General features: G+C 68.7%; 54 protein-coding genes and 5 pseudogenes (1 of these 59 cut by a window edge). 28 read left to right on the plus strand and 31 right to left on the minus strand.

Annotated elements, in window-relative coordinates; translation table 11 throughout:
* Positions 1-137: 137 nt before the first annotated feature.
* Positions 138-659, minus strand: a pseudogene (locus tag ACIP64_RS37650) (transposase); the annotation flags it as partial.
* Between the two features lie 177 nt (positions 660-836).
* Here ACIP64_RS37650 and ACIP64_RS37655 point away from each other — a divergent pair.
* From ACIP64_RS37655 to ACIP64_RS37665, 3 genes are all read left to right on the plus strand, one after another.
* The gene (locus ACIP64_RS37655; protein WP_401596292.1) at positions 837-1,208 is read left to right on the plus strand and encodes a hypothetical protein; all 372 of its coding nucleotides are present in this window, start codon (positions 837-839) and stop codon (positions 1,206-1,208) included.
* Between the two features lie 61 nt (positions 1,209-1,269).
* The gene (locus tag ACIP64_RS37660; protein ID WP_401596294.1) at positions 1,270-1,932 is read left to right on the plus strand and encodes a hypothetical protein; all 663 of its coding nucleotides are present in this window, start codon (positions 1,270-1,272) and stop codon (positions 1,930-1,932) included.
* Between the two features lie 93 nt (positions 1,933-2,025).
* Entirely contained in the window at positions 2,026-2,982 is a 957-nt protein-coding gene (locus ACIP64_RS37665) for a helix-turn-helix domain-containing protein (protein WP_401596296.1), read from the plus strand.
* Here the strand turns inward: ACIP64_RS37665 and ACIP64_RS37670 are convergent.
* Positions 2,968-3,561, minus strand: a complete 594-nt coding sequence (locus tag ACIP64_RS37670) for a flavoprotein (RefSeq protein WP_401596298.1) — start codon at positions 3,559-3,561, stop codon at positions 2,968-2,970. The two genes, ACIP64_RS37665 and ACIP64_RS37670, sit on opposite strands and share 15 nt — an antisense overlap.
* Positions 3,562-4,082: 521 nt before the next feature.
* Positions 4,083-4,355 (minus strand): annotated as a pseudogene (locus tag ACIP64_RS37675) (tyrosine-type recombinase/integrase); the annotation flags it as partial.
* Here ACIP64_RS37675 and ACIP64_RS37680 point away from each other — a divergent pair.
* Positions 4,324-4,482: a hypothetical protein gene (locus tag ACIP64_RS37680; RefSeq protein WP_401596301.1), complete on the plus strand. Its 159-nt coding sequence runs from the start codon at positions 4,324-4,326 to the stop codon at positions 4,480-4,482. The pseudogene ACIP64_RS37675 and the gene ACIP64_RS37680 sit on opposite strands and share 32 nt — an antisense overlap.
* Positions 4,483-4,625: 143 nt before the next feature.
* Here ACIP64_RS37680 and ACIP64_RS37685 read toward each other — a convergent pair whose 3' ends face one another.
* The gene (locus ACIP64_RS37685; protein ID WP_401596303.1) at positions 4,626-6,125 is read right to left on the minus strand and encodes a hypothetical protein; all 1,500 of its coding nucleotides are present in this window, start codon (positions 6,123-6,125) and stop codon (positions 4,626-4,628) included.
* Between the two features lie 590 nt (positions 6,126-6,715).
* Between ACIP64_RS37685 and ACIP64_RS37690 the strand changes: the two are divergent.
* Positions 6,716-7,410 (plus strand): annotated as a pseudogene (locus ACIP64_RS37690) (substrate-binding domain-containing protein).
* Between the two features lie 257 nt (positions 7,411-7,667).
* Here ACIP64_RS37690 and ACIP64_RS37695 read toward each other — a convergent pair.
* A complete protein-coding gene (locus ACIP64_RS37695; protein ID WP_401596306.1) occupies positions 7,668-8,123 on the minus strand; it encodes an NUDIX domain-containing protein in 456 nt (151 codons plus the stop codon).
* Between the two features lie 484 nt (positions 8,124-8,607).
* Here ACIP64_RS37695 and ACIP64_RS37700 point away from each other — a divergent pair, with 484 nt between their 5' ends.
* The gene (locus ACIP64_RS37700) at positions 8,608-9,198 is read left to right on the plus strand and encodes an RNA polymerase sigma factor (RefSeq protein ID WP_401596309.1); all 591 of its coding nucleotides are present in this window, start codon (positions 8,608-8,610) and stop codon (positions 9,196-9,198) included.
* Positions 9,195-10,109, plus strand: coding sequence for a hypothetical protein (locus tag ACIP64_RS37705; RefSeq protein ID WP_401596311.1), 915 nt, complete (start codon positions 9,195-9,197; stop codon positions 10,107-10,109). Before ACIP64_RS37700 ends, ACIP64_RS37705 begins: the two co-directional genes overlap by 4 nt.
* 290 nt (positions 10,110-10,399) lie before the next feature.
* Here ACIP64_RS37705 and ACIP64_RS37710 read toward each other — a convergent pair whose 3' ends face one another.
* A complete protein-coding gene (locus ACIP64_RS37710; RefSeq protein ID WP_401596314.1) occupies positions 10,400-10,714 on the minus strand; it encodes a hypothetical protein in 315 nt (104 codons plus the stop codon).
* A 130-nt stretch (positions 10,715-10,844) separates the two neighbouring features.
* Positions 10,845-11,414, minus strand: a complete 570-nt coding sequence (locus tag ACIP64_RS37715) for a hypothetical protein (RefSeq protein ID WP_401596316.1) — start codon at positions 11,412-11,414, stop codon at positions 10,845-10,847.
* A gap of 742 nt (positions 11,415-12,156) precedes the next feature.
* Here ACIP64_RS37715 and ACIP64_RS37720 point away from each other — a divergent pair.
* A complete protein-coding gene (locus ACIP64_RS37720) occupies positions 12,157-12,585 on the plus strand; it encodes a DUF4259 domain-containing protein (protein WP_401596318.1) in 429 nt (142 codons plus the stop codon).
* A gap of 156 nt (positions 12,586-12,741) precedes the next feature.
* Here the strand turns inward: ACIP64_RS37720 and ACIP64_RS37725 are convergent, their stop codons facing one another.
* The 3 genes from ACIP64_RS37725 to ACIP64_RS37735 all read right to left on the minus strand — a co-directional run bounded on the left by ACIP64_RS37725 (position 12,742) and on the right by ACIP64_RS37735 (position 15,564).
* The gene (locus ACIP64_RS37725; protein WP_401596321.1) at positions 12,742-13,086 is read right to left on the minus strand and encodes a hypothetical protein; all 345 of its coding nucleotides are present in this window, start codon (positions 13,084-13,086) and stop codon (positions 12,742-12,744) included.
* Positions 13,087-13,136: 50 nt separating this feature from the next.
* Positions 13,137-14,375, minus strand: a complete 1,239-nt coding sequence (locus tag ACIP64_RS37730; RefSeq protein ID WP_401596324.1) for an IS256 family transposase — start codon at positions 14,373-14,375, stop codon at positions 13,137-13,139.
* 556 nt (positions 14,376-14,931) lie between these two features.
* Positions 14,932-15,564: a hypothetical protein gene (locus tag ACIP64_RS37735; protein WP_401596327.1), complete on the minus strand. Its 633-nt coding sequence runs from the start codon at positions 15,562-15,564 to the stop codon at positions 14,932-14,934.
* A 264-nt stretch (positions 15,565-15,828) separates the two neighbouring features.
* On the opposite strand from ACIP64_RS37735, the gene ACIP64_RS37740 reads away from it, so the two are divergent.
* On the plus strand, positions 15,829-16,287 hold the full coding sequence (locus ACIP64_RS37740) for an acyl-CoA thioesterase (protein ID WP_401596329.1): 459 nt from the start codon (positions 15,829-15,831) through the stop codon (positions 16,285-16,287).
* A 1,197-nt stretch (positions 16,288-17,484) separates the two neighbouring features.
* Here the strand turns inward: ACIP64_RS37740 and ACIP64_RS37745 are convergent.
* Together ACIP64_RS37745 and ACIP64_RS37750 are read right to left on the minus strand one after the other, a co-directional pair.
* On the minus strand, positions 17,485-18,210 hold the full coding sequence (locus ACIP64_RS37745; RefSeq protein ID WP_401596332.1) for a dienelactone hydrolase family protein: 726 nt from the start codon (positions 18,208-18,210) through the stop codon (positions 17,485-17,487).
* A 1,415-nt stretch (positions 18,211-19,625) separates the two neighbouring features.
* Complete coding sequence (locus tag ACIP64_RS37750) at positions 19,626-20,102, minus strand: hypothetical protein (protein ID WP_401596335.1); 477 nt, start codon at positions 20,100-20,102, stop codon at positions 19,626-19,628.
* Positions 20,103-20,610: 508 nt separating this feature from the next.
* On the opposite strand from ACIP64_RS37750, the gene ACIP64_RS37755 reads away from it, so the two are divergent.
* Positions 20,611-21,186: a TetR/AcrR family transcriptional regulator gene (locus ACIP64_RS37755; RefSeq protein WP_401596338.1), complete on the plus strand. Its 576-nt coding sequence runs from the start codon at positions 20,611-20,613 to the stop codon at positions 21,184-21,186.
* Between the two features lie 213 nt (positions 21,187-21,399).
* Here the strand turns inward: ACIP64_RS37755 and ACIP64_RS37760 are convergent, their stop codons facing one another.
* Entirely contained in the window at positions 21,400-22,224 is an 825-nt protein-coding gene (locus ACIP64_RS37760; RefSeq protein WP_401596341.1) for an SDR family NAD(P)-dependent oxidoreductase, read from the minus strand.
* A gap of 300 nt (positions 22,225-22,524) precedes the next feature.
* Here ACIP64_RS37760 and ACIP64_RS37765 point away from each other — a divergent pair, with 300 nt between their 5' ends.
* From ACIP64_RS37765 to ACIP64_RS37785, 5 genes are all read left to right on the plus strand, one after another.
* A complete protein-coding gene (locus ACIP64_RS37765; protein ID WP_401596344.1) occupies positions 22,525-23,970 on the plus strand; it encodes an aldehyde dehydrogenase family protein in 1,446 nt (481 codons plus the stop codon).
* A gap of 114 nt (positions 23,971-24,084) precedes the next feature.
* Positions 24,085-25,212, plus strand: coding sequence for an MFS transporter (locus ACIP64_RS37770; RefSeq protein ID WP_401596346.1), 1,128 nt, complete (start codon positions 24,085-24,087; stop codon positions 25,210-25,212).
* Between the two features lie 3 nt (positions 25,213-25,215).
* Positions 25,216-25,518 (plus strand): hypothetical protein, encoded by a 303-nt coding sequence (locus ACIP64_RS37775; protein ID WP_401596349.1) that lies wholly within the window; start codon positions 25,216-25,218, stop codon positions 25,516-25,518.
* Between the two features lie 84 nt (positions 25,519-25,602).
* Positions 25,603-26,745 (plus strand): hypothetical protein, encoded by a 1,143-nt coding sequence (locus ACIP64_RS37780; protein WP_401596351.1) that lies wholly within the window; start codon positions 25,603-25,605, stop codon positions 26,743-26,745.
* 17 nt (positions 26,746-26,762) lie between these two features.
* Positions 26,763-27,521 (plus strand): hypothetical protein, encoded by a 759-nt coding sequence (locus tag ACIP64_RS37785; RefSeq protein ID WP_401596353.1) that lies wholly within the window; start codon positions 26,763-26,765, stop codon positions 27,519-27,521.
* 219 nt (positions 27,522-27,740) lie between these two features.
* Here the strand turns inward: ACIP64_RS37785 and ACIP64_RS37790 are convergent, their stop codons facing one another.
* From ACIP64_RS37790 to ACIP64_RS37805, 4 genes and pseudogenes are all read right to left on the minus strand, one after another.
* Entirely contained in the window at positions 27,741-28,145 is a 405-nt protein-coding gene (locus tag ACIP64_RS37790; protein ID WP_401596356.1) for a hypothetical protein, read from the minus strand.
* Between the two features lie 314 nt (positions 28,146-28,459).
* Positions 28,460-30,166, minus strand: a pseudogene (dnaK, locus tag ACIP64_RS37795) (molecular chaperone DnaK); the annotation flags it as partial.
* 387 nt (positions 30,167-30,553) lie between these two features.
* Positions 30,554-31,249: pseudogene (locus ACIP64_RS37800) on the minus strand (caspase domain-containing protein); the annotation flags it as partial.
* Complete coding sequence (locus ACIP64_RS37805; RefSeq protein ID WP_401596359.1) at positions 31,176-31,568, minus strand: hypothetical protein; 393 nt, start codon at positions 31,566-31,568, stop codon at positions 31,176-31,178. The gene ACIP64_RS37805 and the pseudogene ACIP64_RS37800, both read right to left, overlap by 74 nt.
* 352 nt (positions 31,569-31,920) lie before the next feature.
* On the opposite strand from ACIP64_RS37805, the gene ACIP64_RS37810 reads away from it, so the two are divergent.
* From ACIP64_RS37810 to ACIP64_RS37820, 3 genes are all read left to right on the plus strand, one after another.
* Positions 31,921-32,472 (plus strand): hypothetical protein, encoded by a 552-nt coding sequence (locus ACIP64_RS37810; RefSeq protein WP_401596361.1) that lies wholly within the window; start codon positions 31,921-31,923, stop codon positions 32,470-32,472.
* Positions 32,473-32,772: 300 nt separating this feature from the next.
* Positions 32,773-33,009, plus strand: coding sequence for a hypothetical protein (locus ACIP64_RS37815; protein WP_401596364.1), 237 nt, complete (start codon positions 32,773-32,775; stop codon positions 33,007-33,009).
* Positions 33,009-33,383 (plus strand): fic family toxin-antitoxin system, toxin component, encoded by a 375-nt coding sequence (locus tag ACIP64_RS37820; RefSeq protein WP_401596367.1) that lies wholly within the window; start codon positions 33,009-33,011, stop codon positions 33,381-33,383. The genes ACIP64_RS37815 and ACIP64_RS37820 overlap by 1 nt, the downstream gene beginning before the upstream one ends.
* Before the next feature lie 140 nt (positions 33,384-33,523).
* Here ACIP64_RS37820 and ACIP64_RS37825 read toward each other — a convergent pair whose 3' ends face one another.
* From ACIP64_RS37825 to ACIP64_RS37840, 4 genes are all read right to left on the minus strand, one after another.
* Positions 33,524-34,555 (minus strand): PP2C family protein-serine/threonine phosphatase, encoded by a 1,032-nt coding sequence (locus ACIP64_RS37825; RefSeq protein ID WP_401596370.1) that lies wholly within the window; start codon positions 34,553-34,555, stop codon positions 33,524-33,526.
* Positions 34,556-35,407: 852 nt separating this feature from the next.
* Complete coding sequence (locus tag ACIP64_RS37830; protein WP_401596373.1) at positions 35,408-36,748, minus strand: FG-GAP repeat domain-containing protein; 1,341 nt, start codon at positions 36,746-36,748, stop codon at positions 35,408-35,410.
* Between the two features lie 194 nt (positions 36,749-36,942).
* Positions 36,943-37,119 (minus strand): hypothetical protein, encoded by a 177-nt coding sequence (locus tag ACIP64_RS37835; RefSeq protein WP_401596376.1) that lies wholly within the window; start codon positions 37,117-37,119, stop codon positions 36,943-36,945.
* Positions 37,120-37,297: 178 nt separating this feature from the next.
* Complete coding sequence (locus ACIP64_RS37840; protein WP_401596379.1) at positions 37,298-37,621, minus strand: hypothetical protein; 324 nt, start codon at positions 37,619-37,621, stop codon at positions 37,298-37,300.
* Positions 37,622-37,914: 293 nt separating this feature from the next.
* Here ACIP64_RS37840 and ACIP64_RS37845 point away from each other — a divergent pair, with 293 nt between their 5' ends.
* Positions 37,915-38,793, plus strand: coding sequence for a LuxR C-terminal-related transcriptional regulator (locus ACIP64_RS37845; protein ID WP_401596382.1), 879 nt, complete (start codon positions 37,915-37,917; stop codon positions 38,791-38,793).
* Positions 38,794-38,973: 180 nt separating this feature from the next.
* Positions 38,974-40,050: a hypothetical protein gene (locus tag ACIP64_RS37850; protein WP_401596384.1), complete on the plus strand. Its 1,077-nt coding sequence runs from the start codon at positions 38,974-38,976 to the stop codon at positions 40,048-40,050.
* Between the two features lie 90 nt (positions 40,051-40,140).
* Here ACIP64_RS37850 and ACIP64_RS37855 read toward each other — a convergent pair whose 3' ends face one another.
* Complete coding sequence (locus ACIP64_RS37855; protein WP_401596387.1) at positions 40,141-41,022, minus strand: hypothetical protein; 882 nt, start codon at positions 41,020-41,022, stop codon at positions 40,141-40,143.
* A gap of 510 nt (positions 41,023-41,532) precedes the next feature.
* Between ACIP64_RS37855 and ACIP64_RS37860 the strand changes: the two genes are divergently transcribed.
* Positions 41,533-43,413, plus strand: a complete 1,881-nt coding sequence (locus tag ACIP64_RS37860; protein WP_401596389.1) for an ATP-binding cassette domain-containing protein — start codon at positions 41,533-41,535, stop codon at positions 43,411-43,413.
* Between the two features lie 184 nt (positions 43,414-43,597).
* Here ACIP64_RS37860 and ACIP64_RS37865 read toward each other — a convergent pair whose 3' ends face one another.
* From ACIP64_RS37865 to ACIP64_RS37875, 3 genes are all read right to left on the minus strand, one after another.
* Positions 43,598-43,987: a hypothetical protein gene (locus ACIP64_RS37865; RefSeq protein WP_401596391.1), complete on the minus strand. Its 390-nt coding sequence runs from the start codon at positions 43,985-43,987 to the stop codon at positions 43,598-43,600.
* 122 nt (positions 43,988-44,109) lie between these two features.
* Complete coding sequence (locus ACIP64_RS37870; protein WP_401596393.1) at positions 44,110-45,195, minus strand: hypothetical protein; 1,086 nt, start codon at positions 45,193-45,195, stop codon at positions 44,110-44,112.
* A 210-nt stretch (positions 45,196-45,405) separates the two neighbouring features.
* Positions 45,406-46,029: a TetR/AcrR family transcriptional regulator gene (locus tag ACIP64_RS37875; protein WP_401596396.1), complete on the minus strand. Its 624-nt coding sequence runs from the start codon at positions 46,027-46,029 to the stop codon at positions 45,406-45,408.
* Between the two features lie 174 nt (positions 46,030-46,203).
* On the opposite strand from ACIP64_RS37875, the gene ACIP64_RS37880 reads away from it, so the two are divergent.
* The 3 genes from ACIP64_RS37880 to ACIP64_RS37890 all read left to right on the plus strand — a co-directional run bounded on the left by ACIP64_RS37880 (position 46,204) and on the right by ACIP64_RS37890 (position 48,698).
* Positions 46,204-46,818 (plus strand): flavodoxin family protein, encoded by a 615-nt coding sequence (locus tag ACIP64_RS37880; RefSeq protein ID WP_401596399.1) that lies wholly within the window; start codon positions 46,204-46,206, stop codon positions 46,816-46,818.
* A gap of 32 nt (positions 46,819-46,850) precedes the next feature.
* Positions 46,851-47,297, plus strand: coding sequence for a nitroreductase family deazaflavin-dependent oxidoreductase (locus tag ACIP64_RS37885; RefSeq protein WP_401596402.1), 447 nt, complete (start codon positions 46,851-46,853; stop codon positions 47,295-47,297).
* A 189-nt stretch (positions 47,298-47,486) separates the two neighbouring features.
* Positions 47,487-48,698, plus strand: a complete 1,212-nt coding sequence (locus tag ACIP64_RS37890) for a HEAT repeat domain-containing protein (RefSeq protein ID WP_401596405.1) — start codon at positions 47,487-47,489, stop codon at positions 48,696-48,698.
* A gap of 44 nt (positions 48,699-48,742) precedes the next feature.
* Here ACIP64_RS37890 and ACIP64_RS37895 read toward each other — a convergent pair whose 3' ends face one another.
* Together ACIP64_RS37895 and ACIP64_RS37900 are read right to left on the minus strand one after the other, a co-directional pair.
* The gene (locus ACIP64_RS37895; RefSeq protein WP_401596471.1) at positions 48,743-48,994 is read right to left on the minus strand and encodes a DUF3253 domain-containing protein; all 252 of its coding nucleotides are present in this window, start codon (positions 48,992-48,994) and stop codon (positions 48,743-48,745) included.
* Positions 48,995-49,059: 65 nt separating this feature from the next.
* The gene (locus tag ACIP64_RS37900) at positions 49,060-50,049 is read right to left on the minus strand and encodes a helix-turn-helix transcriptional regulator (RefSeq protein WP_401596408.1); all 990 of its coding nucleotides are present in this window, start codon (positions 50,047-50,049) and stop codon (positions 49,060-49,062) included.
* A 94-nt stretch (positions 50,050-50,143) separates the two neighbouring features.
* On the opposite strand from ACIP64_RS37900, the gene ACIP64_RS37905 reads away from it, so the two are divergent.
* The gene (locus ACIP64_RS37905; RefSeq protein WP_401596411.1) at positions 50,144-50,542 is read left to right on the plus strand and encodes a VOC family protein; all 399 of its coding nucleotides are present in this window, start codon (positions 50,144-50,146) and stop codon (positions 50,540-50,542) included.
* A gap of 14 nt (positions 50,543-50,556) precedes the next feature.
* Here the strand turns inward: ACIP64_RS37905 and ACIP64_RS37910 are convergent, their stop codons facing one another.
* Complete coding sequence (locus ACIP64_RS37910; RefSeq protein ID WP_401596413.1) at positions 50,557-50,958, minus strand: PPOX class F420-dependent oxidoreductase; 402 nt, start codon at positions 50,956-50,958, stop codon at positions 50,557-50,559.
* Positions 50,939-51,580 (minus strand): TetR/AcrR family transcriptional regulator, encoded by a 642-nt coding sequence (locus ACIP64_RS37915; protein WP_401596416.1) that lies wholly within the window; start codon positions 51,578-51,580, stop codon positions 50,939-50,941. The genes ACIP64_RS37910 and ACIP64_RS37915 overlap by 20 nt, the downstream gene beginning before the upstream one ends.
* Positions 51,581-51,677: 97 nt before the next feature.
* On the opposite strand from ACIP64_RS37915, the gene ACIP64_RS37920 reads away from it, so the two are divergent.
* Positions 51,678-52,634, plus strand: coding sequence for an oxidoreductase (locus ACIP64_RS37920; RefSeq protein WP_401596419.1), 957 nt, complete (start codon positions 51,678-51,680; stop codon positions 52,632-52,634).
* 64 nt (positions 52,635-52,698) lie between these two features.
* On the opposite strand, the gene ACIP64_RS37925 is transcribed toward ACIP64_RS37920, so the two are convergent.
* The gene (locus ACIP64_RS37925) at positions 52,699-53,400 is read right to left on the minus strand and encodes an SDR family oxidoreductase (protein ID WP_401596422.1); all 702 of its coding nucleotides are present in this window, start codon (positions 53,398-53,400) and stop codon (positions 52,699-52,701) included.
* Between the two features lie 104 nt (positions 53,401-53,504).
* Between ACIP64_RS37925 and ACIP64_RS37930 the strand changes: the two genes are divergently transcribed.
* Positions 53,505-54,101, plus strand: a complete 597-nt coding sequence (locus ACIP64_RS37930; protein ID WP_401596424.1) for a TetR/AcrR family transcriptional regulator — start codon at positions 53,505-53,507, stop codon at positions 54,099-54,101.
* Positions 54,102-54,905: 804 nt separating this feature from the next.
* The gene (locus tag ACIP64_RS37935) at positions 54,906-55,910 is read left to right on the plus strand and encodes an L-dopachrome tautomerase-related protein (RefSeq protein WP_401596427.1); all 1,005 of its coding nucleotides are present in this window, start codon (positions 54,906-54,908) and stop codon (positions 55,908-55,910) included.
* 39 nt (positions 55,911-55,949) lie between these two features.
* On the opposite strand, the gene ACIP64_RS37940 is transcribed toward ACIP64_RS37935, so the two are convergent.
* Positions 55,950-56,209 carry the end of a Gfo/Idh/MocA family protein gene (locus tag ACIP64_RS37940; RefSeq protein ID WP_401596430.1) on the minus strand. Its footprint extends 844 nt past the window's final position, so 260 of the gene's 1,104 nt are visible here — the last part of the coding sequence; its start codon lies off the right edge, out of view; the stop codon is at positions 55,950-55,952.

Below are 56,209 nucleotides of genomic sequence, written 5' to 3' on the forward strand. Positions count from 1 at the left end.
CGCCAGGGCAACGCCACGACAGCATCTGCGCACGGCCCCTCCTGGAACGGATCCGCGTTCCCCGCACCGGCCTGGGCCGACCACGCTGCCGGCCCAACCAGGTCATCGCAGACAAGACACCCCATGCAGCTATCAGGTCAAGCAGCTGCGGCGAGCGGGGGCGGCGCGGGTGTGTTGAAGGCGACTCCCTCATTGAACTTCTGGTGGCTGGTCAGGCAGTGGTGGAGCTGTCCGAGCATGCGGTTGAACAGATTGCGGAGGGCTGCGTGATAGCGGTCGCCGACTTCTCGCCGGCGGTTGTAATGGGCATGGGCTCCAGGTGAGGCGGTCAGTGCCGCAAACGCCCAGTGCCGGCCGGTGGCGGCCAGGCGGCCGTTCTTGATCCGGCGGTGGGTGACATGGCGGCTCTTGCCGGACTCACGGGTTACTGGCGCACTTCCGGCATAGGCCTTGAGGTCACCGGCCCGGCCGAAGCGGGCGCGATCGTCGCCGATCTCGGCGAGTATCCGGGCACCAGTGAGGGTGGCCAGACCGGGGAAGCTTGTGATGATCTCCGCGTCGGGATGCTGCAGAAACAGCTCCTCGGTGTCGCGAGCCAGGTCGTCGCATGCCCGGCACGCTGCCTCGAGTTGGGCCAGGAGGGCGAGTGTCTGGCGTCCCCGCCACAACAACAGCGGCCAGCCCGTCTGGAAACTCCGCACCATCGGCCAAGGCTGGGCAGAACGGCCTCGACGCACTCGCCCGCGCCCACGGCGTCACCATCGAATAAAACCCTCGGAACCACCGCGGCGGCACTCGGGACCTGGACCGTCTTCGCCGACGGGGCCGCGTTTTCGATGACGCTGCACACCGCCCGCACCTGGTCGCGCACAGGCGTCACGCCCGTGATCCGAGTCAACAGCGGCAGCAGACGTCACCTGTCACTGGCCGCCATGTGCTGCTACAAGCCCGGCGAGCGGCTGCGGTTGGTCTTCCGGCACACCAGTGACCAGCGGGTCGACGGCCGCAAAGGCTTGTCCTGGAAGGACTTACGAGACCTGCTCAGCGCCGCCCACACCCAGCTCGGCGGACCAATCGTGCTGGTCTGGGAAAAAGTCGGCCTGCACCTCAGTCGCGCGATGCGCGCCTACTTGAATGCTCGGTTCGTAGAGTGCCTTCACTCTACGAACTGTGATGGGTGCGGTTCCTTCGAGTCACGGCCGCGATGAAGTGGTGAGATCGCCGTAAGGCCGTGCAACGGGGGTCGTACCGGGTCGGGATACTGGGCCGGTGGAAGACGGTATGGCGGAGTACGCGGCGGCTACTGAACAGTTGGAGCGAAGGGTCTATCTCGGCCTGCGCGAGGACAATCTTGACCCGCAGGACGTTGTGGCCCTCGCCTGTGAACTGCTCGACTGGTCCCTCTGCACAGAGGCCATCGAGGAGGTCGTCGAACGGAACCCGGCCGAGGTGCCGCCGGCGAAGATGACGGCCCTGGCACGGCGCATCCTGGACGACGCGGGTTTTGAGCCGGGCTTCGACCTCGCCCCCGAGCGTTTGAAGACATTGCGCGCCGCGTTGCGGATCGTTGCTGGCGACCTGCCCACGCGTGGGATCGAGGGTGCACCGGAGATCGAGATCTTGGAGGACTGGTTTCCGGCGGGAGCTGGTGTCCGCCTTGCCGACGGCGTCAGGCTCAACTGGGGCGGTCAAATCCTGCCGAGCGCGTGCGACGACCCGACCACGGCACTGACCGGCCTGACGATCATGATCCAGGAGAGCCTGCTCGAACAGACCTGGCAGGTCTGGCCAGTGTGCCCCCGACACGACCTCGGTGTCCACGGCTCGGAGCGGGACGGCAAGGTCGTGTGGTGGTGTGCGGGCGAGGGCGGACACGTGCTCGCGCCGGTCGGCGAACTCTCCAGCGTGCTCGGCCGCCGTCGTCACAGGTAGGGGCGGCGGTGGCGTCGGTGGTCAGGACCACGCGGCCGGCGTCCATTGCCTCCTGGTCGAAGTAACGTGGACAGGGTGCAAAAGGCTTCACGAATGATCTGGTCCACCGCCGAGGTGGAGGCACCCGATGCGTTCAGTTACTGGTCCGACGTCATCTGTGACGCTTTCGTGCGGGTCTCAGCCCGGGCGACGGCCGCTGTGCCTTTCGAGGGGCGCATTGAGCACGCCCTGCTCGACACCATCGAGCTCTCTACGGTCTCGTCCGGTGCGCAGGAGGTGGCCAGGACCGGGCGTCTCATAGCTCGTGACAGCGAAGAATTCGTGCTGGCCAACATCCAGACCAGCGGCCGGGCCCAGATCTGGCAGGACGGACGCGTCGCCGCCCTTCCCGCTGGGGCGATGGCATTTGTCGACAGTGGGCGTCCGTACAAGCTGCGTTTTGCCGGGGCCTTCTCACAACTCGTGGTGCGGGTTCCCCGGATGCTGCTGCCACGGCGCGTGCTTGCCGACGCGACGGCGGTTGCGCTGGATGCTGCGGGACCGGGTCGGCTCGTCAGCGAGTTCCTCGTCGGCCTGAACCGCCAGCAGCAGGACGCCCCGGATGCGGCAGCGGCCCTGTTGCCGCACGCGGTGGGGCTGCTGGACTGGGCGCTGAGCTGGGCGGCCTGTCACGGGCCTGCGCAGGCATCGACCGCCGCCATGACCCGGGAACGGGTCCACAGGTTCGTCGTCAGCCACGCATGCGATCCGTCCCTGGACGCCGACACTGTGGCCGCCGCCTGCGGCCTGTCGCGCCGGAGCCTTTACCGCGTCATGGCCCCCGACAGCGAGCCGCTCAGCGCTCTGATCCGGCGCCTGCGAGTGACCCGTGCCCAGCAGCTGCTACGGGCTGCCCCCGAGCGGCCCCTGGCCGCTGTCGCCCGCGAGTGCGGTTTCGGCGGAGAGGCTCAGCTGCACCGAGCATTCCGGGCCGTCACGGGGATGACGCCGGGCGCCTACCGGTCGGGCGCGTACGCAGAGCCGCGTTCCGGGCCCTCAGCCCGCGGCTGAACGGAGCGGTGACGGCATGAGTTCCCTGACCATCTCGATGAACCGGGGCGGCGCCGGGGGCATGGGGCTGTCCACGGATTCGCCGAGGGCCACGTCGTATCGCATCCCCCACGCAGGATCCACCACCTCGTAGCCGTCCTGCCGCAGCCGGTCGACGTTGCGCTGCACGGCGGGCTTTTGCCACATGCTGCCTGACATCACCGGGAAGAACACCACGGGGTGGACCGCGGCCATGATCGTGGCGGACAGCATGTTCGGTGCCGCGCCCGCCGCGACGGAGGACAGGACGTTCGCGGTAGCGGGCAGCACGGCCGTCATGTCGTGCTCGGCGGCAAGTGTCGCGTGGTTCTCCCGCGGCCACGTGTCGGCCGATGCACCCGTGACCACGCGGTCGGCGGACAGGGCAACCGTGTGCGCGGGCAGAAAAACGGTCGCCGTGTGCGTCATCAGCACGGTGATCGTTCCGGTGAAGACCGTACGCAACGCACCGATGTAGGAGGGAAGCGCGACCACGGCAGCCGAACCGGCGGCGCCGATCAGAAGCCGACCGTCAAAGGATGTGGTGTTGTGGTTCGTCATGATGACACGGTGCGCCACTCGCCCGGGCCGTGAGTGACCGCGCGTGCCTGTCCGTATGACAATCTGTGCCAAGGGGCGTGCCGCAGGATCTGTGCCCCCGGCAAACTGGGTGATGTGCAGGTTTTGCCCACCGGTGAGATAAGCCCATCTACGACGCCCCCGGATCGAGCGTGGGCCTCGCCGCCCCACACGAGCCCGGCTCGCTGAACCTCCACGTCGCGATCCGACGGCTGCCTGGCGGTCATCGCCGAGGGCTTGGTAGGCGAGCAGCGCCAGCGCGTTACCTGTCGGGCTAGTGTCACGGGCCTCCTCACCGCATGACATCAACGCAGGGAGACGACCGCGGAGCCAGGCAGCCGGAGACCGTCCAGAGACAGCCGGTGTAGACACCTTCCGGCAGGTCGCCAGGAGCCTGGCCCGAACTTGCAAGGCAGACGTCGGCGGTTCGAAACCGTCCACACCCACCGGCGAAGAGACCCCAGCCGGTCATGGCTGGGGGGCATTGACATCCGGATCCGACATCAACGACCACGCTCACTCGCCCTCCGAAACAGCCGGTCCATGTGGCTCATGGCCTCACGCTGGGTGTTCTGCACGCCGTGCGTGTAGACCTTCAACGTGCCCGCGATCTGGCTGTGCCCCAGGACTTCCATCACTCCGCGGGGCGTGACGCCGGCGCCGGCGCCGGTCAGCAGCGTGGCGCCGGCGTGTCGGGCATCATGCAGCCGGATCACGCGGAGACCGGCGTTGCCAGCGACGCGCATGATCGAGCGGTACAGGTTGCGCGGCTCGACGATCCCGGAGCAGGAAGGGCAACTCTTTTCCTGGCCTGCTGCGTGTCCACTGGGCGGTGATGTCGGCGAGGTGGACGCGCCGGGTGCTGTGCTCGATGAAGATCAGGGCGTACAGGCGCTTGAGTGAGACGGTGTCGAGGTGCAAGGAGTCGGCGGCGATGATGCCGTGGGCCTGGTCGGTGAGGAACTGGTTCCAGGTCGGGCCGGAGCGTTGCGGGGCGGGGTCGATTCAGGCGGCATGAAGGATTTCAGAGATTGTGGATGGGGCGATCAGGTAGCCGAGGCGGGCGAGTTCGCCTTGTATTCGGCTGTGGTCCCAGCTGCTGTTTTCGCGGGCCAAGGGCAGGATGGGCCGCTTGACGGCCAGGGCGACGGATGGGCGGCCGGGGCGACGGTGCTGGGCGAAGATCCTTCTGCGTGCGGCGGTTTGCCGATGCCGGCGCAGCAGTGTGGTCGGGGTGACTGCGAAGACCTCGCGTCATCGCCCGCGGGGGACCAACCGTGACAGCAGGGCCGGCCGGATCCGCTCGGCACGGTGACGGAGGTGGGGTTCCCGTTCACGGTCGCGGTGAACGTACCGGCGGTGTAGGTGTGGGTGGTCTGCCCGCTCCCGGTGGCGTCCAGGGCGACGGTGACCGTGGGGCTGCCGTCCCCGAAGTCCACCACCGCTGTCCCGCTCGGAGTGCCCCCGGAAATGCTGAACGTCACCGATAGCTCGCACTTCGACGTGAGTGAGGTCGTCACCGTCAATGGCGAAATCTCCGTCACGTTCGCCGAATTGGCGTTGGTGACGTAGACGTTGCTGTTCTGCGCCGCCGCCACCGAGAACGGGAACGCGCCGGCGGGGACGGTGACCAGGACCGTGTTCGTGGCACTGTCGATCACCGTCACGTTGTTCGAATTCGAGTTGCCGACGTAGACCTTGCCGGTCGGCGCCACCGCTATCCCGAACGGGCCCGCGCCGGTGGGGATGGTGGCCAGGACCGCGTTCGTGGCACTGTCGATCACCGTCACGTTGTTCGAGACGGTGTTGGTGACGTAGACGTTGCCGTTCGGCGCCACCGCGACCACCCCCGGGACCGAGCCGGCGGGGACGGTGGCCAGGACCGCGTTCGTGGCACTGTCGATCACCGTCACGTTGTTCGAGGTCTGGTTGGCGATGTAGACGTTGCCGTTCGGCGCCACTGCCACCGCGCCCGGGAACCCACCGGTGGGGCGGGTAAGGACGGTGTTCGTGGCGCTGTCGATCACCGTCACGTTGCCGTCGTTTCGGTTGGCGACGTAGACGTTGCCGTTCTGCGCCACCGCCACCGCGTCCGGGACCGCGCCGACGGGGATCGGGGAGCCGACGACCGCGTTCGTGACGCTGTCGATCACCGTCACGTTGTTCGACGTCGAGTTGGCGACGTAGACCCTGCCGTTGGGCGCCACCGCCAACGCGAACGGGCCCCCGCCGACGGGGACGGTGGCCAGGACCGTGTTATTGGTACTGTCGATCACTGTTACGTTGCTCGAGCTTTGGTTGGTGACGTAGACGTTGCCGTTCGCCGCCACCGCCACCATGGCCGGGTTCGAACCGGCGGGGACGGTGGCCAGGACGGTGTTCGTGGTGCTGCTGATCACCGTCACGTTGTTCGAATTAGCGTTGCCGACGTAGACGTTGCCGTTCGGCGCCACCGCCACCGCCAGCGGGCTCGTGCCCGCCGGGATCGTCACCGTGGAGAAGGCCGCGCTCAACGGCGCGGCCACACGCCCCTGCACGGCGGGCACCTCAGATCCACTCGCGGGGTTCAAGCGATTGTGGCGCAGGACCTTCTGTGTTGCTGCGAAGGCGTGCGGAGCAGCGGTGGGTAGGAGGGTGGTGGAAAGCGCTGCCAGGATGACGCTCAACCAGGTGAGCCACTGGTGCCGTGCGCTACGGCGTATGTCTGCGAAGACGCCGCCGGATATGCGCACAGGGGATATGAGGGACATTGTTTCTCCAGGCCGATCGGCTCTTGGCAGCCGTCATGATGGATTGCGACGGCTGAGCAGTAGTGAGAGCCCAGCCATCCGTCAATGCACATCCTTTGGGCCGCTACAGTGCCCTGCCAGCCGGAATGCTCTGAACGTGATCGCTTCCCGGGACTCCCTCATGAGCTCAGGAGTGTCTCTGTGGCGCTTCAGGCAGCGTCATCGTGGACTTCCCATGGGCGCAGATAGCGTCATGACGGCCAGGAGCAGCCCAGCTGCTACTCAGCGGCGTTCGGCCAGGGAGCCGATCTCAGTCCTGGTCTCATTCGCATGGGTTCAGCCCCGTTCAGAGGAGTCCCGCCTCCGGCCGGACCCTGCAGGAACGAGCCCAACGTGAACAGAGGTGATTGACCCCGTACCGACCTGCGACTGGCATACGCAGACCTGGAAAGCGTGCACGTGAGTCATTCGGTCGAGCGACGGCAGCGCTGACGGCAACGAGGGCGAACGACGGAACCTCTCACCAACCCGCCGCGGCGGTCCCGGAAGCCCGCCGGCGAGAGCTGCAGGGGGCGTGCCCACATCTTCTAAGCGCCGGCTCCGTCGAGGCTGACATCACCAGGGGTGCTCGCCGGAGAGCCTTTCGCCAGCACCGGGGCGGACCGGACCGCAGGATTCGCCGAGCGCTACCGGGAAGCGGGACAGGACTCCCCCTGCCCGCCCGGTGCATCGCGCACTCGGCCTTCGACACCGCCGGCGGCCGCAAGGCAGCGCTCGCCCTGCTCACTGCGACCGAGGACCGGCCCACTGCCCTCTTCGCCGTGAACGACTTCGCCGCGATCGGAGCCGCAGGCGCGGCCCGCGACCTGGGCCTCAGTCTCGGCCGGGACCTCGCGCTGGCCAGCGTCAACGACACCCCCTGGCGGCCGAACTCCCTGTGCCGCTCACCAGCGTGCACTCCCCCATGGCAGAGCAGGGACGGCGAGCGGTCGACCTGCTGGTGCAGCGCATCGCCGGCGAGGCGCCCCGGTCAGAGGTCCTGAAGCGGCGCCTCACGGTGCGGGCCTCCACGGGTGGCCCCGTGGGCCCTGCTTTGGCGTGAGCGACACCGGTTCACCGCGCCGTCCAGTTCTTCCGGACCCTGAGTAGGCGGTGCCCACCAGCTCAGGGATCGGGCAGGGACAGAGAGGTCTGCCGGAGAGTTCCTTGTCCGACCAGGGTCAATCGCGTCGGGATGTTCTGTGTGCCGACTGCTCGCACCCGCCCCGGGTGCGAGGACGTCCACCGACCGCTGTCGGCTCGTGCCCTCAGGTGTTCGTACGGGGCGAGCGGTGGACGGGCTGAGACTGTTCCGACGGATCAGCCGTGGGGTCCGGCCTGGATCAGGAGCCGGTGCGCTTCCTGCAAGCCCGGCGGCAGGTCGTCCGGCGATGCCCACTTGGCTTCCAGAACCTCAAACGCGTCGATCTTCAGCGAACCGCCGACGAGTGTTGCGGCATACGCCACCTCCACGCGCAGCTTGAAGCCGCTCTTGAGGTGGACGAGCTCGCCGACCTGGACTTCGAGGCCGGTCTCCTCACGCACCTCGCGGGCGACGGTGTCACGGAAGTCCTCGCCCGCTTTGGCGTAGCCGCCGGGCAGGCCCCACGGGCGGTCCTCGGGCCACAGCCGGTGACGCAACAACAGCACGCGGCCCTCGCTGTCGCGGACAACGCCGGTCACACCGACCATGTACTTGCTGTTGGTCAGCCACATGATCCTCCACTGCAGGGGTCCCCGGATGATCCGCCACAGTCCGGCGATGATGCGCTTCATGCCATGCCCTTAAGGAATCGGGCCGCCCATGCGTCCCGCGCAAGGGCCACCATTGCGCATGGAAGGGCGACCTTCCAAACACGCCGAGCGGACGAAACCCCCTGCTCGACGGGGATGGTTCAGCTTGGTGGTCAGGCCGCTGCGCCACCGTGCGAGCCCGCGGTTGTCCCGCTCGGAGGTGGTGCCGCCGGGCGGCTCCGTCTCCTTGTCCGCACGTCTTCCTCGCCCCGGAGGTACTGATGGTGCCTGGTCGGCGCTGGGGGCCGCCTGGACCGCTCGCCGGCAAGCCGACTGCGCGTGCGGGCCGTCGGGTTGTCGCGGCTGCCAGTACTGCGACGGGCCGCGCGCACCGCCCGACGTGCTCGCACGCCGGCGACCAGAAGCGACGGGTTCCGCGGACGCGGATGCGGTGCGCGAACGCACACCGCGCGGTGCGACAAGTACGGGGTGAGACCGTCGTCCGACGGTCAGAAACGGAGATTCCATGGAATCGGAACACGACGCCTGCGGCGGCCCCGACAGTGACGCCCAACTCTCCAAAGCCGCGGACGATCCGTCGGCATTCACGCCTCTGGTGGAACAGCACTCCGCTGCCCTGCACGGCTACTTCGCCCGCCGGGCACCCGTCGCCGCGGACGATCTCCTGGCCGAAACGTGGTTGCAGGCGTTCGCCGCGCGGCGCACGTTCGACGCCTCGCGCGGATCGGCGCGCGGCTGGCTGTTCGGAGTGGCCCGCAACGTCCTCGCCGGCCACGTGCGGCGGACGGCACGGACGGAGGCCCTGCCGGGGGGACAGGTCACCGACCCCTGGCAGGCGGTGGACCAGCGCCTGGACGCAGCAGCGCTGGCACCCGTACTGCGAATCGCGCTCGCAGAACTGCCCGAGGCCGAGCGAGAGGTGCTGCTCCTGGTCAGTTGGGAGCAGCTGACGCCCGCCGAGGCGGCCGCCGCCGTGGGCATCCCGACCGGGACGGCCCGTTCGCGGCTGCACCGGGCCCGGGCCAGATTGCGCGAACGGCTCACGGCGTCTCCCCTCGTGGGACGGGGCTTGACCGTAACAGGAGAACTCGCATGAGCACCTACGACGTGGAGGAGACGGACATGACCGAGCGGCAGGCGCTGCTGGACTTCCCCGGCGCCGAGGCGCTGCAGGCGGCGGGCCGGGTCGAGCCCCTGTCGGCCCGGGCGCTGGCCCGGGCACTGGCCGCGGTCGAGGAGGCCGTGCAGGAGGAGACGGTAAAGGCCCCGCGGGAGAAGGTCGTGGTGACGCCGTTCCGGAGGCGCCGCCGTGTCCTAGCCGTCGTCGCTGCCGCGGCGGTGGCGGCCGGCGTCGCCGTGACCTACGCGGACACCGGGGCAGGAAGCTCGGGCACGCGGCACGAAACGCAGGCGGAGTCCGCTTCGGTGTTCCTGAACGACATCGCCGAGGTTGCCGCCACCCAGCCGGCGGGCTCGGGAACGTACTGGAAGGTCCGCACCAGGACCGGCACCACCTACATCTCGCGGTCCATGGAACTGACCTACACCGCCACCGGCGGGACCGGCCTCAAGCGCCACTTCCGCGGCTGGCAACTCGGCTCGAAGCAGCTGGACTGGAACAGCCTGGACAGCCTGACCACCGACCCGGTCCTGCTGCGGCGATCCATCCTGAGCGCGCAGAAGGGCCCCTGGGAGGAGGACGCGGGCACAGTGGGCTTCGAACAGGCGAGCATCCTGCTCAGCAGCGCCCCCGCCAGCCCGGAACTGCGCGCCGGACTGTTCAAGGCACTGTCGACGCTGCGAGGCGTCACGAACGCCGGCACCGTCAAGGACGCCGCAGGACGCAGCGGCACAAAACTGGTCTTCCACGGAGCCATCGGCACCACAGAGGTCATCATCGACCCGAAGACCAGCACCCTCCTCGAACTCGACACGCCGTGGAAAAGCGACAGGAACGACCAGCGAGTGACGGTCCTGTCGGCCGGCCTGACCGACACGACCGGCTGACGCAGAACGCGGCTGCGGCGGTCGGCCCCGATCGGGTGCCGACCGCCGCAGCCGCGGCAGACCCTCACGGCCGACAGTCCGGCAATACCGCACCAGTGCACGACCCAAGCCCGTCGGCTTCAGTGTCGGGGCTGCGTGCTCACGTCACGGTCACGGCCGCCGCGTACCCGCAGAATCCCGACCCCCCTCTCGGGCTCTTCCCTGTGTTCGCTCCGAGAACGGCCCGGTGAGGAGCCGGACGGCAATGGAACAGCCGCCTCGATCAGGTCCTGACCGGCGGCGGTACGTCCCTAGGAATGGCTGTCGGCTCCCCGTTCGCCACCGACCGACTCGCCGATCCACGTCACGAGCAAGCCGACCAAAAGAATCAAGCTGCCGGTACGCGATCCCCAGTGCCGAAGCCCGTCTCCCCCGATCACCGGGACCACGACCCAGTTCCAGCTCAAAGCGAGAGCGGCAATCAACTGCCCCAGGCCGAAAAGACGCGGGCGGCGAACGTAGCGCCGGTTCCAGGGGAGCACCCAGCCCCAGGCCATTGCTGCAACGCCGGACGTGGCAAGGACCCCGGTCAGCAGGACAAGCGGCACAGCAAAGTAGAGCGGCACGGTTCCCTCCTCGCCCAGCGCACGGATCTGCGCAGGAAACTGCCGTGATCATGGCACGCACTCGACTGCACGTCCACGAGCGGCAAGCAGGCTGGTCCAGGGCGATGCAGTCCTGGGGGTTGAGCTGAGATCACTGGCCGGCGAGTTGGGCCAGCATGGGCTGAAGCCGCGCTGACAGTGTGTCGTCGGTGCGTTCCAGTTCGCGTGTCAGTGCGGTCAGCACGGCGGCCAGGGCCCGGCGTAGTTCCGTGTCGTCCAGCGACCGGATCAGCGTCTGGTGGAGCGGAGCGGTGAGTTCCTGCGGAAGCAGGTGGGCGCCCTTGGCGTGGGCGGAGGGGTGGCCGAGGCGGAGGCAGGCGAGTGCGATCACCTGGTCGCGGACGGCACCGATCCAGTACTCGGCCTGCCAGTAGCGGCTGCGTTCGATGGAGGTCCGCGCGTGGAGCGCGTGGTGCCAGGCCAATCCGACGAGGTGGTCGTGGCCGGGAGGATCGCCCCGCCTGAGGGGGACGGTGGGGCCGAAGACGGTGCGCCAGGCAGGCCCGAGCGGTCCGAACTCACCGACCGGGGTGAACGCGATGTCGACCTCGAGCCAGCCGGGCAGGAGGAACACCCGATAGACCGTGGAGCCCGAGGGCAGGTCCCAGTGGTGCCGGGCGAAGAAGTCCTCGTACAGCGTTGCCGTCCAACGCTCCAGCACGGGGCCGGGTTCGCCGTCGACCGCGAACGCAAGGTCGAGATCCGACCAGCGGTCCGCGGCACCGACGGCCTCAGCCCGTCACCGCCGCGCCCACCACCGCAGGATCCACGCCCGCGAGAACCAGCAAACGCTCCCGGACACGGTCTCGTTCCCCAGCATCAAACACGCCCCCGACCCTACCCACCCACCCCCATCGCCGGGGCAATGTCGGCATGTGGGCGGCCGCAGACAAGCCCTACCTGGACGACCGGTGGAACGAGGGCTTCACCAACGCCTGGAAAATGTGGGAGGAGATCGTGCCGGTCGGCTACAACGGCAGCCACCAGCGAACCCGCGCCTACCCGCACAAGAAGCGCGCCTCACCGCGACCGGTGACCGCCCGGCCACCGTCGCCCCGAACGGTCGCCGGAGTGTCCCGAGCTCGAAGCCCTCACCCGGCACGTCCCGCTCCTTCGCGGTCATGCTCACCCAGCGCAGGGCGAACACCTGCCAGCCCTGCTCGACGTCGTCCGCAGGACGACTTGCCCAGCGTCCACACCCTTGACGCCGTCACCGCCGGACGCGCCTTGCCTTGGGGCTCGGGCGTGGTCGAGGGGCATGTCAACCGGATCAAAATGCTCAAGCGTCAGATGTTCGGGCGTGCTGGCTTCGCCCTTCTGCGGAAGTGCGTACTGCTCGCAGAGTGATCGCCATGTCGGCGGCTGATGCAAGGATCCTGACGCGCCTACATGGGGAGATCGACATGGGCACCTGGGACACCGGCCCCTTCGACAACGACACGGCCGCGGACTTCGCGAATGCTCTCGACGACGCCAAACCCGAGGAGCGCGAGGCACTGGTCCGTGGCATCCTCACGCGCACCGTCGACGCCACCGGCTGGCTCGCCGAGGGAGAAGAGGCGGTGGCCGCCGCCGCGCTGATCGCGGCGCTATGCCCTGGCGGCGATCCAATCGACATACCTTACGGCCCTGAAGAACCCATGCCCGCCTTCCCCGACGATCTCCGAACGCTCGCGGATGAGGCCCTCGCTCGCGTCATCAGCGACGAGGCCGGGCCAGCCTCGAACTGGGCCGACCCGGAAGACTGGAAGCAGTGGCGAGCCACCCTCAACCGCCTGCGCACAGTCCTTGCTCCACCATCACCGTCCATCCCGCTCTTCAACATCGAGTAATGACAGAGCGTCACCCGGCACAAAACCTGAGCCAGAACCTGAGAACGGACAGTGAATGCTCACCGCTTCGGGAGGCGGCGGAGTTCACTCGTGTTCGACTTTCTACACTGCCGGTAGCGGTGAGACGAGTACTGACTCCTCATCCATCGGTCAATATCAAGGGGCAGAACTGCTGACGACCTCCGCCAGTTCATCAGCGGCCTCGGGCGTCAGGCGGTAGAACCCCTGAAGGCTGTTCGATTTTTCGAGGCGACCGTCCACCACGTACTTCAGGCCGCGGGTCTGTCCTCGCCGGTTGCGCCAGGCAAGCTTGGTGAGCACTTCACCGGAGACAGGTACATCGAAGCACACGGGCGTGGCGTCCACATGTACCGCCTGAGCCCCGCATCCGCCGGCTCCGAGCATCGACCAGTCGTCATGCCCGGGATATGCAGGCTCTTCCCAGGTGGTGGGGGCTGTGCCGCAGCAATCGCGACGGCCCGCTTCGATCACTCGGGTCACGTCCGCTGGAGTGGTGTATCGACGGCCACTCGGTGATCTCTTCTTTGAGGCTATGCGGTGAGTTCGGTGGGCAGGGCGGTGTCGTCGGTTCCTGACTCGATCGGGTGGCGGCGGGCCTTGGCCAGCAGATCGAGGCCCATGTAGCGGCGGGCCTCGGTCCACTCGTCGTTCTGCTCGGCCAGGACGGCGCCGACCAGGCGGATCACGGCGGTGCGGTCGGGGAAGATCCCGACTACGTCGGTGCGGCGGCGGATCTCCTTGTTCAGTCGTTCCTGGGGGTTGTTGGACCAGATCTGCCGCCAGATCTCGCGCGGAAAGGCGGTGAAGGCCAGCAGGTCGTGCTGGGCGGCGTCCAGGTGTCCGGCGGCCTTGGGAAATTTCGCTTCCAGGGCCTGGAGGACGTTACGCATCTGGGCTCGGACAGCGTCTGCGTCAGGTTGTTCGAAGACCGTCCGCAGCAGTGTGGCCATCCACGGCTGGGCCGATTTCGGGACCTGGGAGAGCAGGTTGCGGGCGTAGTGGGTGCGGCAGCGCTGCCACGAGGCGCCGGGCAGGGTCGCGCCGATCGCGTCGACCAGGCCGGTGTGGGCGTCGGAGACGACGAGCTGGACGCCGCTCAGGCCGCGGGCGATGAGCGAGCGCAGGAAGGCGAGCCAGCCGGCGCCGTCCTCGGCGGTGGCGACGTCCAGGCCGAGGATCTCACGGTGCCCGTCGGCGTTGACGCCGACCGCGATCAGCGCGTGGACGTTGATGATGCGGCCGCCCTCGCGGACCTTCTGGGTCAGCGCGTCGACCCAGACATAGGCATACGGTCCGGCGTCCAGCGGCCGGTCGCGGAACGCGGTGACCTGCCCGTCCAGGTGCTTGGACATGGCACTGACCTGGGATTTCGACAGTTGGGTGACGCCGAGGGACTCGGCGAGTTTCTCGACCCGGCGGGTGGACACGCCGAGCAGGTAGGCGGTGGCCACCACGCTGATGAGTGCCTGTTCAGCCCTGCGACGTCGTTCCAGGAGCCAGTGCGGGAAGTAACTACCCTGCCGCAGCTTGGGGATGGCCAGCTCGACGGTGCCGGCCCTGGTGTCCCACTCGCGCGGGCGGTATCCGTTGCGGTGGTTGACGCGTTCGTCGCTGACCTGCCCGTATTCGGCGTTGCAGAGGGCGTCGGCCTCCGCGGACATGAGCGCGTCGGCGAACGTCTTGACCATCGCGCGGAGCAGATCGGGACTCGCCGCAGCGAGGTTCTCCTCGGTCAGGGCGTGCACGGGCAGACTGTCTGGTGCGGTCATCGTGCTGATCTCCTTCGAGCCTTAGACATCTCGAAGATCAGCCGGTGGCCGTCTCTATATCCGGACCCTCACCCCGACGCCAGGACAAACACCCGAATCAGGTGGGAACCCGTACACCACTTCCAAGGACGCAACCATCACTCGCATCTGACTCACCACGAACACTTCGCGTTGCTTGACGTGCAGCGCGTACACCTGGTCCCCTGGGCGAACGCCCGACCACGCGGGCAGGGAGGAGTGAACGCCGCTGAATGCGACCGGCGGTCGCTCACCCACGCGCCCTGCCTTGCGCAGCGCTCGGCACGTGTCATGGGTCCACAGGACGGTGAAGGCATCAGACATGCCGTGATCCTACGAACAGGGACTGACAGCCTCCTGCGTGAGGCAACGCCGGGCGCGGTGTGCTTCCCTGAGGCCAGCACGTGCCTGGTCCAGTCACCCACGTTCTCAAGGGCGCCGCCACCGCGGCAGCAGTCACCGCGGCATTGTGGTGGTTCCAACACGTCTGACGGCGATGACCGCGACGCCGCCGGCCACCCATCGGTGGTCGGATCGGTCAACGTGCCTTGTCTGCCAACTCGACCTCCGGCGCGGTGCCGGCAGGCGGGCCGGGAACGGGATCCCCCGGTCCCGACGTGCAGGAGGTGATCACGGTACCGCGTCCCTGTGCCATCCGCGTCAGGGCCTCCCGGGCTGCGGCGCAGTCGCCGGCAGCGCGGTGGCAGCCGCCGAGGCGGAGCCAGCTGAAGGCGCCGAGCGAGAGCACGTACGCCTCCATCAGGCAGAACCAGTTGGTCGCGGGCTCCAGACGCACAGGCTTCTTGCCGACTCGGGCAGTGTCGCCAAGGATGACACCGCGGTCGAAGTCGACGTTATCGATGCAGACGATCCGGTCCTTGGTGACCTTCCGCAGCCGCGGGAGCACCTTCAAAACAGCAGCAGGGTTAAACAACAAGCTGAGGTAGTGCTCGTTAAGCAACGAGCACTGACGCCAAGTCGGATTTCCATTCAGTGAAAGTTTTTGGCTGCTCCCAGACCCGGTGATAGCATCCGAACATTCGAATTCCGATTTAGGGCAGAGCCGGGCCTGAGCGAAGGTTGTGCAACGCGAACGTGCAAGCCTATCGGCCGTTTCTGCATCGCAGCGCAGGGTCCAGATGCGCAGCAAGAGAGGTTCAACAGTCGCCATGAATGCAGATTCTCGAGCTGCCGGCGCGGGTGCCGGGGCTTGCGGTGCTGCTGGTAGCGCACTGCGGCGAGAGTTCGATCGAGCGGACCCCTTCAAACGTCTCAGCTCCCCGGTGGCCCTGTGCGGACGGTGACTCCCCCTCCCCTTACGGAGTTCGCCAAGCGCAGAACGCCGCATGTGTGTTGGCAAGCGTTCGGAGCTTGAAGACTGAGGCCAGGCTGTGTAATCGGCTCAAGAAAGAACCAACACGAGAAAGAATTCATCATGACTGACACCAGTGCACCATCTCTGATATCCGATTCCGTAGCCCACGGCGCCTTTCTCCCTCTGGATGTCTACTTCGACGACCTCGACCCCTACGGGATGCTGCACAACTCCCGATACACCGTTATGGTCGAACGTGCCTGGAACACATATGCATTGAGTCTGGGCTTCGGAGCACCCGACGAGGCTGTACCGACGCTCTATGTCGTCAAGGCGGTCTCCATCGTGTTCGACCTTCCTTTGACCGGCAATGGGGCAATCGCTGTCCACCTCTGGACCGAACAGGTGGGACGCACATCGGCAACGATCGGCTTCCGCGTATGCAGCCGTGATGGCAGCAGCACGTACGCACACGGGACGCGGACCATCGTGAACGTCAGCGGGGAGACGATGCGACCCACCGAGTGGTCCGAGAGCCATCGAGCGGGTTTCGAGCGAATCCAGGGCCCTGGAGCCTGAAGAGACCCACATCCCGCATGTGCGGCTGACTGAGACCTGTAGCCCAACTGCGTTCTCACCGTCTGTCACGTGCCATTCGCATCACGCGATGAGGAAACGGCAAGCATGAAATCCGGCACCGTCGGGGTACTTCGCGCGCAGGGCCGCGCATGACTGGATCATGCGTCGAAGCTGCGGTTCAGCTCCGCCCAACTGTCGAGGAGGGCGAGGCGCACTTCAGTGGTGCCAGCCCGGTGCCGGTACAACGTTGCCTGGGTCGCGCAGGGCAGCCCGGAGCTTTCCGACTGGTTCGCAGACGCTCTCAACAAGCGCGCAGGCCACCCGGATCTCGTCGAGGTGCCGCGGACTGCCAGTCGGACTCCCCCGTCTCCGTCCGAAAGTACGCCCGCGTCTGGTCCGCCGGCGCAGGCGGTCCTCGTCATGGCCACCTGGACAGCGGCACACACCCAATACGATGCGGATCGTCCTGCCACTGCCCAACTCCAACTCGCCGTGCCGCCCGGGCTCAGCCAGGCCCTCTCCACGCCTTGGCGGCTGAGTACTGTCAGCTGCACCGATCCCGATGCCTTCCACCTCGACACAGTCGCCTTCCACGGCCCTGGCCCGTTTGTCCAGGTGGGGAAGCCCACTGCCACCTGCAGCCTCGACCTGCACCGGGGAGCCCTACTCATCGCGGCCAGTGACGGCTGGAGTGCGTCAGTGAACTGACCCCTGCGTGGTCAATCCGCTTCCTCGCGGTCCTTGCGCCGACGGAGGTCGGATTCTCGCCCTGTGAGACTTCCACGGGCTTGCGGAGCTGGACGTCTCCTCGTAGTGGACCTGGTGTCATCTCTGACATCGGCGAATCGCCACGCTCGAACAGGGCGAAAGGGGACCAGGACGTCGCGGAGTGGCTGCCCCCGTACACGGCCGCGCGCCGCGCGTACCTGGTGCACTGGGTGACGGTGAAGACGCGCCGGCAGCCGGCGGTCGACGACCTCGAACGAGACCCCCTGGTGCGGGAGCCGTCGCTCTGCCCGGACGTTCCGATCGTCACCGCGCCCAGCGGACGCCTCTGTGCCGAGCTGACCTGTCCAACAGGAGCGCCGCGTCCGGGCTGCCCGGGCTGCCCGGGAGGCGCGGGCCCCGGCAGGACGGGGTGGGCATCACCGACATCCGTGTGGGACAGCTGCCCCAGGACAGCTTGAACTGACCAGATCACTCCGTCACGGGCAGGCACTCGGCGAGCAGGTCGACGACGTCGCGCCAGGCTCGCTGCGCATGCCGTGGGTGATAGCCGACGCCGGGGACCGTGGGGTGGTCGACCGTCGGGTGGTGGAAGGCGTGCAAAGCGCCGCCGTAGACCGTGAGGCGCCAGTCGACGCCAGCGGCCTGCATCTCGGAGGTGAACGCGTCCCGCTGTGCAGGCGGCATGATCGGGTCTTCCGACCCGACGCCGACCCACACCGGGCAGCGAATGCCCGCTGCCTCGCCCGGTCGGCCCGTGGTCAGTGCGTTGACTGTTCCGATCGCGCGCAGGGTGACGCCGTCGCGCCCGAGTTCCACCCCAATGGCGCCTCCGGTGCCGTAGCCGATGGCGGCGACCCGGTCGGGGTCGGTCCGCGGTTCTGTGCGCAACACGTCGAGTGCCGCATGGCCGATGCCCCGCATCCGGTCGGGATCAGAGAGCAGTGGTACACAACGGGCCAGCATCTCCTCGGGGTCGCCCAAATAGCGCCCGCCGTGAAGGTCGAAGGCCAGCGCCACGTATCCCAGCTCGGCGAGAGCATCGGCCCGGCGGCGCTCGACGTCGCTGAGCCCCATGCCCTCCGGTCCGAGCAGCACCGCGGGCCGGCGGTCGAGACCTGCGGGGACCGCGAGATGCCCGATCATCGTCAAACCGTCGGCCGGGTACTCGACCGTACGCGTCGTGATCCTCGTCATGAGACTGGACTGTAGTGATCGTCGAGTCCGGTCGGCCTGGGGTTCGCCGCTGGCAGAACAGCGCGGGGACCCCTCTGAAATGCGGCGGTGACTCACAAGACCCGTCACAACCCCATTCCCACGGCAGCACCCGCCCCGGCACAACGCACGACATAGGTTCCGGAGTCAACCCCCGAAGGATTTACGGAGCCGACCACTAAGGAAATGGTCTCCTGGCCTTCAGGATCATTCCGAGTGCGCTGATCTGCGAGCGCGTGGCGGCTCGGCCGACGCTGTGGTGTCGATGAGGCGCTACACGTGTCTCCGTAGTCGACTGTGGCGACGACGGCCTGCCGGGCTTCGCACCCGCCGGGCGCAAGCGGAGGCCAGGCACATGTTCCCGTACTCCCGGGAGCCGGATGAAACACACTCCGCCGGACCGGGTGCCGAGGCCGCGGACGGATCTCTGGTCCACGCGGGCACCGTGTACAACGGCCAGGGGTTGCAGCCCGGTGGCTCGTTCGTCGTGCGGCGCGAGGTGACCACCGGGCAGCCGATCTGGGTTTTCCGGACCGACAGACCGGCCACCGATCTCGACTGCGACACGCCGACCGTACATGTCACGTACGACGACGGCGAGATCGTCGCGCGGGATCTCCGCGAAGGTGCCGTGCGCTGGCGCAGCCATATCGCTGTTGCCGGAGTGCGCGCCGTCCGGACGGCATTGACCGTCACCGGGCCAAGGCGGTTGCTCATCGGCACCAGCGACGGGCGACTGCTCGACTGTTCGACCGGATGGCGGAGTTACACCCCAGGACGCCGTCGGCCGGCAGTGGTCCCCACCGCACCGGTTCGGGGGTACACCAGCGGACCGGCCCACACCGCGGCCTGCCAAGAGCCCTGCCCGAGCCGGCCCACCCACACGGCGGACGTGGCGCAGCGCAGCACCGGCCCGTGTCCGTCGCACGACAACGTCCCAGCCGACCTGGTCCCGCCCGTCCGTCAGCCGCCGTTCAAAAGGCAGTTGACCCCACTCCACCTCGCAGCACAAACATGGCCGGCTGGTGATCAAGGGGCACACGCTCGCACGCATCGTGCGCGCCGGCCCCGTCACCCTGGACGCCCGGGCCCAGCGCAAGTACGGCGGACCTACCGGACACTGCAGAAAGCGGAGAACTCCGCTTGACCGGAGCCTGTGCAGTGCACCTGCTCAAGGCCGTCCGCTTCCCCACAGCTGCACCGTTCGATCGGCACAGCTGCGGCCGACGGCCGAGCGCTGTCATTTCTCGTGAGCATCGAACGTTGCACGGTCCGGGTACCTCCCAGCCCACTGAAAACAGCCGCCCATACCCGTGAACAAAGCCAACAAGGCGTACCGGCCGCGGAGCACCCCCGCTGTCCTTCGGGACGGCGGAGGCGCGTTCGTGCCTCCAGGGCTATCGCTGCCTTCGGTCCCACTTCGCCCATTCGCCCGTCTTGGGGTCGCGAGCGCTGTAAGGGCGGCCAGACTCTTCAGTTTGGCCGGTCACGCCGATCCTCTTCCAGGCACGTACGGCACCCCACACGAAGGCGCCTGCAAACACGACGCAAACGCCCGCCATGGCCGGGTCATGGACCTTGCCAAGTGTCATGAAGAAGACAAGTGCCCAGAAGCACAGGAACAGCGCGAGGACATTCCACAGAACCTTGCCCCAGGGACCGAGCGGCGCCGGGGGTGTGGGCCGGATGCCCTTGGCTCTTCGCCACGCGCCGGACACACCGAACCCGAGACCAACAAGGATGGGCGCGGAGACGATGAGCACGTCGAGGGCACTGTTCTGGCCGTCGAAGAAGAGGAAGGCCATGACGGAGACTACGGCGACAATCGCCAGGCCGAGCACGGCAGTACAAATGGCCCAGGGTATGGATCTCATAGCGACACAGTAGCTTTGGCTGACCTGCGGAGATGAGCCGCCCATTCTGTTCGGGACAGTACCTGCGGTCAGCACTTCGGCTTGGCGGCTTCGTGACGAACGCGCCCAGCCACGGGTGCACCACGGGGTTGCGTCCTTGGAAGTGGTGTACGGATTCCCACCTGATTCGGGTGTTTGTCCCGGCGTCGGGGTGAGGGTCCGGATATAGAGACGTCCACCGGCTCATCTTCGAGATGTCTAAGAGGTCCCGACAAAGGCGTTGGACGTGTCGGTGGGTCCCCATTCTGCGTGGCGTCGTCAAGGCTCTGGCTGGGCGGGCGCGGACGGCATAGGCGCATTCCCGCAAGCGGAAGGGAAGGCACAAGCTGCCTGCGGCACCGAAGCGTCCGCCCTGTTCCGCAACAACGCCGGGGGCGAGGCCAGCTGCCGGCGACTGCCGAACGAACTGGTTCGAATCATACGCCTTCAACGTAGACGAAAGAGCTGGTTCGTTCGGTAGTCTCGCGGCATGCCCAAAGACTCCAGCGCCACCAAGGCACGCATCCTCGAGGCGGCCTACCGCGAGTTCGCCGCTTACGGCTTGGCCGGCTCCCGTATCGACCGGATCGCCGAGAACGCAAAAGCGAACAAGCGTGCGATTTACGAATACTTCGGCAAGAAAGAGGAGCTGTTCGACCTTGTGGTCGCGGAGCGCCTGGGGTTCGCCGTGGAGAGGGTGCAGGCTTCCTTCGAGGATCTCCCCCAGGTGGCCGGTGCCGTCTTCGACTACTACGCCGCCGAGCCCGACCGAGTGCGCCTGACCCTGTGGCGTCAGTTGGAGCGACCCGCCCCCACCCAGCCGGAGCTCGACTACTATCAGCAGCGCCTCGCCATGCTGGCGGAAGCGCAACCAGGCCAGGCGCTCGCGCCCGCCGATCTCTACGCAATCAACTGGGCCATCCAGCACGTGCAGGCACTCACTCCACTGGGCCTGCAAGTCGCCGACGGCGGCGCGCCATGGTCGGCTGATCGATGGCAGCAATTGAGGGCCGCGGTGGTCACCGCTGTCAGCCGGATCGTCCAGGACGAACCCTCGAAGCCCTGACAGCACGTCACATCGCAGCTGCCCTGGTTCCGGTAGACCTCACCCCGCACGCCTGCGCTCTGCCTCACAGGCATCTGCAGCGCACTCGCCGCTTGTTGATGTGCCGGATCGCGTCGAGCAGCGCGAGGACGCACCGCTCGACGCGGTCGGCGATGCCTTTCCACGTTCGGCCGTCACGCCGTTCGCTCGGGCCACGCCTTGGGTGCTTCCTCCTCAGGCCTGTGAGCCCTGGGCGAGCACTGCGAGGTGATTCCACTTCTCCCATTCGGCGAGACGCTGGGCGTATGCGGCCTTCGCCAACGTCAGCGGCCCGTCCCCGAGGAAGAGCCGCAGCGGCGGTTCGCTGCTGTCCACCAGTTCGAGAATGGCCGGTGCGGTGGCGGTCGGATCACCTTGCGGGACGGAGGCGCCAAGGGCTGCTCGTTCTTCGGTCAGAGCCTCGTACGCCGGGGAAGGGTGTGCCTGGACGGAGGAGGAGCGGCCCCAGTCCGTTGCGTAGAAGCCCGGTTCGACCATGGTGACTTTGATGCCGAAACCGGCCACCTCCTTGGCGAGTCCCTCGCTCAGGCCCTCCACGGCGAACTTCGTGGCGTTGTAGAGCGCGAAGAGAGGCCATGCGACGACTCCGCCGACACTGGAGACGTTGATGATGTGGCCCGTCCCTGCGGCTCGCAGGTGCGGTAGCGCGGCCTGGGTGACCCAGAGCGTGCCGAGGACGTTGGTGTCCATCTGCCGGCGGGCCTGCTCCTCGCCGATGTCCTCGACGGCGCCGAACAACCCGTAACCGGCGTTGTTGACCACGACGTCGAGCCTCCCGAAGTAGCTGTGCGCGCGGTCGACGGCCTCAACCGCGGCCGAGCGGTCGGTGACGTCGAGCGGCAACGGGAGGAGCCGGTCGCCGGCCTTCTCGCGCAGGGCCTCCAGTGCCCGCGTGTCCCGTGCTGTCGCCGCCACGAGGTCACCACGACTCAAGGCGGCTTCGGCCCAGATACGGCCGAACCCCCGGGAGGCACCGGTGATGAACCACACCTTCGTCATGACGTGCTTTCCTCTTCCGTCGGTCACTGCAGCTCCGGTCGCAGAGTGCTGTCCGGGCTGGTGGGCAAGCCTGTGTTGCGGTGCTTCGGGACGCCGTCGATCGCGCGGGTCCACCCGGAGACGGGTGCGCGCCGGTGCAGGTGCTCCACCCCTGATCAAGGGCCTCGCCCGAGCGGCTTCGCCACCGCACCGAACGAACTAGTTCTGGACAAACAGCGTCGCGGTGCATAGGCTCCGAACTAGTTCGTTCGGTACAAGGTCATCGCCGATCAAGGCGCGACCGCACAAGGAGGGACGCTCATGTCCACATTCACGCCGGCCACACCCCTGACGGCCACGATCGCCGGCCAGGCCCATCCCATCCGGGCCGGCATACCCGTGATCAATCCGGCCACCGGCGAGGTCTTCGCCTCCGCCCCGGACGCCACGGCGGAGGACGTCGACGCCGCGGTGAAAGCCGCCTACGACGCGTTCGCCGCCTGGCGGTCGGACCCGGCCGCGCGTCGGGCCGCCCTGCACGCCGCCGCTGACGCCGTGGGGGCGGCGCAGGACGAGATCGCGCAGATCCTGACCGCCGAGCAGGGGAAGCCGCTGGCCGAGTCGGCTCGCGAGGTCGCCACGGCCGCCGCCTACTTCCGCTACTACGCGGACATGGAACTCCAGCGCCAGGTGCTCCGTGACGACAAAGAGGCCCTGGTGCACATCGTGCGCCGCCCGCTCGGACCGTCCGCGATCATCACGCCGTGGAACTTCCCGCTGATCATCGGGGCCGGAAAGATCGCTCCGGCACTGTCCGCCGGAAACACGGTGGTGCTCAAGCCCTCGCCGTACACACCCCTGTCCTCGCTGAAGGTCGGAGAGGTACTGCGTGGCGTACTGCCGCCCGGCGTGTTCAACGTGATCAGCGGCGGCAACGAGGCCGGCGCCGCCCTGACCGAGCACCCGCTCATCCGCAAGATCAGCTTCACCGGGTCCACCGCCACCGGAAAGATCATCGCGCGCGTCGCCGCCGACGATCTCAAGCGCACCACGCTGGAGCTCGGCGGCAACGACGCGGCGATCATCCTGGACGACGCCGATCCGGCCACTGTCGCCGCGGGCCTCTTCCCGCGCGCCTTCCACAACACCGGGCAGGTGTGCGTGGCCCCCAAGCGCATCTACGTCCCCGAAAGGCTGCGCGGCGCGGTCGTCGAGGCATTCGCGGAGCTGGCCCGCACGGCCAGGGTCGGCGACGGCACGGACCCCACGACACAGTACGGTCCGCTCCAGAACCGGCCCCAGCGCGACCGTATCGCGGAGTTGGTCGACGACGCCGTGCGCCAGGGGGCGACCATCGCCGCCGGCGGCGGCCCGATGGAGGGCAACGGCTACTTCTGGCAGCCCACGATCCTGACCGACGTCAGCGACGGCGTCCGGATCGTCGACGAAGAGCAGTTCGGGCCCGCGCTGCCGATCATCGGCTACCGCGACACAGAGGACGCGCTGGCCCGGGCCAACGCGACCCACTTCGGGCTGGGCGGCTCGGTCTGGGGCAGCGACCCCGAGCGGGCCGCCGCCGTGGCCGAGCGCGTGGAGGCCGGCATGACGTGGGTGAACACCCACACCGCCGTGGCCTTCGACCAGCCGTTCGCCGGCATCAAGTGGAGCGGCGTCGGCGTGGAGAACGGCCACTGGGCACTGGAGGGATTCACCGATCTGCAGGTCATCCACCAGGCCGTCTCCTCCGATTCGGTGGGACACCGCTGAGCGCAGGCCACCGCCCGACAGCGGCGCACGCAAGACGGTGCCGCGCGCATCCGAAGGCGACGCGCGGCACCGTCTTGCGTCCTCCCCCTACCGATTCGAAGGACAAGCCACATCATGAGAAGCCTCCAGCGCACACCCGGCACCCGCATCCGCGGCACTGGCACGACGGACACCGCTCCCGCCGCAGGGCTGGTGACCGTTGCCCTGGCCTTCGCGGGACTGATCACATCGATGGCCCAGACGGCCGTGGTCCCCCTCATCCCACAGCTGCCGCACCTGCTGGACGCCTCCCCCTCCGGTGTGGCCTGGGCAGTGACCGCCGCCCTGCTGACCGGAGCGGTCGCGAACCCGATCATCGGGCGCCTCGGCGACATGTTCGGCAAGCGCCGCGTCCTGCTGTGGACGCTGATGGCCCTGTTCACCGGTTCCCTGCTCTGCGCGCTCGGCGACTCACTGCCCGTCGTGATCACCGGTCGTGCGATCCAAGGGTGCTCGCTGGCCGTGATCCCTCTGGGCATCAGCATCCTGAGAGAGGTACTGCCCGGCGCCCGGGTCGGCACGGCCATCGCGCTGATGAGCTCCATGGTCGGCGTCGGCAGCTCATTGGCCCTCCCGGGAGCGGCCCTGCTCATCCGCGGCGTCACCTGGCACCTGCTCTTCTGGGTCTTCTCGGCCCTGTCCCTGGTGGCGCTCGCAGGAGTGCGAGCCGTCGTGCCCCCGTCGTCCCGCCCGGCGTCGGCCCCCAAGATGGACATCAGCGGAGCCGTGGGACTCGCCGTGGGCCTGGTCGCCTTGCTGCTCGCGGTGTCCGAGGGCGGGGCCTGGGGCTGGACGAGCCCTCCCGTCTACGGCCTGTTGGTGGCCGCCGCAGCAGTACTCGCCTGGTGGGGCCGGTGGGAGTGGCGGCAGCCGCATCCGCTGGTGGACCTGCGGGTGTCCTCCCGTCGGCAGGTGCTCGTCACCAACGTGACCGCGGTCCTGGTGGGTTACGCCACCTACGCCCTGGCGTACTCGATGAGTCAGCTACTGCAACTGCCCAAGGGCACCCACTACGGACTGGGCCTGTCGACGCTCGCCAGCGGCCTGTACCTGGCGCCCCCCGGGCTCGTCATGCTGCTGTCCTCACAGCCGTCGGCGCGCCTGTCCGCACGGTTCGGCGCCCGCACCACCCTGGCGACGGGCTGTGCGGTGGTCACGCTCGGCTGGCTGCTCGGCCTGCAACTCACCCACACCGTCTGGTGACTCGTGCTCACCGCCTGCATCATCGGCGCCGGCGTCGGGCTGGCCTACTCGACGATGCCCCTGCTGGTCATGACCGCCGTACCGGCTACCCAAACGGCATCCGCCAACGGCCTCAACACCCTGATGCGGTCACTCGGTACCTCTTCGTCCGGGGCAGTGCTCGGCATGATCCTGACCACCAACGTGACCGTCTTCCACGGGACTCTCGTCCCCACGCAAAGCGCCTTTCACGCGGTGTTCCTCAGCGCGTCCGCCGCCTCCCTGCTCGCCACCATGACGGCACTGCTCCTGCCCCGAAGGGGCTGAACAGCGCAAGAGACATCTTCAGGGCTGGTTGGGCCCGGGGCTGCGGGCCTTGTCCCACCGCGAGTCGGCGGGGATCATGACGGCGTGCAGCGCCAAAGGGAACTCCACGCACTACTCGCACGCGCCGGGCTCACGGTCGTCGAGAACGTACGCCCGGGCAGCATCTTCCCGCCGGAGGCCGGCCGACGGATCGCCCGGGGAATCGCGGCGCCGGACGGAGCGGCCCGCCAAGCACTCGATCCGGAATGGTGGCACCGTCTTTGCGATGCCGACGGTGAGTTCCTGGTAGCCGTCCTCAGGCACCGGATCGGCGGCAACGACGCGTGGTGGACCCGGGTCCGGCACGCAGGGAGCGGCGTGCCGGAGTTGACCGGGGACCCCGGGTTCGTGGCGCTCTCCCTCGACGGGCAGGTGCTGCTGGCCGAGGTGCCCGGCGCGGACGGACCTCGGGTGACGGCCCTCGACCGACTGCCGGAGCGGCTGGAGGAGGCCGCCGCGGCCGCCGGGCTCGAGACGGAGGCCGAGCGCGCCGAGGTGTGGGCGGCGGTGCCCGGCCTACCTGCCTGGCCGCTGCACTGGGCGGAGGGGATCGGGTCCAATCCGGCCGCGACGGACGAACTGCTGATCCGGCTGCTGGATGTAGAGGAGGGCTTCCTGCACGGATGCGACCGGCCCGCCGTCCTCGACGCCGCCGTGGCGCACCCTGATCCGCAGGTGCGGTCAAGGCCGGCCGACACCTTCCGGCCCAAGCTCACCTCCGACCAGTGGATACGCGCGATTCGCTCCGAACCGTCGCCGGACCGGCGCGTGCTCTGGGCGGAGCACGCCGGCATCTGGGGCGCCGAACTCCCCGAGGACCTGTACGACGACCTCCTGGCCGGCCCGTCCCGCGCGCAAGCCGCCGAACTCCCGGGGCTCCCCGCACGGCACCTCCCCGCCTGGCGGCCGACACCGATCCCCGGGTGCGGGCCGCGGCCTGTGCCCGGTGGCAGGACCTGGCTGCGCCGCTGCGGGAGCGGCTGCTGGCCGACACCGAATCCGTGGTGCGAACGGCCGCGCTGCTCGCCCACCACACCGGGATACCGATCCCTCGCAACGTTTTCGCCACCCTGCCCGACCCGCAGCGCGCGCTCGAACGGTGCCGCCTCGCGCCCGAACTGGAGGCAGAGCTGGTCCGGGACACGGACGCGGAGGTACGCAGGGCGCTGGCCGCCAACCCGGGCCTGAGCACACACGGCGTCGCCGTGCTGGCACAGGACCCCAGGGACGACATCCGCTCCGTGGTGGCGCTGCGCCCCGACCTCACCGAGAAGCAACGTGCCTCGCTACGCCACGACTTCGACCCGACGTTGATGTCGCGGACCCTGCCTTGGGTCGAAGACCTGCACGGTGACGCCGACGCGATGCGCCGCCTCGCCGCGTCCTCCCACCCGCTGGTCCGCCGCAGCGTGGCACGAGCCCGGCACCTCCCGCCGGATGTCGTGGCGCGCCTGGCGCAAGACGAGGACCGCGTGGTCCGCCTGTTCCTCGCCGAATCGTGCGAGGACGCGCCGGCCGACATGCTGCTGGAGGTCTGGCGCTGGTGGGACGGCAGCTTCAGCCACCCCGGCCGGCCCCGCAGCCACCCCAACTTCCCCCGCACCGGCCTGCTGCGCCACATCGCCGACCCCAGCGGGCGGATGCGCCGCCTGGCCCTGGACGATCCCGAGTCGACGCCGGCCGACGTCGCCCGGCTGGCCCGGGATCCCGAAGCCGAGGTGCGCCGCCGCGCAGCTGAGGACCCCCGGGTGTCAGCGGCCGATGCGGTGCGACTGCTGAACGACCCGGACGGCTCTGTCCGCAGCGCAGCGGTACGCAATCCGCGGCTGCCGGCCCGCGTCCTGGCCGGACTGCTGCACGACCGCGACACGGCAAGCGCAGCGGTCACCAACCCGGCGATCCCGGTCCCCGTCCTGCACCGCATCCTCACGGTGGCCGCGGCAGCCGTAGCAGCCAGACGCTGAACTGAAACACCCACACCCGGCACGAAGGCCGTGCCGGTCCGACACCGAACGCGGCACACCAACCGGGTCATGCCTCAGAACGGGAGATCGTCCCGCCAGGAACCGCTCGACAACTGGGACATCGCCCACTCTGCTTGCGCGCGGTCCCCCGTCGCCGAAGGCGACGGGGGACTCTTCTCGTTGTCGTAGGAGTGCGAACGGACGTGGGCCTGAGTCGCTCTAACCTGCGGAGCAGAGGCCGTCGTTCGGACAGAACATGACCCACGTGCAGTTGTAGCCTGCGTGCACCGTCACGGGGTTCGGGTCGGGGCCGAAGTTGATGGACGACCCCGGGTCGGGCACGGCCGTGAAGGTGACAGTGGTGCCAATCTCGAAGCTGGCCGTACAGGTGCCGGTCGGGTACGGCTGGGACTCGTTGGTCGCGTACGGGTCCCACGCCGCCTGGTGGCAATTGATTCCGGCGGGCTGGCTGGTGATGGTTCCGCCGCCCCAACCGTCGCTGACCCAGGCGGACAGGTCTGCGGTGGAGGCGTGAGCCGGCGTGATGGAGAGGATTGCGGCTGCCGTGGCGAATGCGGTGGCGAGTCCCGTCGCGCGCCAGGCGCTGTGCCTGCTGTTACTCATGGGGAACTCCCTCGGATCGAACGTTCCTCGACCCGGCTAGCACCCTACGCCCCTTTGGCCAATATGCCTTGAGATCGGAAAAAATGTTAACTAATAGTCATTTCCATCTGATATTGACCACTCCGCCCCAATAGCGGACCTGGTTTGGCGATTCCGTCTTCGACACCACCTCACGCGTCGACGGAACGCGAGGAAGTGTTCGGCTTTGCGTTCGTTGCGGCGGTGAAGTCGGCCGCACGTGATCCCGGCTCGGGACTGTAGATCGTTCGGTGATCCGGGGTGCTCGCTCAGTTGGCGTCACGGCGTCGGCTGTCCATCACTCGGCTCAACTCGAGCGAGGCGGCAGAGACCTTTTCGGTGGCCTCGCGGATGGCGGCGGAGCCCTTGCCCTTCAGCTTCTCCTTCAGGTCCGCGACGGCGGCCTCGACCCGGGTCCTGACATCACTGGGGACCCTGTCCCTGTTGTCCTTGAGGAACTTCTCGGTCTGATAGGCCAGTTGCTCGGCCTGGTTGCGGGTCTCGGCGGACTCGCGGCGCTTGTAGTCCTCGTCGGCATACTGCTCGGCCTCGCGCATCATGCGGTCGATGTCGTCCTTCGGCAGCGCCGAGCCACCGGTGACGGTCACCTTCTGCTCCCTGCCGGTGCTGAGGTCCTTTGCCGTGACGCGCATGATGCCGTTGGGATCGATGTCAAAAGTAACCTCGATCTGTGGCACGCCTCGGGCGACCGGAGGCAGGCCGGTCAGTTCGAACACACCGAGCTTCTTGTTGTACGCGGCGATCTCGCGCTCACCCTGGTAGACCTGGATCTGCACCGACGGCTGGTTGTCCTCGGCCGTGGTGAAGATCTCCGAACGCTTCGTCGGGATCGTGGTGTTGCGCTCGATCAGCTTGGTCATGATGCCGCCCTTGGTCTCGATACCGAGGGACAGCGGGGTGACGTCAAGCAGCAGCACGTCCTGGACTTCGCCCTTGAGCACACCGGCCTGGAGCGCGGCGCCGATGGCCACGACCTCGTCCGGGTTCACTCCCCTATTGGCGTCCTGACCGCCGGTCAGCTCCTTGACGAGCTCGGCGACGGCGGGCATGCGGGTGGAGCCACCGACGAGGACGACGTGGTCGATCTCGGAGAGCTGGATGCCCGCGTCCTTGATGACGTTGTGGAACGGGATCTTGCAGCGCTCCAGCAGGTCCGCGGACAGCTGCTGGAACTGGGCGCGGGTGAGGCGCTCGTCCAGGTGCAGCGGGCCCTCGGCGGACGCCGTGATGTAGGGCAGATTGATCGAAGTCTCGGTGGACGAGGACAGCTCGATCTTCGCCTTCTCGGCGGCCTCGAACAGTCGCTGCATTGCTTTCTTGTCCCGGGCCAGGTCCAGCCCGTAGCCGCTCTTGAATCGCTTGACGAGATGGTCCACGATGCGCTGGTCCCAGTCGTCGCCGCCCAGTCGCCTGTCGCCGCTGGTGGCCTTCACCTCCACCACGCCTTCGCCGATCTCGAGCAAGGACACGTCGAAGGTGCCGCCGCCCAAGTCGAAGACGAGGATGGTCTGGTCGTCATGGTCCAAGCCGTAGGCCAGGGCGGCGGCGGTGGGCTCGTTGATGATGCGCAGGACGTTGAGGCCCGCGATCTCGCCGGCCTCCTTGGTGGCCTGGCGTTCGGAGTCGTTGAAATGGGCGGGGACGGTGATGACCGCGTCGGTCACCTTCTCACCGAGGTAGGCCTCGGCGTCACGCTTCAGCTTCTGCAGGATGAAGGCGGATATCTGCTGCGGGTTGAAGTCCTTGCCGTCGAGGTTGATCCGCCAGTCGGTGCCCATGTGGCGCTTGACCGATCGTACGGTCCTGTCGACGTTGATCATCGCCTGACGCTTGGCGACCTCGCCGACGAGCACCTCGCCGTTCTCCGCGAAGGCAACGATGGACGGCGTGGTCCTGGCACCCTCGGCGTTGGTGATGACGGTGGGCTCGCCACGCTCCAGCAGGCAGACAGCGGAGTTGGTGGCGCCGAAGTCGATGCCTATCGCCCTGCCATTGGCCGGGGCACGGGAGGCCGGCCTTCTCCGCGCTGATCCGGACGATTGCCTGACCTGTCGTGCCCAGTGGTCGCGGCTGACTTCCGCATTTCGCGCATCCTGCGATGCGGCGCCGTAGAGCTGGGCAAGAAGGTGGGCGACCTGGTCGTACCGCTGGGCCGCAGCCTCCGGGTCGCCGCTGCGCCCCAGCCTTTCAGCGTCCTCGACAAGCAACCGGGACGAGCCCCGGACTTCGCTGTCGGCGGTGCCGCGGCGGCTCTCGTCCGAAGGCGGGCGGTAGCCGATGTTTCGGGCGAGGATGAGATCCTCGACGGTGTCCGTGCCCTGTCGACGCGGTTCCGGCAGACCTCGACTGCGCAGTCCCCGATACAGGGACCGGTAGACATGATCCAGTGTCAACTGCTCGGGTGCCCGTGGATCTCCCTTGGTGAGGAGTCTCAGCAGCTCTGCAGTGAAGGCAGTGTTCCGCTCCCCTTCGGGCGCAAGCGCGGTCACCCCGCTCGCAGTGGCCGTGAGAGTGAAGGTGCCGGTGATCTGTGTCTGGTCCATCACCACGTCATCGGGGGCCATCACGTCGATGGCGCGTCCGGAGAAACAGCAGTCGAGTACAACGACACGATTGCGCGCGGGGCTGTCGGAGACGATCTCCCTCACACCGTCGAACGGCATGGCCGTGTAGCGCAGCAGATCCCTGCGGGTGTGGGACAGCCCCAGGTACAAATTCCCACGGCTGTCGAGCAGACCATGGCCGGCGTAGTAGACGAACAGGAGATCTTCCGCTTGAGGAGCGAGCAGAGCCAGGCGCTGGCCCAGTTCGGAGGCTGTGCCCGGGTTGCTGATGACCTCGCAGGTCTCCGGGGTGAACCAGCCGCGAGCCGCGGTGCTCAGCGCACTCACGATGTCCGTCAGGTTGTTCAGTACCGAGGGCAGATCGGGCAGCGAGACGTCGGCCGGGTAGTCGGCGGTGCCGATCAGGACGACGCGTGACCGCGCGCTGTCAGGACGTCTCATCGAGGACCGCACCCTGCTGCTCCTGCTGCAGGAACGTGACGAGGTCCGTGACCAGTGCATCGGGAGAGGAGGCCCGCTGGACGCTCACCTCGAAGCTGTCTCCGCTTGCTCTGACCACCTTCAGCGTCACGTCACTGGTCCGATGCCGCACCCACTCAACGGCTGCCTGGGCCAGTACCGCCACGGCCCCACCCGAGGAGAGAGCCACGACCAGGGCTTCGGGAAGCCCGCCCATTCGGTCACTGGGGATCTCAGCGCGTTCCAGTCGGACCCGACCACGCAGTTCTCGCTCGAACCGCAGCCACTCAGCCAGCTCACCGAGCTGTGCTGCACCCGCCCCCGCGTCGGAGCAATCGACGATCAGCCTGGCTTCCAACATCGCCCCCGATGAAGATGTGATCCGCACAAATCATACGAGAAATCCCCTTGACGCCGCAGGAAAACACAACTGCCCTCACCTGACATGCCAGTCGGCTACCGGAATCCGTGAACTCCACTTGCGCCTGATCCCGCTCGGTCCGGTAAGCGCGGGAGGAGTCCGTGCCGTCGACGCCGCCCGCATCCGCATGCCGGCGCACCGCCTGATCGCAGGACCGAACAGGGGGCTCCGGCAGGAGCGTTCGAGGGGAGTGCACGGCAGGCCGGCGTGCCGGAGCCGAGGGCGGCTTCCTTGTTTGCGCGTCGTCAGGAAGGACCAGGCTGACAGGAACAGCCGGGAAAAGGAGCGGGGCGTGGGTGCGGCGCTGTTGACCATCGTGGCTGCCCTGATCGGAGGCGCGGTCTCGCTGGCATCGGTGCGCCTGTCGCAGCGTGGTGCAGAACGTGCCCTGGGGCAGGAGCAGCAGCGGGTCGATCGGCATCGCGCCGAGGATCGGCGTCATGAGTGGGACAGCCGCATGCTCGAGGAGCGGCGCGCAGCGTACACCCGGCTGAACGCGGCGGCACGCAGTCTGCGGGACGCGTTGTCCGACTGCTCCCACGACATGGAGGCCACAGGTTCCGTCACTCCCGACACGCTCACGGACATGGAGGAGAGGTGGCGTCACTACGTGGTGCAGCACGCCGAGGCACACATGATCGTCTCTGATGAGGTCCTCGGCCTGCTCGGAGCCGTCAACGGGTCGCTGCGCGCCGCCCACGGCCTGGCCAAGGGCCTGAGCGGGGCGGGAGAGCAGCCCGAAGGCGGCCGCGCGGAGCTGAGGGATCGCCTGCGCGACCTGTGGCCCCGCCTCGAAGCCCTCCGCGACCAGATGCGCCGGGATCTCGGGATCACCGACCGCTGACCTTCCGCTTCCGGCAAGCGGAACACGTCGGAGCGCGCTTCGTACGGGCTCCCACCGGACCTCACAGCCGGTCCTCGCTACGCCGTATTCCGTGTGCCGCCGGCGGACGAGCCGTCCGCGCGTCAAGTACGGACCCGTTGCGCCAGGCCGCCGAGTGCGCCGTGGGGAGCATCTGCTGAATGCCGGGGTGCCCGCGCGGGGCGTGGCCCGGTGGGGGCGAAGCGGTAGGGCAGGGGTGTCGGCTCCTGGTCTTGGTTCGCAGCTCTCGCCGAACATGGTAACAGCTGTTACCATGCCGATATGGCCAAGACACAGCTCGGAGCACGCGTCGACGACGAGGTCGCGGAGATCGCCCGGAAGCGGGCGGCGGATCGCGGTCTGTCCGTCGGCGACTATCTCGCCCAGCTCGTCCTGGAGGACGCCAGCGGTCTGCGGGCCCGCGCCATGGGCGCGGCGGAGCGATTCCTCGCCGAGCACCAAGCAGTCTTTGACGAGGCCGAGCAGGGTCAGGGTGGGGCGCGGGTGGACGCCGCGTAATGGACCTGCACATCGATGTCCCGTGGATCCTGCAGGTGGCCGAGCTCGCGGGAGCCGGCGATCCGGCTCCTGACGACTACGGCGTCCCTGTGGCGGCGTGCGCCCGGCACCAGGCCGAGTTGATGGAGCGGTCGGTCTACGACGGCCCCTACGCGCGAGCTGCCGCACTGGTGCACACCTTGGGTCGGTGCCGGTGGCTGGAGCGGTCCAATCTTGCGGTCGCCGCGGCCACGGGTGTGATGTACCTCGAAGCTTCCGGGATCTCCGTCAAGCCCTCTCATCACGATGCGGTCGCCCTGCGGGACCTCCTCCTCGATCCCGCCTGCACCGCGAACAGGATCGCCGAGGCACTGCGGGCCTGGCCGTCGGTCTGATCCTCGTGGCAAGGCCGTTGAGCTGACACCCGCTGCACTACCTCACCTGCGCGCTCTCTCTCCCCCCCCCCACCGTGGGCCGAGTCCCCAGAGGGGCTACCGCACGGCATCGCTCCTGCCCTTCGCGGGGTCGGCGGTGGTCAGGCCGCTGGTCGACCGGAGGTGTGCTGAACAGCCACCAAGGCGAGGTCGTCGCGCAAGTGCTTGCCCGTGTGGATGTCCAGGTCCTGGTTGACCTGCTGCAGCAGAGTATTGGGACATTCCCAGGTCCAGGCGGCGGCCCGATCGAGGACCGGGTAGAAGCAACCGGCGACATTTCGGGCTTCGATGAGGCCGTCGGTGTAGAGCAGCAGGGTGTCGCCTGCGTCGAACCCGAAAGTGTCCATGTGGTAGTCGTCCGGCCTTGTCCCGGACAGGCCGAGCGGTGGTGCGGGTCGAGAAGTGTGCAGCACGGTGACCTGACCGTTGTGATGCAGCAGCGGTGCCGGATGGCCGCAGCTGATGACCTTCAGGGCATGGTCTTTGTCGGGGATCTCGACCAGGAGGGCGGTCACGAAGCGCTCCCAGCCCTCCGGGTCCACGTCGGCCTCCTGAGCCAGATGCCTGCGGACGCTGTTCTCCAGGGCGGCAGCCAGTTCCGAAAGAGTGCCGTGCTGGTGGGCGGCCTCCCGAAAGGCACCCAGGAGCGCGGAGGCGTCCGCGATCGCCGGCAGGCCCTTGCCCCGAACATCTCCGATCAGGAACCGGGTCGTGCACCCAGCCCGGGCGGCGGCGTACAGGTCCCCGCCCACCATCGCGTAGGCCGTGGAGGCCCGGTACGCAGAGGCAACGCGCAAGGGGCCCAGCCGCCCGCACAGCGGTCGGAGCAGCACCCGCTGAGCCGCCTCGGACACCGCCCATACCTGGTGGAACTGCCAGATGCTCCGGTGCTGCCGCTCCCGAGCGCTCACGACGAGGAGTGCCACCGCCACCAATGTGCCGAAATGGATGAGCAAAGGGGGCGAGTGCAGCAGACCGCCGGCTCGGTCGACAGCGATCGCCGCGGCGCTCACGGCCAGGGTGACGCCGGCCGCGAAGCGGGTGCGCCTGGCGGGCAGCAGGGCCGCGGCCACCAAGGGCGCGAACACGGAGTAGTCCGACCAGGGAACTCCACCGCCCGCGGACGGGGCCATGATTACTGTGCAGGCCAAAATGATGGCACCGGCAAGCACTGGCCACAGCCGCCACGGGAGTGCTTGGACGGTAGGCATCGACGTCACCGCCTGCGCCGGGTCGGTCCCCCGGAGGCGCAGCCGCCACCGCCGTGGTCGGCTGTCGGTTCCGGCGGGGCGCACCGTCTCCCCGTTGCAGGGGAAGACTGCCGCAACAGAACTGGCGGAGACTGATTGGGGTCGATCAGAACTTACGTTCGCCACGGTTTCCCTCTTCCACACCCACGCCCGTCGGCGCTGGGCAGGACTGCCGACGCGGTGAGCCGAGACAGGTATGTACGGTCCGATTGCTTTCCGCGGAATGCGGGCGCCAGGGTCCGCTCAGGGGTGTGTCGCTGCGGCTACGCCCGGCGCCGGATCACCGCAACGGTAGGCATACCTTGCCGACGGGCGGCACCACGTGAACACGTAGTCCTGCCCGCGAAGCATCACGACTCCTCCACGTCCCCGGCCCGCGAGGTGTCATACCGGAACCCGAGCGCGACCAGCCCCCAGGCGGACGGGCGAGCGGGGCGCCAGCCGGAACCCCCGACCACGATCACGTCACGTTCGACTCGTGGGGGGGGTATCACGCGGTCGACAGCGGGCTCGATCGGCCCGGCACGTCATCCCCGAGCGCCCACAGCCGCTGGAAAACCCGACAGGGCCCACGCCGTGAGGCATGGGCCCGTACAGAAGGGCTCGCCCCTGGGCCGCAAGCGGCCCAGGGGCGAGCCCTTCATCGTTCCTGGCGCGGTTGCGCGGGGGCGATCCGTTGATCCGGTGAGCGGAAGGGGCGCCGGGTGGGAACCGGCCCGGGCAACGGAGCGGTTCTCAGAACAGGTCCGAGAAGTTACCCCAGCTGGTGCCGATGACCGAGCTGCCGGCGAACCCTCCGGCGCCGCTGCCGCGGTAGAGAACCAGATCCTTGGTGGTGCTGTTGCGGGCGATGAGGTCGTTGTCCCCGTCGCCGTCGAAGTCGCCGACGCTGAAGATGAGGTCCAAGCCGGACCAGTTGTTGCCGATGTTGGTGGACCCGGACTTGAAACCGCCGGCACCGGTTCCGCGGTACAGGAACAGGTCACCGGTCGAGCTGTTGCGACCGATGACGTCGGGGTTACCGTCGCCGTCGAAGTCTCCGGGAGACATGATCAGGTTGAATCCGCCCCAGCTGGTGCCGATGACGGAGCTGCCGGCGAAGCCGCCGGCGCCGTTGCCCTTGTAGAGCAGCAGCTCGTTGGTGGTCTTGTTGCGGGCGATGAGGTCGTTGTCGCCGTCGCCGTCGAAGTCCCCGGGTGCGGTGATGTTGTCCAGACCGGACCAGTTGTTGCCGATGTTGGTGGACCCGGACTTGAAACCGCCGGCACCGGTTCCGCGGTACAGGAACAGGTCACCGGTGGAGCTGTTGCGACCGATGACGTCGGCGTTGCCGTCGCCGTCGAAGTCTCCGGGCCGCACGATGGCGTTGAACGCGGACCAGTTGTTGCCGATGGTGGTGGACCCGGAGTTGAAGGCGCCGGTGCCGGTTCCGCGGTACAGGAGCAGGTCGCCGGTGGAGCTGTTGCGACCGATGACGTCGGGGTCGCCGTCGCCGTCGAAGTCGCCGCGGTCACCGGAGTTGCTGATGTTCTTGTAGCGGATGGGGTCGTAGGTGGTCAGTTCGGACCAGGTGTCGAAGCCGAGGTTGCCGAAATTGGAGTTGGTGTAGGGGTTCCGGACGGTCTCACCGTCCTGGTTGAAGGAGTAGACGTACGCGCCCTGGCCGTGATCGGAGGGGTTCTTCCACTTGGCGAACAGTTCCATGTGGCCCGACCGCAGTACGGCGTCACCGGGCTGCAGCTGGTCGAGAGTGGACAGGTAGGTGATCAGGCCCGAGCCGGGAAAAGAAGCAGTGCTCTGGCTGCTCGACAGATGCCAGGTCATCGAGACCAGCCCGGAGCAGTCCTTGCGGTAGCCGCGCCCCTGCGGGTCCGGAGCGGAACTGCCCTGGTCGTAGGTGTATCCGTGGTCAGCCCAGTACTGGGCTCTGGACAGGACCTCGGAGCGGGTGATGGTCCCACCGACGCTGGAGGCGGCGTGCGCGGCCGACGACGGCAGGGCAACCAGCACGCCCAAACCCAGGGCCAGGCCAAGGGTGGCGGTAGCCACACGGAGCGGCATCGTGTTCATCGACATGGCGGAAGTCCTTTTCAAGCGGGAAGGGAAGCGGTCGGGGCCGAGAACCGGCAGAGCTGGGTCCCAGATCAATTCGCCGGCCCTCGCAGCAGCGACGCTGCCCCGGACGGCGCCGCGGGCAGCCGTGCTGATGCCAGCAGGAGGGGCGGTCGCTCGCGCAGCGGGCAGGGGGGCAGGGGGCAGGGCGGGCGAAGTCAGTCCCAGATCATGTCGTCCGTTGTCGCAGCAGCGACGTGGTCCCAGACGGCGCTGCGTGCGGCTGTGCTGGTGGCGCCGGGAAGGGTGGCGGTTTGCGCAGCGGGCAGCAGGGCGGTCGAGCCGACGATGACGGCGGTGACAACGGCGGCCTTCACGATCTGGCAGAGAATCACGGGTGTCCCGTCCTGTCCTGATAGATGGGTGTCAGGGGCTGTCTCCGGATGTCGCGTCCCGCGGTTGACGCGTGGTCCGGCTGCCGTACCGGCGGTTCCCTGCCGGCGGGTACTAGCTTCGTCGCAGGTCAGCAGTGGTGGAAGGTGCATTGGCTGGACGGAATCGGCCCTGGACGGATCAGTCCAGGGCGGTCGGTGGGGCCAGCAGCACCTCGTAGAACGGTGCGATCATCGGTGCGCGGGCATCGACGAGGTCCCAGCCGGCCAGCTCGGCGCGGGCGCGAAGCACACGGCGGCACACCTCGGCAGCGCGGACCTCGGCATGCTCCAGCCGGTCGGCGAGCAGGTACAGGCCCAGCACCGGATACGGCTGGGCGGCGGGGTGCGCGACGATGTGCTCGACCCTGTCCCGGGTCTGCGTATGTGCCCGCATCCAGGCGGCCATGTCCGCAGGCAGCACGGCCTGCTGGGGAGCCCTGAGCCGGGCATGCACGAGATACATGCCCGGGATCCTGGCAACTGACGTGGAAACGCCACCAGTTGGGCAACCTGGACTGTTCGGGCAATGGCCGGAACGGTCCACCGGAACAGTTCCCGTGAACTCCTCACGCAAGCGCACCGGGCCTGCGAGGATCACGGCTGCCACGCGGGCCGCACGTCGCATCAGGGGGTTTTGTTCATGCTCACGGCGCTGGGGCTCGACTCCGCCGCGGAAGCGTCTACCGGGCCATGCTCGCCCGCCCCGACGACGGCGTGGCCGCTTTGAGTGGTCACCTGGGCCTACCGGAGGCACAAGTGCGCGGCGCTCTCGACACCCTGAGCGAACTCGCCCTCGTCCGGCCCTCCTACGACCACGCCGGTAGCCTGCGCGCTCTCCCGCCCGAGCTCGGCATGGAAGTCCTCATGGCCAGACAGCAAGCCGACTTGGCCGCGCAGCAGCAGCGCGTCCAAGCATCCCGTGCAGCGGCCGCCCAGCTCATCGCCGAATGCGCCGACCTGCGTCCCGGAACCCCACCCTCCGGGGTTGAGCAGCTGCTCGGACTGGACCAGATACGCGACCGTCTGGCCTCCCTGACCCGGGAACTCACCAGCGAGGTCATGACCTTCGCCACCGGTGGTGCCCAGTCACAGCAGGCCATCAACGCGGCCAAACCCCTCAACGAGGACCTGCTGGCCCGCGGAATCCGCATGCGCACGATCTACCTCGACAGCATCCGCAACCACCAGCCCACGATGGACTACCTCATCTGGCTGACCGAGAACGGTGGCGAGGTCAGAACCGCTGCGGCCCTGCCCTGCCGCATCATCATCACCGACCGCACCCGTGCTGTCATCGCCGTCGACACCGACAACACCGCAGGCGGCGCCGTCGTCCTCACCGGACAAGGCACCGTCACCGCCCTGTGCGCACTGTTCGACAGCACCTGGACCACCGCCCAGCCACTGGGCACGCGTCCCCTCCGCGACGGGAAGGGACTGACCGCGCAGGAAGCCGCGACGCTGCAGCTGCTTGCGGACGGCCACACAGACGTAGCCATCGCCAAACGCCTCGGCGTCTCACCACGCACCGCGCGACGCATAGCAACGGACCTCATGGAACGACTCAACGCCCGTAGCCGCTTCCAAGCCGGCACCCGCGCAGTCCAACAGGGCTGGCTCCCCGACCAACCCTGAACTCCTTCGAGCCGTGGACATCTCGAAGATCGGCCGGTGACCGTCTCTGTATCCGGACCTTCACCCCGACGCCGGGACAACCACGCGGATCAGGTGGGAACCCGTACACCACTTCCGAAGACGCAACCCCGGGGCATCCTCGGCGGAGCGATGTCAGTGCACGGCCGCATACTGACGCCCATGCAGATCACGGAGGACGCACTCAAACGGGCCTGGCATGAGATAGCCGCAGGCTCTGAGCTTCTCGATGACGCCATGTTCCCGCCTACCGGCACATCACCCGGCCAGTACCCGCAGCGCGTCAGCGATCCCGATGGCCTCTTCCTCGTCCTGGACGAAGACGGCGCGGTGCACGGCCACCACGGCCCCTATGCGTCGGTTTTCACCACCCGGGAACTCGACCAGGTGCTGTACTTCGCCGCCGAAGAAGCGGTCACTCGGCTCGTGGACCGTACCCGCTCCTCCACTCTGGGGCTGGCGACCAATCTCGTCACCGAGCAGGCCGAGATGATGGACCGAATCGACCCCGCGTGGGGAAGGAGGTTCCGCAGCGGCGGCATCGACGGCACGCGGACGGCGCAGCCGTGCGGACGTGACCCGCTGGAACGCCTCGCCTGGATCGCCGACACCTGGCGCGACCAGGACCCCTACACCCACCTTGCCTTCTTCCGCGGCAAGGACGTCAGCGCCGAACAGATCGCCCTGCTGCATGGAGCCGACCCGGAACAGATCGCTACCGGGATGCGCTTGTCGGACCTGCGCGCGATGGAAGCCTCCGGCCGTGATCACGGGGACATTGCCTGGGAGTCCTGCTGCTTCGGGCAGGCGGGCGACTGGGCGTTCCTGATGTATCACGAGACGCCACCGGGCATCCGGGCCGACCATGCGGCTCTCTCCCGGCTCGGAGTCACAGAGACCGTGGAGTTGAGCGCCACAATGGGGAAGGGCATCTACAGCTTTTACTACACACGCGACGGCCGCAGCCTCGACGACGGCTGGGGGATGCTGGAACTGATCTGGTACAAGGAAGGCCGCGCGCCCTACTACCGGGGCGGCCAGCTCGACTTCCTCAACCAGGCCATACGCCGCGCCGAACTCGACCACCCAGAACTGATCGACACATTCGACCTGTACTTCCACGCCCTGGACGACGCACTCGGCCTTCAACTGCCCCAGCAGGACATCAAGGACGGAACGGTCCGTTCCGCACTGTGGGCAGGAAGCAACTCAGGCCGAGGCCAAAAGTACGAACAGTGAGGCAATCAGGTCGGCGTAGTCGGCGGGGAGAAGGCCGGTGCGGATACCGCGGCGCCATCACCGGGGCATGCCTTCGCCGGATGGCTGTCCTCAGGCCCTGCCTGTGGCCTGCTCGGGCGGGGAAGTTTCTGGGCGAGACCGTCCCGGCTGAGGGCGGAGGCCGTCGCTGAAGGCCGCCAGCGCCGCGCGGGCGGCGGGGTAGACATCCGCGGGGAAGCTCCGGTCGGACGACAGTGCCGCTTCGAGCAGCGGCGCCGCGGCGGAGGCCGGTGCGCCGATCCGGGCGACGTACCGGACCGCCGCGCGGCAGGGCTCGTCGGCGTCACCGGACCTCAGAGGTTCCAGGGCCGCCAGGAGGACCGGCACGGCGGCGCTGGTGTCGCCGGTGATCCGCCACCAGGCGTGGGCGGCCTGGACACGGGTCCACGGTCCCGGGGACTGGAGCAGGGGCCGGACCGCGGTCGCGCATCGCGTGGCCAGCGGCCCCAACTCCGCCAGGCGGGCGAGGTCTGCGTACCCCAGGCCCCTGGCTGCCGCGTCCTGCGCGAATGCCAGGAAGACCTCCGGTCCACCGGTGATCCGCCAGTGCGCCCACGCCGCGTTCTGCGCGCCGTGCCATCTTCGTATGCCGTTGGGCAGAAGGGTGCTGCCGTCGTGACGTGGTGGCTGTGCGTCGCCACGGACGAAGCCGGCGAGGACGCGACGGATCCCGGGGAGCAACTCGTCGGCCCGTGTCAGCAGCGGCTGCAGGACCTGCCCGAGTGACGTCACGTAGAAGAACGGGAGCCGGCTGCTTGCCGCCAGCCACCGGTGCACCGGGTCCAGCACTCCTGGATGGCCGAGACGAGCAAGAGCGACGGCCGCGGGCCCGGCAACCCGGTCGTAGGAATCGTTGGCGGCCACGAGCAGGGCGGGAACGGCCGGGGTGATGTCCTGTGCGGAGTCCGCCGACACCAACTGCGCCAGCACCATCGCCGCAGAATGTCCGACGCGAGACAGACCGCGCCCTCGGCAAATTCGGCGCGCCCGGAGTCGAACCCGCCCAGCGCGAGCGCGACACCGCGGTCGACGTGCTCGTACAGGTCCAGCCGGAGAGCGTCCGGATCCACCCCCGCCTCGGCCAGCAACTTACGTGCCGAGAAGCTGTATTCCGTCCCCGTGCCCAGCGTCATGGCTCGCACGCTACAGCCCCGGACTTGCTCCGGATCACTACGGGGCGTGAGCCGACTGGACCCTCGCCGCACCGGAAACCGGGCCCGCGGGGTCGGTACGGGGCGAAAGCTGCGAGCGGGGCACCGTCGGCGATTCGGCCAACCTTCGTTCCCCGTGCTCCTGTTGCTGGAGACGGATCGGTGCATCCTCCACCCTCCGACACGCGCCCCGTGTCCGGGTTCAGGGAACGTCTGAAACACACCAGTTCGACACCCGGGCCGACTCGTTGGGCCTCACGACCACGCCGGACGACCCTCGGGGAGAACCACGTTGACCTCGGCCGCCACGAACCCGCAGCAGCACACCCCGCCGCCTCCCGCGCAGATCACCTACAGCGGGCAGTACTCCGTCAATCCGCTCGCCGAGGTCTCCTTCCGGCGGATGTGCGCGCAGATCCCGGCCGTCCTGGGCCGCATCGCCCGGCTGTCGTGGCGGACCGACCGGCGCGCCGTGCAACTGCTGCTGGGCTGCCAGACGGTCACCGGTGTCTCGGCCGCCGTGCTGCTGGCCGCCACCGCCCGCGCCATGGAACCCGTCCTCGGCCACGGCACCGCCGGCGAGCGGCTGCGCGACGCCCTCCCAGCGCTGCTCGTGGTGGCGCTGGCAGCCGCGCTGGGCCGCTCGGCGGGAGCGGTGGCCACGTACGCCGAGCGGCGGATCACTCCGCGGCTGACCACCGAGACGGACTGCGCGCTGGTCGAGGCGGTGTGCCGGGTGGAGGCGGCAGCCTACGCGCAGGACGGCTTCTCGGATCGGCACGAGGCGGCCGAGATGGGGGTGCTCCGCACGCACGTCATGGTGAGCGACGCCCAGCGGTTCCTGTCCGCGCTGATCCGTATGGTCACCGCCGGCGGCGTGCTGTCGGTGCTGAACCCGCTGATGCTGCCGCCGCTCCTGCTCGCGGTACTGCCGGCCGGTGTCGGCGCGGTGCTGACCGCCCGGGTCGACTACGAGATCCACTACGCCAACATCGCCGACCGCCACGTGCGCGGCATGACGCGCTGGTGGGCGACCGAGTCGAAGTACGCGGACGAGGTCCGCGCCAACTCGATGACCGACTACCTCACCTACTGGTACCGGGCCCTGTCCGAGCGCTGCGACCGGCGCACCCTGGCCGCCGCGCCGCGTACCCTGCGGATCGCCCTGCTCGCCGCGCTGGCAGGCGGTGTCTTCCTCGTCGCGACCTGGAGCGCGCTGGCATGGCTGGCCGTGTCCGGCCGCGTCGAGCTCGCGGTCGCGGCGACCGCCGTCATCGCCGTGCAGACCACGCTCGCCGCGCTGTCCCAGGTGGTCGTCAACGGCGCCGCGGTCTTCCACACCAGCCTGTACCTGGGCGACCTGCAGGCCTTCCTCGACGACGCCGCCGCCCGCGCCCCCAGGCGGGGCCGGCGCACACACACCGCGCCGACCGAGGAGATCCGCCTGGAGGAGGTCGTCTACCAGTACCCGGGCAAGGACAAGCCCGCCGTGGACGGTGTCTCCCTTTCCCTGCGGCGCGGCCAGATCCTCGCGATCGTCGGCGCGAACGGCTCGGGAAAGTCCACGCTCACCCGGCTGCTCACCGGGATCTACCTGCCGGACAAGGGCAAGGTCACATGGAACGGTACCGACCTGGCCGACATCGACCCCGCCACGGTATGGGCCAACACCGGCCTGGTGCCGCAGATCTTCGCCCAGTGGCCGCTGCGGGTCCGCGAGAACATCACCCTCGGCCAGCCCCGCACCCACGACGACACCCCCGTGTGGCAGGCCGTCGACGCCGTCGGGCTGCGCGAGACCGTCGAGGACCTCCCCGCCGGCCTGGACACCCTCCTGGCCCGCGACATCTTCGGTGGCACCGAACTGTCCGGGGGCCAATGGCAGCGCATCGCCTGCTCACGCGCCCTGTACCGGCGCCCGGACCTGCTGATCCTGGACGAACCGACCTCCCAGACGGACCCCCGCGGCGAACACCGGATGTTCGAGCAGATCAAAGCCATCGCCGGCGACCGCATCACGATCGTCGTCACCCACCGTCTGGAGAACACCAAAATCGCCGACCACATCATCGTGATGGAACACGGCCGGATCACCGAACAGGGACGCTACGACGACCTCGTCCACGCCGGCGGAACCTTCGCCGAACTCCTGGAACTCTCCCACCACCGCTGACCCCGTCGACCCGTTCCGCTTCGTGGGTGAGGGCGGCCGACGCCGGCGAACACACCGGGCGTCGCGCCGTCTCCGCGGCCGACCGCGTCGTCCTGATCCGGAACTCGGGCCTCAATCTGCTCGTCCTAGTAATCCAGTCTGACTTCGCCATGTGTTCGATCGTTTGTGGGTGGGCCGGGTGGGGTCAGGACGTCGGTCCTGCATGCGGCCAGGCGCTCAGTAGCTCCGCCAAGGCGGCTGCGGCTGCTTCTTGCTTGCTGGTGGTCATCGTCATTGACGCTGAGGCGTCGTAGGGCTTGCCCCTCCAGACCGTGAACCCTGCCTCTGGATCCAGCGCAACGAAGGCCGGAGCGATCTCTCCCTGCCCCGCCCACCACTGCGGGCCGTCACTCAGGCAGAATCTGTTATGGCTGGTGAACGGATAGAGACGTGCCAGGCTGGTGAGCCGGACCGCAGCGACCAGGACGCCCAAGATGGGCGGGATCCAAGAGCGCCCTGGTTCGCGTCCGATAGTGTCGGCAGCCTCGGCTGCTTCGGCCTCGAAGGCCCATGCGGCACTGAGTGTGTTGTTCACCGCGTCATCGTCCCTCGCATGAGACCTCCGTGGGACCGCATGATCACGTCAGGAGATCCGAGAAACAGCACCTAGGGCGGCCCGTCCCCTCGGCGCACGAACGGGTCCGCTCGCTGAGGCGGTCATGCCGTCTCGGCGTACCGCTCCCCCGCGTACGCCCGCAGCACCGGGATCACCGCCTCCGCGCCCCCCGGCAGCCTGTCGATCCGGTCAAGGACGTAGGCCCGGTGACCGTCGATCAAGTGCCGGGCGTGGTCGGAGTCATGCGCGCCCGGCAGCGGCCACACCGTCAGGCAGGGGCGGGGGTCGAGGCTGTACGGCTGCCGCCCGACCGTCACGGTGGCTACGTCGCTCCACCGGAAGAAGTTCCCCGGGTTGGCCACCTCGCGCATGGCGATGCCGGTGGCATCGATCCGCAGCTCCATCGGCTTGCGCCAGCGGACGTAGGAATCGCGTACCAGGCCCCAGCAGATGACAGTGCCGAGCATCGACACCGTGACGGGGATCCCGATGCCCGAATCGCTGTCGAGCCGGTCGTGGAAGAGGATCACCAACACGTTCACCGATACGAACACCGCGCTGAACAGCAGCGCCCACATCGTCCGGACACGCATCCGTCGGCCGTCGCCCAAGTCGGCGGTGAAGGTCCGCTCCCCGCCGGGGACGCTCAGTTCGGGTCCGGCAACCGTCACCGGGATCGGCGGCCGTACCGCGCGTGGCGCCGTCTCGAAGCGGTCGCCGGCGTACTCGGCGAGCGCGTCCCTGAGGTGCCCGACATACTGGTCCAGGTCCGCGCAGTTCAGCAGCGTGTAGCGGTCAAGGGCGTTCCGGCCGCGGTCCGGTTTGCGCGGCAGCGTCACACCCGGCGCCGTCCACAGCCGCAGCCGCGGCTTGGGGGGCGTGGTGTCGCTGTCCGCCGGCTGCTCGTACCACAAGGAGACCGCGTTGATCTGCCCCCAGGGCAGTACGGCGTCGTGCAGCGTGATCCCGAACGCGTCGATGCGCAGCCGGAACGGCCGCCGTGCCCTGCGCAGTTCGCTCCACCCGTAACCGGCGACCGGCACCGACAGGGCCGCGAAAAGTCCCTGACCCGGCTCGGGACTGCCAGAGGCAACCAGCCACACAATCGCTCCCGCCAGCAGGGCCAGCCCCCACGCCAACCACCACGACCCGCGTTTTCTCAGCGTCCGCTCAATCGTGAATTCCACCGCTTCACAACCCCCTTTGGCCGTCCCCCTACGGCACCATCATGCGTCGCGACCCACCGACACCCCGCCCTCGCAGATGGGTGGTTGCCCCACCGTGACAGCCATGGGACATCAACACCGCCCGTTCACCGGGCTGCCACCCCGCGGTGTGCCGGAGGCGTACCTTGTGCACCGCGGTCACTCACGCGGCCCGGAGGCGCCTGGGGCGATTCAGCCCGCCTCGTGGGAGGCGCCGGCCCTGGGGACGAGGGCCACCGCGGAGCGTGCCGTCCGCTCCAGTGTCGCCGCGTCGACACCCGCCTTGGCGATCGAATCGATGCCCCTGATGACGCTCAGCAGCACATAACCCAGGGCGTCGGCATCGGCGTGGTCGGCCACTTCGCCCGCCGTCTGGGCGTCGCGGATCGTCGCCGCGAAGATGCCGGCGAGCTCGTCGAACGCGCGGCGGGCGACCTGCGCCACCTTCTCGTCCTCGCCGGCGAGGTCCGCCGTGGCCTTCGTCAGGAAGCACCCGCGGTGGGGCGACTCGGCGGCGAAGGCACTGGCGATCGAGACGAGGTACTGCTCCAGTCGCGCCACGGGTGAGGAGAGTACGGCCCGGGGGCCGTCCTGCAGCTGGTCACGGGCCTGAGCGACCAGACCCTGGCAGTAGTCGGCGAAGACACGCACGTACAGCTCGCGCTTGTTGCCGAAGGCCTTGTAGATGCTGCCCTTGCCCAGCCCTGTCGCATCCATGAGGTCGTACGTGGACGTGCCGGCGAAGCCGGTCGTCCAGAAGCGGTCCCGTACGACGTCCAGGACCACGGTCTCGTCGAAGCCTCTTTTTCTGCCCATGTCCGCAGCCTACGCGATTGTGGTCCATCCAGACCACAATGCCCCCTGCCGACCGCGAGCACAGGCCCCCCGCGTGAGCCGTGCCACCTTCCCGCACACCCGGGGTACGTTATTGTGGTCCACCTGGACCACAAAAATACCGTGTCCCACCACCCGTTTCCCAAGGAGTCCTCCATGTCCCAGCTCGCGACCCCCCAGCCGCGCGTCGCCGTCGCCTTCCACTCCGGATACGGCCACACGGCCGTCCTGGCCGAGGCGGTACGGCGCGGAGCCGAGAAGGCGGGCGCGCACGTGACGCTCGTCGCGGTGGACAGCATCACCGACGCGCAGTGGCAGCAGCTCGACACCGCCGACGCGGTGATCTTCGGGTCGCCGACCTACATGGGCGGCGCCTCCGCCGGCTTCCACGCGTTCGCCGAGGCCAGCAGCGGCAGGTACCTGAACAACACCTGGGCGGACAAGATCGCCGCCGGCTTCACCAACTCCGCGTCCAAGAGCGGCGACAAGCTCAATACCCTCAACTTCCTCGCCGCCTTCGCAGCCCAGCACCACATGATCTGGGTGGGCCTCGGCCTCGCCCCCGGCTGGAACGCCCTGACCGCCGACGAGCACGACCTCAACCGCCTCGGCTTCTGGGTCGGCGCGGGCGCCCAGACCCCCCAGGACGGCGGCACCGACACCGTCCACGCGGCCGACATCGCCACCGCCGAACACCTCGGCACACGGGTCGCCGAGCAGGCGACGGCTCTCGTCGCCGGCCGGGCCGTTCTGGCCGACTCCGCCGCCTGACCCCTCCCCCACGAACAACAAGGAGCACCACCATGCCCGTTGACGGCGAGTACGAGCCGAGCGCGACCGAGTGGGTGCGCGAACAGGTCGCGCAGTACGAGGCCACCGACGGCGCGGAAGGCGGGACCTTCCTCGACCTGCCGGTCATCATCCTGACCACCAAGGGCGCGAAGTCGGGAAAGATACGCAAGATGCCCCTAATGCGAGTGGAGCACCAGGGCTCCTACGCCGTGGCCGCCTCCAACGGAGGCTCCCACACCCACCCGTCCTGGTACCGCAACGTGCTCGCACACCCCCTCGTCGAGGTACAGGACCGCGCCGTCAAACAGGACATGGTCGCCCGCGAACTCCACGGCGAGGAGAAGGCCCAGTGGTGGAAGCGTGCGGACGCCGCCTACCCGCCCTTCGTCGACTACCGCGCCGGAACCCGACGCGACATCCCCCTGTTCGTCCTGGAACCCGCCAGGCCCGAGGACTGACCGCGCCCACGCCCCGGGTGGGGTGCAGGCAGCGACCGGCAACACCCCACCCGGGCTGCCCGACTCCCCCGCGGCCTTGCCCACGCCTCACCCCACCGGCCGTAGACTGCCCGAGCTGAAGGGGAGGCGACGGGGATCGTGGTCACAGGTGTCGGTGCGAGTGATGCGGCGGACGGCGATTCCGCCCTGATGTCCGCGGTCCGGGCCAAAGACACCGCCCTCGTGCAGCGCCTTCTCGACGAGGACCGTGAACCCGGCATGCTCGACGCCGCATTCGGCCTGGCAGTCCGGATGCACGCCGGCGGCCTTGCCTCACTGCTGCTCCAGTACGGCGCGGATCCTGACCGGTGCGGACCGGGCGAGTTGCTGTCGCTGCGCGAAGCTGTGGAATCAGGCTCGCCCGCGTTGGTCGAGGCGCTCCTGGACCCCAGGATCCTGGGCCGGTGTCCCGCGTCCGAGTTCTCGCAGATGCGCGATCTCGCGCGCCACTGGCACGAGGTGGGGGCGGAAGCCGAACTGCGGCGCCGCACGGGTTCTCAGGAGGCCGTCGTCCGTACGCGTGTCGAGGACGACGAGTACTACAGCGTCGACGAGTTCACTCTCGGCCGGATGACCGTCCGCGACGGCCACGGGGCGATCCTCACCGACCTGGAGCGGCTGGCCGGCGTGCGCACCGCGTTCGAGGAACTGATGGCACGCGCGCTGGGCCACGACGAGGACCACGCCATGTGGGGAACAGCCACCATTCTCCTGGCCAACCGGCGCGACCAGGAGACCTGGTCCGCGGCCGCCGCGCTCCGCACGCATGCGGCGCCGTCCCACAGGCTGTTCGGTGCCCAGGTACTGCGACTGACACATCTTTTCGACGACAGCGACGAGGACGCGTTCGCGCGCCCGGCGCTGGACATCTTCACGGACTGGTCGGCCGGCGAGGAGGACCTCGCCGTCCTGATCGAGGTACTGGTCGCCCTCGGGGAACACGCCGACCCCCGCGCCGACACGGCGCTTCTGGCGCACGCCGGCCACCCCGATCCCCGCGTACGGAGCGCGGTCGCACGCGGAGTCGGCACGCGGTCCGAATCGCCCGCCTTCCGCGATGAGGTCCGTGAGGCACTACTGGTGCTGATGACGGACGTGGACCCGGCAGTACGGCTCAACGCCTGCCTCAGCATCGGCGAAGGCAAGGACCGCGATACCGTCCTCGCGGACGCCCTGGCCGCGCTCCTGGACGACACCGACCGCCAGGTCCGCATCGCCGCCGTGCACGGCCTCGCCCTCCACCGCGACGAGCGCTGCGTGGAAGCGGCGAACCGCCTCGGCCCGCCGCAGCCCGACGTTCCGTCCGAGGAGCACTACCTCGCCTCGGCATGGCGCTACGAACGGTGCCGCGACCACTGCTGATGTCCGCTGTCCGAGCGGGTCGACGGGCCCCCGTGCATCGCCGGTCAGTGACGGCGGCGTATACGGATGGGACCGCGGGCCTCGGTCGGCTCGACGGGACGGCCGCCCTGCGTGATCTCCACCTCGCCGGCGGTCGCCAGCCGCCGGGCCGCACACCGTACCGGTTCCATCAGCCCCCGCCAGCCGTCGTCGTCCCTCTCGTACACCGCCCGCGCGACGTCGCAGGGGCAGATCGTCGCGGTCGGGGCACGGCGTTCCAGCAGCTCCAGGATGGCTCGCTCCAGGCGCTCGTCCATCTGCCGTTCGCTGCGCCGCACACCACCAGTCTCGCAAAGACGACCCTCCTGGCGATTCCCCGCTGTCAGGCCTCACGGGCGCAGGCGGTGAGGCGATCGGCGAGCGCGGTGACGAGGTCGCGCAGCTCGGCGGGGCGCTCGATGACGAACGGCCGGTCCAGTGAGGCGAGTACCGGCGGCAGCCAGTCCAGCCGCTCCGCGTGCAGCTCGACGCGCAGCCAGCGCTCGGCCGCCTGGTCCTCGCCCGCCGCGGGCGGGTACTCCTCCACGCTCGCGACGCTGGCGGGAAGGCGGGCACGGACCTGTGCGACCGTGCCGTGGATCCGCAGGGTCACCTCATGCCGGTACTCGGCCGTGGCGAACGCCGTCACCACGCGTTGTGCCGGATCGAGGTCCTCGGGCGCTTCGAAGGAGCCCGGCAGGGTCCGCGCGTCCGCGATGCGGTCGAGGCGGAAGGTCCGGTCCTCGTCGAGCCGGGCGTCCTTGCCCGTGACGTACCACCGGCCCGCATGGGCGACGATTCCGTACGCGTGCAGCGGGCGTTCGCTGCGCCGTCCGTCGCGGTCGGTGTAGCGGATCGAGACCGGCCGGCAGTGGCGCACCGCGTCGGCGAGGGTGAGCAGGACGTCGGCGTCCGGGGTGTCGGACTCACCGGGTTGATCGGTGAAGGCGAGAGTTTCCAGGAGTGTGTCGAGGCGGTGGGCGATGTGCTGGGGCAGCACTCGCCGGATCTTGGCCGACGCCGTCTCGCTTGCCGTGCGCTCCGTCGTGGTCAGCCCCGCCCGGCGGCCGGCGACCAGGCCGAGCAGCACGGCCAGTGCCTCGTCGTCGCTGAGCATGAGCGGAGGCAGCCGGTACCCGGGGGCGAGCCGGTACCCCCCGTAGCGGCCGCGCACCGATTCCACCGGCACGTCCAGGTCGATCAGCTGGTCCACGTACCGCCGCACCGTGCGCCCTTCGACGCCGAGCCGGTCGGCGAGTTCCGCCACGGTACGGGTGCCGCCCGACTGCAGCAGTTCCAGGAGGGTCAGCACGCGGACAGTGGGGCGGGACACATTCACAGCCTAGCGCGAATACAGGACCGATTCTGTCCCCTATTTCTCCTAGCCTGCGACATGCAACACCACAAGCACAGCCAAGGAGATTCCCATGGACTTCGTCTCGATCCGCATCATCACCGGCGACGTCGCCCGCCTCGTCGCGTTCTACGAGCAGGCCACCGGGGTGCGCGCGACCTGGGCCACCGAGGGCTTCGCCGAACTCACGACCGCGAGCGCCACGCTCGCCATCGCCGGCACCCGCACCGTGCCCATGTTCGCCCCGGGCTCGGCCCGGCCGGCGGAGAACCACAGCGTCATCACCGAATTCCTCGTCGACGACGTGGACCGCGTCCACCGGAACCTGGCCGGCTTCGTCACGGACTTCGTCACCGAGCCCACCACCATGCCCTGGGGCAACCGGTCCCTGCTGTTCCGTGACCCCGACGGCAACCTCGTCAACTTCTTCACGCCCGTCACCCCGGCAGCCGTCGAAAAGTTCGCACGCTGACACCCCACCGCGCCTCACGCGGAGACGGCGATGGCCACCAGCGGGCGTTCGCGGCCCAGCATCCGGTCGGCGAGGAGCACCGCGCGGTACATGAGGAACCGTTTCCGCATCAGGTTCCGTACGCGAGCGGTGCCGGCCCCGTCGAGGAGCCGGGCCGTGCCCGCGGTGACGGGGGCGCCGACCGGGACCGTGCCGTGCATGGTGCAGGGCGCGAGCGTGACGTGGGGGTTGTTGCGGATGCGCTTGATCTTGCCGGAGTCCGGCGGAGTCAGGGCGTACAGGATGCCGTCGCGGACGACGCAGCCGACAGGGGTGGCGACCGTACGTCCGTCCCTGCGGAGCGTGGTCAGGCTGACGTACTTGCCCCGGCCGATGCGGTCGAGAGCGCGCGCGAAGTCATCGGTCGTGGTGGACACGGGCGCCCTCCGCGCTGGTGGGGCGGGCCAGTTGGTCGATGAGGGCGCGGGCCGTGCGTGCGGCCTGCGCCTCGACCGCTGCCAAGGTGTTCCATGTGCCGGGCAGCATGTCCTGCTGCAGGAACAGGGCGAGTCCGTGGGCGGCGGCGGAGATGCGGACGAGGAGGCCGAACGCTTCCTGCGGGTCGGCGGCGATCCGGCTGGTGACCGGCATCAGGTCGTCGTGGAGGGCGCTGCCCGCCCGGGCCAGTTCGGGGTGGCGGCTCTTGTCGAGGCCGGCCAGGAACGTGATGTCGAAGAGGGCGCGCTCCTCCGCGGCGAAGCGCACGTAGGCGGCGGCGAACGCCGCCAGTTGTTCGGCGGGGTCGGTCCCGGAGGCCAGTGCGGCTCGGTAGCGGCGCTGCTGCTCCTGGTAGCCCTTCAGCGCCAGTGACGCCAGCAGGGCGTCCCGGTCGGCGAAGTGCTTGTAGGGGGCGGACACGCTCACCCCGGCCCTCCGGCACGCCTCGGCGAGGGTGAAGCCGTGCGGGCCGCGTTCTGCCACCAAGGCGAGCGCGGCCTCCTCCAGCGCGTTGCGCAGGTCTCCGTGATGGGTGCCGCTGGGGCGCCTGTTGACTGTCACAGCTCCGAGGTTAACACTATTAACCATGAGGTGAACAGCATTTACCTCATGGCGGTCCCGACCGCTGGGCCGCCCCGGCACCACACGTGGAGACTCCATGCCCCGACCGGCTCCCGCACGCTGGACCGCAGACCGCATACCCGACCAGCGCGGTCGCACCGCGGTCGTCACCGGCGCCAACACCGGCATCGGGTTCCAGATCGCCACGGCGCTCGCGCGGCGCGGCGCCTCCGTGATCCTCGCGGTCCGCGACCCGGACAAGGGCAAGCGGGCCGCGGCCGAGATCACCTCCGCACTGCCCGCCGCGGAGGTGCGTGTGCTGCGCCTGGATCTGGGCTCCCTGGCCTCGGTCCACGATGCCGCCGACGAGTTGCGCGCCAGCCGCTCCCGGATCGATCTGCTGATCAACAACGCCGGCGTGATGTACACCCCGCACGGGACGACCACCGACGGTTTCGAGCTCCAGTTCGGGACCAACCATCTGGGGCACTTCGCGCTCACCGGGCTGCTGCTCGACCTGCTGCCCGCTTCCACCGGCTCGCGCGTCGTCACCCTCAGCAGCGCCGGCCATCGCATGGGAGGTCCCATCGACCTGGCCGATCTCGGCTGGCGGACCCGGCCCTACAACCGGACCGCCGCGTACGGGCATTCCAAGCTGGCCAATCTGCTGTTCACCTACGAACTCCAGCGCAGGCTGCCCCCGGGCGGGCCACTCGCCGTCGCCGCGCATCCCGGCGGCGCCGACACCTCGGGCTCCAAGGACGCGATGACGCATGCGTCCGCTCTCACCCGTACGGCCTTCGCGGCCGTCCGGCCGCTCCTCCTCCAGTCCCCGGCGATGGGGGCGCTGCCCGTCCTGCGTGCCGCGACGGACCCGGGCGTCCAGGGAGGGGAGTTCTACGGCCCGCGCGGATTCCAGCAGAGCAGGGGCTACCCGAAGGCCGTCCGGTCGAGCGGGCCCTCCTACGACACGTCGCTCCAGCGCCGGCTGTGGGCGGTGTCCGAGGAGCTGACCGGGGTCACGTTCCCCGGAACCGGGCTGCCCTCCGCCTGACGCCGGGTCCCCCATGACGCTTCGGGGGACCCGGCGCGGAAGACGGTACGGCGGGACGCTTCGGTCAGCCGGCCAGTTGCGGGTACAGGACGGCGAGGTCGGCGGTCAGACCCGCCTTGACCTGGTGGGAGAGCTCGTCGGCCAGCACCTCGTACGCGTCGGATTCGATCCCGTCCAGCGCCTGCTCCGCGACACTCTCCGGCGACGTCTTCGGGGCGTCGATGTGCGCGGCCAAGTCGGTGTCCACGTAACCGACGTGCAGCCCGGTGACGGTGATGCCGCGCGGCTTCAGCTCCAGACGCAGCGAGTTGGTCTGGGACCACAGCGCCGCCTTGGACGCGCTGTAGGAACCGGCGAGGGCGACCCAGGACAGGACGGAGTGCACGTTGAGCAGGTGACCGCCGCCGTTGGCCTCGATGACCGGGGCGAAGGCCTGGGTCATCAGCAGCGGGCCGTAGAAGTTGGTGTCGAACTCGCGGCGGACGTCGTCCACCGGGGAGGTCAGGAACGAGGCCTCCACGGCCCCGGCGGCGTTGTTGATCAGGATGGTGACGTCCTGCGCCTGTGCCGCTGCGGCGGCCACCGCGGCGGGGTCGGTGAGCTCCAGTGGCAGCGCGACGGCGTCGGGGTGGGTGATGGTGCGGGGGTCGCGGGCGGTGGCGTAGACCTTCTTGGCCCCCCGGGCGTACAGGGCCTCGACCAGGGCCCGGCCGATGCCTCTGCTGCCCCCGGTGACGAGAACAGTCGAACCTGCGATTGCAGTCATGAACGTACTCCCAGCGTGACGACCGACGGCGGAAACCGATCGGTTTCCAACCACCGTAAACCGATCGGTTTCGTCAGGGCAACACAAGGCGTAGGCTCACTCCCATGACGTCCAGCACACCGGCCTCGCCCGCACCCGCCGCGGCGGCGGCCCCGACTCGTGAGCGGCTCCTCGATGCCGCGGCCGTGCTCTTCTACCAAGAGGGCGTCCACATCGGCATCGAGGCGCTGTGCCGGGCGGCCGGGGTCTCCAAGCGGTCGATGTACCAGCTCTTCAGCAGCAAGGACGACGTGCTGGCGGCCAGCCTGGACCGCGCCGGGTCCGACTATCTGAGCCAGGTGCTGCCCGCCCCCGGCACCGACCTGCCGCCACGCGATCGCATCATGCACGTCTTCGACCGGCTCGAGTCGCTGTCGACGTCACCGGAATACCTCGGCTGCCCGTTCCTGGCGACCGCGTTCGAGCTCAAGAACCCCGAACACCCCGCCAGCGTGGTCGCCCGGCGCTACAAGGACGCGCTCACCGACTTCTTCCGCGAGGAGGCGCGACGCGGCGGCGCACACGACCCCGATCTCCTCGCCCGCCAACTCACCGTCGTCTTCGACGGATCCAGCGCCCGCGTCGCGGCCCAGGCCCAGAGTTTGAGCGGGCTGGCCACAGGCACCGCCACGGCCCTCCTCGAGATGGCGGGAATGGACTGACAGCTCGCGGCCCGGTCCACGCTGCCCAGCAGTCGTCCACCCGGCCCGATATTGCCGCGCGCATGACGACGGCCGGATCGGAAATCTCCCTTGTCTTGCCGACGAGAGCATACGGCGGCGGCCCCGCGAAATACCGCGCGATGTTTCCCGCGGCGATCGGACGGAAGTCGCGACGGACATCACCCCTCTCCGGAAAGTGCCGTGCCGAATTCACGACGCCCGGGTCGTCGCACGATAACCAGCCTCTCCCCCGGTCGCCCGCAAGTCCAAGAAATATTTGGTATGGCGACTATGTGCCGAGTTCATGGCAGCGCTGCGGGAACAGCCGGCCCATCACGCCCGGCTCACTGCGGGCGGCCCGGCCGGTACCGCCTGCCACCTGCACCAACGTGGTCCTCGTTCCGGACACGGCCGAACACTGACATCCAGTCCGTGAATTCCGGAGAGTTTTTGAACAGACGCTCAGCGTGTGCGCCTGCCCCACCCCCGACGGTCCGCTCCCAAACGTTCTGCTTGCGATCCCGACGCACAGGTCATATGTTTTTGGTACTCCGGTGATCGCACATCAACAGATGGAATATTCTCCTGGAATTGCCCGTTCCTCGAATTCCGGAACAGGAGCAGAACGTGACTGGTAGCTCTATATCGAGCCGCGGCGTCATCGCGCTGCTGGCGGCCCTCTGTATCGGTGGCGGCGTCACGCAGGCCTCCCGAGCAAGCTCGCCGACCGATTCCCCCACGCAGAGAAAGGAACGCCTGGAACCCGTCGCCGAGTTCGACGGGGCAATGCCCACGGGAGTGACCGTGTCACGCACCGGGCGCGTGTTCGTGAACTTCCCCCACTGGGGCGACAAGGTGCCCTTCTCCGTCGCCGAAGTGCGTGACGGGAAGGCCGTCCCCTACCCGAACCGCGAGATCAACACCGCCGACACGCACGATCCCGCGCACCACTTCCTCGGTGTGCAGAGCGTCGTCGTCGACGCGGCCGACCGGTTGTGGGTGGTGGATACCGGACGCATCCAGTTCGGCAACGCACCCATGGGCGGCCCCAAGCTCGTCGCCATAGACCTGCGCACCAACAAGGTCGTCCGGACCATCCTGCTGCCCCGTCAGGTCGCCGGTCCCCGTAGTTTCGTCAACGACGTCCGGCTCGACCTCAGCCGTGGCAAGGCGGGCACCGCCTACCTCACGGACGCCTCCTCGGACGGCCCCAACGGCCTGATCGTCGTGGATCTGGCGTCGGGGACCTCCTGGCGGCGACTCGACAACGTGCCCTCGGTGCGCCCTGTGCCGGACTTCGTTCCCGTCATCGACGGGAAGCGGATGCTCAACCGGCCGGCACACGGCCCCACCAGCCCCATCAACATCGGGTCGGACGGCATCGCTCTCAGCCCGGACGGCAAGACCCTCTACTACTGCCCCCTTTCCAGCCGCACGTTGTACTCCGTGCCGACCAGCGGCCTGACCGACCGCCGGGTACCGGATTCCCAGATCGCGAAGACCGTGCGCGATCTCGGCAAGAAGGGGATGTCGGACGGGCTGGAGACGGACAGTGCGGGCCGCGTGTACGGGGGCGACATCGAGCACAACTCGCTCGTGTTCCGCGACACCGACGGGCGCTTCCGCACCCTGGTCCACGACAAGCGGCTGATCTGGCCCGACACGTTGTCGATCGGCTACGACCGGAACCTCTACGTGATGGCCAATCAGCTCAACCGGCAGGCGGCCTACAACGCCGGCGTCGACCTCCGGCGCAAGCCGTACGTGCTGTACCGGATCCCGGTCGACGGTGGACCCGCTCGGCGGTAGCAGGCGGGCGCGGGCGGAGCCGGGGCGGCCGGCGCGGGATCAGCGGGCCGCCCACGCCTCCACCGCGGTCGTCACCGGCGCCCCGGTGAGCGCCGACTCCTCTACGGCCAGGGCCAGCAGATGGTCCTGGCAGCCCTCGGCCAGCGGATACGGTTCGGGACCGGCGTCCCGGACCCAGGCGCCGGTGCGGCACAGGAGGTCCACCACGGCGAGGTCGTCCTCGGACAGGCTCGCGCCCAGATAGTCGTTGCGCCACACCACGCGTCCGTCGAACGAGATGTGGTGCACCTCCGCCCCTT

This window comes from Streptomyces sp. NPDC088733, assembly GCF_044751185.1.
Taxonomy (GTDB): domain Bacteria; phylum Actinomycetota; class Actinomycetes; order Streptomycetales; family Streptomycetaceae; genus Actinacidiphila.

Coding starts and splice junctions, on each gene's coding strand:
- ACIP64_RS37655 (WP_401596292.1), top strand. CDS start 837: ATGACGCTGCACACCGCCCGCACCTGGTCGCGCACAGGCGTCACGCCC.
- ACIP64_RS37665 (WP_401596296.1), top strand. CDS start 2,026: ATGATCTGGTCCACCGCCGAGGTGGAGGCACCCGATGCGTTCAGTTAC.
- ACIP64_RS37670 (WP_401596298.1), bottom strand. CDS start 3,561: ATGACGAACCACAACACCACATCCTTTGACGGTCGGCTTCTGATCGGC.
- ACIP64_RS37680 (WP_401596301.1), top strand. CDS start 4,324: ATGATCGAGCGGTACAGGTTGCGCGGCTCGACGATCCCGGAGCAGGAA.
- ACIP64_RS37695 (WP_401596306.1), bottom strand. CDS start 8,123: ATGAAGCGCATCATCGCCGGACTGTGGCGGATCATCCGGGGACCCCTG.
- ACIP64_RS37700 (WP_401596309.1), top strand. CDS start 8,608: ATGGAATCGGAACACGACGCCTGCGGCGGCCCCGACAGTGACGCCCAA.
- ACIP64_RS37705 (WP_401596311.1), top strand. CDS start 9,195: ATGAGCACCTACGACGTGGAGGAGACGGACATGACCGAGCGGCAGGCG.
- ACIP64_RS37720 (WP_401596318.1), top strand. CDS start 12,157: ATGGGCACCTGGGACACCGGCCCCTTCGACAACGACACGGCCGCGGAC.
- ACIP64_RS37730 (WP_401596324.1), bottom strand. CDS start 14,375: ATGACCGCACCAGACAGTCTGCCCGTGCACGCCCTGACCGAGGAGAAC.
- ACIP64_RS37735 (WP_401596327.1), bottom strand. CDS start 15,564: ATGGCGACTGTTGAACCTCTCTTGCTGCGCATCTGGACCCTGCGCTGC.
- ACIP64_RS37740 (WP_401596329.1), top strand. CDS start 15,829: ATGACTGACACCAGTGCACCATCTCTGATATCCGATTCCGTAGCCCAC.
- ACIP64_RS37745 (WP_401596332.1), bottom strand. CDS start 18,210: ATGACGAGGATCACGACGCGTACGGTCGAGTACCCGGCCGACGGTTTG.
- ACIP64_RS37750 (WP_401596335.1), bottom strand. CDS start 20,102: ATGAGATCCATACCCTGGGCCATTTGTACTGCCGTGCTCGGCCTGGCG.
- ACIP64_RS37755 (WP_401596338.1), top strand. CDS start 20,611: ATGCCCAAAGACTCCAGCGCCACCAAGGCACGCATCCTCGAGGCGGCC.
- ACIP64_RS37760 (WP_401596341.1), bottom strand. CDS start 22,224: ATGACGAAGGTGTGGTTCATCACCGGTGCCTCCCGGGGGTTCGGCCGT.
- ACIP64_RS37765 (WP_401596344.1), top strand. CDS start 22,525: ATGTCCACATTCACGCCGGCCACACCCCTGACGGCCACGATCGCCGGC.
- ACIP64_RS37770 (WP_401596346.1), top strand. CDS start 24,085: ATGAGAAGCCTCCAGCGCACACCCGGCACCCGCATCCGCGGCACTGGC.
- ACIP64_RS37790 (WP_401596356.1), bottom strand. CDS start 28,145: ATGAGTAACAGCAGGCACAGCGCCTGGCGCGCGACGGGACTCGCCACC.
- ACIP64_RS37805 (WP_401596359.1), bottom strand. CDS start 31,568: ATGTTGGAAGCCAGGCTGATCGTCGATTGCTCCGACGCGGGGGCGGGT.
- ACIP64_RS37815 (WP_401596364.1), top strand. CDS start 32,773: ATGGCCAAGACACAGCTCGGAGCACGCGTCGACGACGAGGTCGCGGAG.
- ACIP64_RS37820 (WP_401596367.1), top strand. CDS start 33,009: ATGGACCTGCACATCGATGTCCCGTGGATCCTGCAGGTGGCCGAGCTC.
- ACIP64_RS37825 (WP_401596370.1), bottom strand. CDS start 34,555: ATGGCCCCGTCCGCGGGCGGTGGAGTTCCCTGGTCGGACTACTCCGTG.
- ACIP64_RS37830 (WP_401596373.1), bottom strand. CDS start 36,748: ATGTCGATGAACACGATGCCGCTCCGTGTGGCTACCGCCACCCTTGGC.
- ACIP64_RS37840 (WP_401596379.1), bottom strand. CDS start 37,621: ATGTATCTCGTGCATGCCCGGCTCAGGGCTCCCCAGCAGGCCGTGCTG.
- ACIP64_RS37850 (WP_401596384.1), top strand. CDS start 38,974: ATGCAGATCACGGAGGACGCACTCAAACGGGCCTGGCATGAGATAGCC.
- ACIP64_RS37855 (WP_401596387.1), bottom strand. CDS start 41,022: ATGGTGCTGGCGCAGTTGGTGTCGGCGGACTCCGCACAGGACATCACC.
- ACIP64_RS37875 (WP_401596396.1), bottom strand. CDS start 46,029: ATGGGCAGAAAAAGAGGCTTCGACGAGACCGTGGTCCTGGACGTCGTA.
- ACIP64_RS37880 (WP_401596399.1), top strand. CDS start 46,204: ATGTCCCAGCTCGCGACCCCCCAGCCGCGCGTCGCCGTCGCCTTCCAC.
- ACIP64_RS37885 (WP_401596402.1), top strand. CDS start 46,851: ATGCCCGTTGACGGCGAGTACGAGCCGAGCGCGACCGAGTGGGTGCGC.
- ACIP64_RS37890 (WP_401596405.1), top strand. CDS start 47,487: ATGTCCGCGGTCCGGGCCAAAGACACCGCCCTCGTGCAGCGCCTTCTC.
- ACIP64_RS37895 (WP_401596471.1), bottom strand. CDS start 48,994: ATGGACGAGCGCCTGGAGCGAGCCATCCTGGAGCTGCTGGAACGCCGT.
- ACIP64_RS37905 (WP_401596411.1), top strand. CDS start 50,144: ATGGACTTCGTCTCGATCCGCATCATCACCGGCGACGTCGCCCGCCTC.
- ACIP64_RS37920 (WP_401596419.1), top strand. CDS start 51,678: ATGCCCCGACCGGCTCCCGCACGCTGGACCGCAGACCGCATACCCGAC.
- ACIP64_RS37925 (WP_401596422.1), bottom strand. CDS start 53,400: ATGACTGCAATCGCAGGTTCGACTGTTCTCGTCACCGGGGGCAGCAGA.
- ACIP64_RS37930 (WP_401596424.1), top strand. CDS start 53,505: ATGACGTCCAGCACACCGGCCTCGCCCGCACCCGCCGCGGCGGCGGCC.